Below are 57,261 nucleotides of genomic sequence, written 5' to 3'. Positions count from 1 at the left end.
AGAATTGATGGATAAAAATGATATCTGGATTTATGCCACTGATAAGGAATTGGACAAACTCCTCAATGAAGGGCTTCATTGGCACGAGCATATTACCGTGGATCAATTTCGCATTACACGACTTCAGCTGAAGTTTCTAAACCCACAAACACGTCAAAGAAAACTAAATAGGATGCATTTAGTGCATATGGACTAGCCCATGTTTTCCAATTTCGGTTTTTTGAAGTGATATGCAATTCCGAATAAAGAAACCAAGGCCGTAATCAAGAAAAAGGTAAAACTAATTCCTACCGAAGTATCTGCGTTCAATCCCAACCATTTAGCACCGTACAGGAAAGTAACTTCCCTACTTCCAATACCTCCAATGGTTAGTGGAACAACGGAAACAATGGAAGAAATCAGAAAAACGAAGAGATACTCAAATACGTTGGAAACTATGGCAAGCGATTTAAGAATGCACAGTACGCTGGTCAATTGGGCCGATTGCACTAAAGCAGAATATCCTACAGACTTCCAGAAAACAGGCAAAGAGAAAGTAAAGAGTTTTTTGCAAAACAACCAGAACACTGTAACGCTCAGTGGAATGGCAAGTATGATTAACCAAGTAAAATCTTCAAAAAAGGACTGGGTAGAGAGTAGAGCCAAAACACAGGCGTATATGAAAATCAATAACATACCACTTAATCTGTCCAAAACTAAAACCGAAACCACCTTTTTTGTGCCGGTCTTATATTGTTTTTGAATGACAAACCCTTTGTAAGCATCACCTCCTATACCACCGGGCAAAAATAAATTGTAGAACATGCCCAACAAGTATAGTTTTAAATTGCTTGTTTGGGATAGTTTGGCCCCAATTTCATGAAAATAAAGGTTCAGCCTAAGGGCTGAGAACATTTTAGAGATTACAAAAAAAAGAATAGCCCCAATTAAATAAATCGGATTGCTCTTTTTTAGGATTTGTAAGACATCCTTAATATCTATTTTGGTGAAGATAAAGTAGATCAAGGATACACTGATGACAATTTTCAGTGCAGTAATGAGCTTTTTACGCAGCTTTTCCGTCACCTATGGAGATTTTTTTAATGCGATAAGGTCTTTTCTGTTGCGATTCGTAATAAGTCCTGATCAATAATTCCATTACAATTCCAATAGTGAACAACTGAATACCCCCTAAAATGAACATCATTCCAAAAATGAGCAGTGGTCTGCTGCCAATATCCTGCCCAAAACCAAGTTTTACCACCAAAAGATATATATTGATTAAAATCCCAAGGATAATCAACAATACCCCAAAGATTCCAAAAAGGTGAATGGGTCGTTGAAAGTATTTTCTAATGAAGAGCAGCAACATCATATCTGCAACCACCTTGAAAACACGTTCCAGACCATATTTTGAAACACCAGCATGTCTTGCATGGTGCTTTACAGGTACTTGTTTTATTTGTGCACCTTCCAAATGAGCCAAAAGTGTAATGAAACGATGCATTTCGCCATAGAGGTTGAGCCCTTTGGCAATGTCCTTGGTAAATACCTTTAAGGCACAGCCATTGTCCTTGATATCCAATTTGGTAACGCGCCTAACCAAGAAATTGGCAATCTTGGAGGGTATCTTTTTCACAAGGGAATCTTTTCTCTTCTGCCGGATTCCAGTTACAACATCATAATCATCACTAATGGCATATTCCAGCATTTGGGGAATATCACAAGGGTCGTTCTGAAGGTCGCCATCCATGGTGATGATATACTCTCCTTCCGCATAGTCGATACCAGCGGCCAAAGCTAAACTTTGCCCATAGTTTTTCTTAAGTTCAATGAGATGGACCTTTTGATCATCCATGTCTTTTACCTTCTTGCGTGTCTTATCTGTGGAAAAATCGTCCACATAAACAATTTGGTAATTGTAGCCATCAAGGCTTTCATGAATTTTCTCGGTCAATAGAACCACATTGTCCTCTTCGTTGTACAAGGGTACCACTATAGAAAGGAGGGAATCGGTGACAGTGCTCATGTATTGGTATAAAATCGATGCAAATTTACCTCTTTTATTTAAAGTTATTGGGTAAAGTCATCCAATAGGATTTTGGCAGCATAAAAAGGGGAAATTTTATGTTCCTCTATGGACTTCAACATCTTTTCTTGAGCTTTTTTAAAGGACTCCTTTTGATGAAAATATTGCTTGATGTGCTCATCTACGGTCTGAAGGAACCAATTTTTGTTTTGTGTATTTCGGTTTTTGGAGAAATGACCATTTTTACGATTTTGGTCAATACAAGCAGATATCATGTCCCAAATTTCTGTAATCCCAGTATTTTCAGATGCAGAACATGACAAGACTTTCGGAACCCAACCGTTTTCTTTGGGAGGATACAAATGCAGTGCCCTTTTAAATTCAGCCACCGCTAATTTGGCCCGTTCCAAATTGCTGCCATCCGCTTTGTTGATGGCAATTCCATCTGCCATTTCCATGATGCCCCGTTTTATGCCTTGTAGTTCATCTCCGGCTCCGGATAGTTTCAGCAAAAGAAAAAAATCGACCAGGCTATGTACTGCGGTTTCACTTTGGCCAACCCCAACGGTTTCCACTAGAATCACGTCATAACCAGCAGCTTCACATAGAATTATGCTTTCGCGGGTTTTACGCGCCACTCCGCCCAAGGAAGAACCAGAAGGGGAGGGCCTAATAAATGCATTGGAATCTTTGGAAAGTGCTTGCATTCTGGTTTTATCTCCCAAAATGCTTCCTTGGCTAAGAGAACTTGTTGGGTCAACAGCCAATACAGCTACTTTTTTACCTTGATGCGTCAACATTTTTCCAAATACCTCTATAAACGAGCTTTTGCCTACACCAGGGACACCGGTAATACCCACCCGAATACTTTGATTGGGTTTGGAAAGGCATTTTTCAATTACTGTGTTGGCCTTTTCAAAATGGTCTGGGTTAGTGCTTTCCAAAAGGGTTATGGCCTGTGCCAAAAGAGCTTGGTCCCCATTAAAAATACCTTCTACCAAGGCTTCAGCGGAAACCTCTCGTTTACGAAGCTGTTTAATTTTGGAAACTGTACCGGATTTGGTCTTTGTTTTGCCCACCTAGAAAATTAAAATACATTTCAACACTAAGGTATAAAGTTTTCATGGGTTACCGTGCCAAACATGACCCTAGAAAGGCTGTTTTTATACTAGTTTATCAGGAAACAATTAAATTTAGGGTCATTTCACAAAAATTTAATAACAGTTATTAGAAGTATCCATCTACATATAGTAACTTCTCATAAATAAATAATTAAACAGTAACGGATGAAAACTATTTTTGAAAGTAAGGCTACCAACACTGGCGGTAGATCGGGACATGTAAAAAGTGAAGACGGAGTATTGGATTTGGCTATCAGTCAACCTACCTCCAAAGGGAAACCCGAAGCTAATTCGACCAATCCGGAAGAACTTTTTGCAGCTGCCTATTCCACTTGTTTTGCAGGTGCCATTGAATACGTGGCCAAGGAACATAAAGTAGAGGATTTGGGAGATTTCAGTGTTACAGCCGTTATATCGTTCAACACGGATGATGATGGGGCTTTTCTTGAAGCTACGTTGGATGCTTATCTCCCTACCGTTGATCAAGAAACCGGTGAAAATTTGATCAATGCGGCCCATGAGATTTGCCCCTACAGCAAGGCAACCCGTGATAATATTACGGTACATCTAAATCTTCTAATGGACGAATAGTAACTTTCATTTCATAAATCATACACGAAATCCCGTTGAGTCTTCAACGGGATTTTTTGTTAAAAACCTCAAAAAACTGACCTATTTTGCAACGAGGCGTTTTTTGCATCGTCTTTAGAAAGAACAATTGTAAGACCAAACACAAAACCGACCGTGTTTCAAATTGAACTGGTAGAAAAATGTAAGGCCAATGATCGGAAGGCCCAATTGCAGCTGTATCGTCAATACTGTGACGGTATGTATGGGGTGGCTATTCGATTTTTAAAAAACCCTGACGATGCAGAGGATGTATTGCAGGAATCCTTCATCAAGGCCTTTCAACGGATGCATCAGTTTAAAGGAGAGGTGACGTTTGGGGCATGGCTCAAAAGAATTGTGGTCAATGGAAGTATCGATTTTTTAAAATCGAAACATTCAAAAAATGTTGAGTTGGATGAAAGGCACTTGCATATAGCATCGGAAAATGATTGGACCATTGAAGATGGAGTTACTATTGAGCAGGTGAGGGAAGCTATTGAAGAATTGCCCGATAAATATCGATATGTTGTGCAGTTGTTTTTGGTAGAAGGGTATGATCATGATGAAATCTCCCAAATATTGGGAATCACAAATTCTGCATCAAGAACAAGGTTGCTACGAGGGAAGTCACATTTAAAGGAAACAATAAAAAATAGGGTTTATGGCACAGGATCTTAGAGAAATGTTTGCCAAGGAAAGAAAAGAACAAATGCATTCCATGGAAAAAGGCCATGAAGAGCGATTCGTGGCCAAATTGGAAGAAAAAATGCCTATGGTCGATTCAAAAACCAAGAGGACACCAGCGGTTTTTTTGCAAATAGCAGCTTCTGTGGTAGTGATTTTAGGTTTGGGCATTTATTTTTTTACCAGCGCGGGTAATGGAAAACCAAGCCCTGATACAGAAATTGTCAATACTGAAAATACTGATGTTAAAGAGCAAACCATTTCATTGGGAGATTTATCTCCAGATTTGAAAAAGATAGAGAACTATTACTTGACCAATATCAATTTGGAGCTTTCAGATTTGGAGTTTGATACCAACAACAAAGAAATTATTGACAATTATATGGAGCAGCTGGCAGAACTGGATAAGGAATACCGGCGTTTGAACAAAGAGTTGAACGATTTTGGCCCCAATGACCAGACCGTAAATGCCTTGATCAAAAACCTTCAGCTAAGGCTGCAGTTGTTGCAGAAGTTAAAATCGAAGTTAAATCAATTAAAATCATCAAAAAATGAACAGAAACCATCAAATATTGTTTAATGTCCTTTTGTTTTCGTTGACGGGCTTTCTCTGTCATGGACAAGAAAAAAGGACCTTTAAAGAGACCTTCAATGTTGGTGAAGATGCCGTGTTGAATATAGATACCAGTCATACCGATATTGAGTTTGAAACCTGGGACAAGAATCAGGTTGAAGTGGTTGCTACCATAGAATTGGAAGGTGCGACCGAAGAAGAGGCCAACACTTTTTTTGAAAAGGATATCATCAAAATTATTGGAAACAGTAAGGAAATAGAAGTTAGTACAGTTGGAAGCGGTTTTGGGGTACACGCTCCATTTGTGTACGACTTTAACGACTTCAATATTGTTATTCCAGATATTCCTGAGATGCCAGAAATACCTGAGTTACCCGAGATTATTGTGATTCCTGAACTTCCGCCAATGCCTCCTATTCCTTTTATTGAGTTCGATTATGATGCCTTTAAAGAAGATGGCGACAAGTACCTTAAAAAGTGGAAGAAGGAATTCAATCAAAATTTTGATGAAGAATATCAGAAAGAGCTGGAAGAATGGGGCGAGCAAATGAAAGCTATGGCCAATGAAAGGGAACATCAAAGAGAGGAGGCGCAAAAGATGCGGAAGGAACATGAAAAAATGCGGGAAGAGCATCAAAAGGTTAGAGAGGAAGCCCGTGCACAGCGTGAAGAGGTTAGGGTGCAAATGCGTGAAGAACAAAGAAAAATCAGGGAAGCCCGACATCAAATTAGGACACGTGTGCATTCTGATAATGACTTTAATTTTTATTTCTCCACTGACGGTGATGGCAAAAAATATGAGGTGAAGAAAACCATCAAGGTTAAAATGCCAAAGTCGGTCAAGTTGAAAATGAACGTTCGACATGGGGAGGTAAAACTGGCCGCCAATACAAAAAACATCAACGCAAGCTTGTCTTATGCAAGCTTGCTAGCTTCTACTATAGATGGCAACCGCACCAATATTAGGGCATCTTATTCCCCTGTGGTTGTGCAGCAATGGAACTATGGACAACTAAAAACAGATTACTCAGAAACTGTTGATCTAAAGAAAGTAAAGGATTTGAAGTTGAATTCGGTTTCTTCCAATGTAATTATAGGGGAGTTGACGGATAAGGCTTTTGTTACCAATAATCTTGGCACAATTGACATAGAATCCATAGCGGATGGCTTCCGCACCGTTAATATTACCGTTCAAAATGGGGAAGTAGATTGCAAATTGCCTGCTGTTCCTTTCACAATTCACGTAAATGAAACTTCCTCAGACTTCAAATATCCATCAAAATTGGCCATGGGTTCTTCCAGCAACCAGCTGAACACCAATGTTCATAAAGGGTATTATATCAGCAATAAAGATGACAAAACCATTACTATAGATTCTAGATACAGCGAAGTGGTGTTGAAAGAATAGTATTTTACATATTCACTTTGTCCCAAAACTGTTTTCTTCTCCAATATATATACTCTGTTCTGAGCACTAGCACAAGACTCAATTACTTTTTAATTTAATGTGCTTCATCCTTTAAATAGGATTCAAAGTTTTTCTTAAATCGATTTAGTCTAGGAATAGAAACATTTCTGATATAAGAATTGTTTGGGTTTCGTCTTTCGTAATCCTGATGATATTCCTCTGCTTTATAAAAGACCTTAAAGGGCTGTACTTCTGTTACAATAGGTCGACCATATATGTTTTGCGCTTCCAATTCGCCAATATAATCTTCAATGATTTTCTTTTGGGCTTCAGTTTTGTAAAAGGCGATGGACCTGTACTGTGCTCCTCTATCCGGTCCTTGGCGATTTAATGTGGTGGGGTCGTGAGAGCCAAAAAATACTTGGACCAACTGCGTAAAGGAAATTACTTTTGGATCATAGAATACTTCCACAGCTTCAGCATGGTGCGTACGGCCGTAAGAAACTTGTTCGTAAGTTGGATTCTTTTCCGTACCGCCTGAATATCCTGAATACACTTCTTTTACTCCTTTTACACTTTCAAAAATAGCTTCAACACACCAAAAGCACCCACTTGCAAAGTATGCTGTTTCATATTTTTGGAGCTCTGCTTCAGTAAATTTTGTCTTTTCCGATTTCTTCCCTTCGGTTTTCTGTGTAAGCTCTTGTTTAGATGAATTGCTTTTAGGTTGGCAGCTTGTGGATATCAAAGTCAGTATTACCAAAAACAAGGTTCTCATAATATTCATTTTTAAGCTTAGTAGGTATAAGATAAGAACAATTACACTTCACTTTGATAAATTCTTGTGAACAAAAGTAAAGGAGGGATTGATTTGTGCAAAAATGGCCTTTCCATAGATTAAAATCACATTTTGGCGACAAGATGCAAATTACCTCCTTTTTTCAAGTGATTGGGTACAGCTTGAAGATTTATGTATTGATATTACTGTCGTGATCGATGAAATGCATCCTGCATCGGTATGGTGTTTTTTAACCTAAAAACGTTCATCGAGGATAAAATGCACTTCACCCAAGAAAAGTTTTTACACCGAAAAAAAAGCCGGGTTAAACGACAGAAATCTCCCCTAGGGTGGGTACGAAGGTAAATTTACATCGTAATAAAAACCCAAATCATGAAAACAGTTTTAACCATCATCGCAATCATCTTCTTCGGAACAGTAGCTATGGCACAAGATACTAAAGAGGTAAAGGTTGAAACTATTACTGCTAGTGTTGAGTTGAATATTGAGATTCAAGAGCAGGTAGAAAATGGTAAGGAAGTTGCTAGACTTTACAAGTTCAAAAACTCTAGAGTAAAAAAGGCACTTTCTTTCAAGACAAAAAAGAACAGAGCTAAATTGGCTTAATCATGATCCTGGGAATTCTAATTCCACTGACCTTGTTTTTTAGTTTGGCATTTGCCATCTCTACAATAGCTTTTTCCTTGAGAAAAAGAAGGGACTTTTAATTAGCCCCTTATCTTAAATTTTATTTTTATGGTTTACCTTCTTCTACTCCTGGCTGTTTTATCTGGTAGTTTAATTTTTCTTTCTCTTGCTGTACGATTCGTTTTACGTCCCGTAAAAGTGCCTTTGCGTCGTAAATGACCCCATCTTTAATTGTGTAGGTTACTCCACCAACTCGAACAACTTCATTGTCCTCTGTCAATTTTATGGCTCCTGTACCATATAAAACTTTTAGGTTTTTCAATGGATTTTCTGAAACGATTACAAAGTCGGCTAGTTTACCCACAGCTACAGTGCCGATTTGGTCAGACATTCCTAAGGCTTCGGCGCCATTTAAGGTAGCGGAACGAATGATTTCCAACGGATGGAATCCAGCTTCACGCAGTAATTCCATTTCGCGGATATAGGCAAAACCGTAAAGCTGGTAAATAAATCCGGAATCCGAACCCGTGGTAACCCTTCCACCTCTGTTTTTGTATTCATTGATAAAGGTCATCCAGAGCCTATAGTTTTCACGCCAGGCCACTTCTTGTTCTGTTCCCCAATCATGCCAATACGATCCATGGGAAATTTTACTTGGGAAATAAAACGCCCAAAGAGAGGGTAGCGTGTAATCTTCATGCCATTCAGCTCTTCGCGCTCTATGCAAATCTCTACTGGCTTCATAAATATTCAATGTTGGATCTAAGGTAAAATCCAAACTTATCAATTCATCCATTACCTTGTTCCAATGTTCGGAATAAGGTTTCGCGGCTTGCTTCCACAGTTTCCCAGCCTCTTCAAAGCGATGTTGTTCATTTTGATAGTTGTAGTCCAAAGGGTAGTCCTGTACAGTTCTGTCCTCGAAAAGGGCTTCTGGAAGTCCATACCAATGTTCCATGCTGGTTAGTCCTGCTCTTGCCGAATGCAATACGTTCCAGCGGGCAACATCCATTTGGGCATGGTGGCATGCAGACCTAAGCCCCAATTTTTTGTTTTCATCCAGGGCTGCAGCCATAATTTCTGGTGGAGCACCAAAGAATTTGATGCCATCTGCACCTCCTTCGGCATTTGCCCGAACCCATTTTCTGGCTTGTTCTGGAGTTGTGATGGTATTTTTGCTTCCTTGTCCGAAGACCGTATGGGTATAAATTCTGGGAGCAATAATGCTATTGTTATCGCTTTTTGTCTTTAAATCGATGGACCAGTCCAATCCGCGACCACCTACTTCCCTTACAGTAGTCACTCCGTGGGCCATCCAAAGTTTAAATACATAGTCATAGTCGGCCCCCTGCGATTTTCCGCCAATATGCGTATGCATGTCCACAAAACCGGGCAATAGATACATACCAGAGCAATCCAATTCTTTACCACCTGGTTTTAGTTGAGGTCTTTTGGAGTCATCAATTTTCACACCTGGATATCCTACAACTTGGATGTCCACTATTTTATTATGTTCTACAACAATGTCTATTGGGCCTCTAGGCGGTGCGCCATTCCCATTGATCAGGGTCACTCCCCGGATAATAAGTTGAGGAAAAGGGCCTTCGCTCATTTGCTCTTGTCCATAAGTGCATAATACATGGAACAGTGTAAGAAAGGAAAGTAGTTTTTTCATCTGCTTGTTATTCTGGAATTTGAACTTTATCTCCTAAAAATAGGGCGTTTAAGAACAATCGGTTGGTACTGTACCATGATCCCCTGAAATTAGGATTGTCCGCAAAAAGTACTACGCGACCGACTCCTAGTTTACTCACAATGAGGGAGGCAGAGGGTTTTAGGTTCTCTTCCATGTTTTTCTGGGTGATAAAACCATCTATATGGGGGTTTTGTGAATATTTGGCAACAGTTGCATATTCATTTTTACTGGGAGTCAACCAAACGGAATTGTTTTTGTACACAGGAATGGAGATGTCATGATAACCGAAAGCAAGAGGGTGGGTAATATCCAAATCAACCTTAAAAATAGCACCGCCAACACTCTCTTTTCCTAAATTTTCACGTGCATCAACATAAGGTTTGCGTTCCACTACCTCTGAACTGTCTTTTTCACTTTCGGTGAGTTTTTCTTTGACCAGCTTTTTATCAATGGCCCATTCGGATGCATTTCCAATGGTAATTAAAGTATTGCCTTTTGCTACCCAGTTTTTGATTTTATCCAATTGTTTTTGTGAGAAATCGTAACTGCCCGATACCATGACCAGCGTATTGTATTTGTCTAGATTGGCCCATCCAAAATTTCTCATGGGTATTTTGGTAATTGGCATATGTACTCTGGTGTCCAATAGATGCCATACTTCCCCTGCTTCATAGGATCTAACCCCATCACCTATGATCATAGCCGCCTTTGGTTGGGTGATCGGGGAAATATATCGACTTCCCAAATCAATTCCTTGTAAACTATATCCTGAATTGACAGCATAAATGGATACCTGGTACTTGTTTTGAACCTCTTCCAGTAATTTAAATACAGCATTGGTATCTTTTTTCTGAAGACTTACAGGTACAACTAGGGCACCGTAATTGAATTTTTTATCACCAGAACCGGTCTTTATGGTGAATGGCTTAAAGGATGAAGAAATAACCAACCCTTTTGATTGCAAGTGGTTCAATGCAGCCACACCATTATAGTCATCGTAGTCAATGATGTAGGAATAGTTGGATTTTTGAACTTTGACAGGATTGACCAAACTTTCTAAAGAGGTCACTTTTTCGCCCAAATTCAATGAATTCACAGGGCGATATTTCATATTGTAGAAATTGGCCACTGACCAGGCTGAGGCATCATAATAGACACTGTCTCGATACTTATCGTAGGTCTCAAACATAGTTTGCACCATTCTATATTGGGGTTGGCGTGTGGGAACCACAAAATTGTTTCCTGATTTATAAACATCTATTTTATGAAGCAAAAGCTTGTCCACAAAGGCTTTTACTCTGTTAGGGTCGTACTGATCTCCAAAAGAATAGCCTTGGATACGACTTTTAGAAGCATTGGTAAGGGCACTTTTAAAGAAATCTTGCTGATACTTTCGCATCATCCCCTTATTTTCAACTGCAGCTTTTATAGTTGTAATACTTGATGTATACTGATTTCTAATGGTAAATGGAAAAGTGATTTCACCAAAAGCAGTAGTTTGTTTGTGTCCTCTGGAACTGGCTTGTTCAAACAAAATCCCAAGCCCACCTTGAAGATCAGGGTAGGAGGAACCGTAGCCTGGGTATGTGCCATCAAAAACCTCTTTAGTAAAGTAAAAAGAGCCAATACTGTCCAAAGCCTTTGCGAAATATTCTCCGAAAAGGTTATTCAAATCAATGTAATTTTCCTTGGGCATTATAGGATCCAAAGAACCATTGTCCTTCATAGGTTCAAAGAAATATGAGCTTTGAGTACCCATTTCATGGAAATCGGTCACCACATTGGGATACCATTCGTGGTACCAAGTTAATTTGCCTCTACTTTCTGGGTGTATGGCCAACAACCAATCTCTGTTTAAATCAAACCAATAATGGTTGGTTCTTCCTCTTGGCCAATATTCGTTATGTTCTGCATCCTGTGGGTCAGCTACCAGTGGATTGCCTTGGTACATATTGGCCCATTGGGTGTGCCTGTCCCTACCATCAGGATTTATGGTGGGGTCAACAAAAATGACTGAATTATTGAGGTAATTCAATATTTCAGGATTATTGGAAGCGGTTAAAGTATAAGCTGTTAACAATGCAGCCTCACCACCAGATGGCTCATTTCCATGAACATTGTACCCCAAGTTTATAAATATGGGCACTTCATCATAATTAGTTGGACTCTGTGCTGGATCCGTAAACTTAAGGTGCTGTTGCTTCAATTCATTCAAATTGGCTAAATTCCCTGGAGAAGAAATGGTAAGTATAACGAGTTTTCTTCCTTCATGGGTTTTGCCATATTCATAGATACTTGCTCGGTCAGAGACCTCAGCAAGTTTTGTCAAATACGAAACAATAAGGTCATGCCTTGTATGCCTTTCCCCAATACCATAACCCAGATATTGTTCTGGAGAAGGAATGTTGGGATTGAATGGGTGGAACTTTTTAAAGAAATAATCTTGAGCAGATAAGGATGTGCTAAGAAACAGCACTCCAAGGAGTAATTTTTTTAGCATTCGGTTCGAAGTTTGAGTTAATCTTCTAAAGATAGGAAAAGCTTTAAACGATTGTGTTGAAATCGTCCACTATTTCTTCAAATTCGATACGATAATATGTTCCTTTTTTGGAAAGATCCCGCGCTAGTGTTCCTTTAAGTTGGCGGGTAAGATTGTAAATAAGCTTTAAACCTAACGATTTTGCATTTTTTGGGTCAAAATTTTCAGAATAACCTATTCCGTTGTCACCTAAGTAGAGTTCGTAACGGTTATCAGACAGATTTTTAAGAGAGAGGGTAATTTTTCCCTTTTCATTTGTAATACCATATTTTAAAGCATTGGTAATGGTCTCATTGATAATTAGCCCTAAAGGAATTACCGTATCAATGCTTAGTTTGTGCTCCTCAATATTCAAATCTATCTGAACATTGTTGGTATTGCCTTTGACTGACCTAATTAGATACTCTATAAGTTCCTTCACATAAGGTTTAAGCTCAATTTTGGACAGATAATCGTCCCTTTTGTACAGCATTTCATGTACAATTGCCATAGAGACTACTCTATTTTGACTACTTTTTATGATACTGCTAATTTTTTCATCGGCAATGGTTCTGGATTGAAGGCTCAGTAAGCTAGATACCGTTTGCAAGTTGTTTTTTACCCTGTGGTGCACTTCTTTCAAAAGGGTTTCTTTTTCTTCAATACGTTCTTGAATTTCATTTCGGGACTTATACAGTCTTAAATGAGCCTGCAATAAATTCTTTCCAACCACGCCTCCCAAGAGATAAACTGCAAAAACGGTGCTTAAAAATGCAAACCAACTTCTTGAGGATTCAGGTACTGTATTTTCAGAAATTCTAAAATCGCCCAAATCATAAAGGAATAAGATTGTAATAATTGCAAGATTAAGTACTAGATAAATATTACCATATACCATAGTGGTCACGTAGCCCGTAAAAACAACTATTGCCAAGATGAAAATAAAGGGACTTTGTATACCGCCGCTATGAAGTGTTACCATAACTGCCCCTATCATGGATATTATAGACGTGAGATTATAGGTTAACTCTACATTTTTATGTTTTGTATATAAATAGGTGTTGATTATTGTAATTACTGCATAGCTATAGAAAGTATATGGAATTACACCTTTTATATCCAATAAAAAATGACAGATAAGACCAAACAATATGGCAAAAATGGAAGAGCTATAATTTACTTTGAGCACTAAATCTATTTTCTGTTGTAAACGATATTTGTCCTTAATAGGATTCTTCATATGCTGCGCAGAATGACTTGATTGCTACAAAAGGTTGAATTTAGGAGTAGCAATAGTAGCTTATTACGGGGTGTTGTGGCTGTAAATCTAAATATGTTTTTTGATATAATCAAAAAGCGACAGCTATTAATAACTGTCGCTCATGATTTTTGGTTTCATTCTGAATTAGTCTTCTACAAGTACCCATTCGCCCTTATCTATAAGAGGCTCAGCTTGTTTGTACTTGACAGTTTTACTTTCTCCAGACATTACATTTTTGATGGTAACTCGTTCATTTCTACCAATTTTCGGTTTTTCTCGCACAATGGTTTCGGTAATTGGTGGTCTACCGCCTTGAGTCTGTCCAGCAGCTCTGTTCTGAGCAGCCAATTCATCGCTATTTGGAATTTCTTCCTTGGTAGTTTTTAGATTCTCCTTAGGTCTGCGAACATTTCTAGCTTCCTGGATTTGATTGGTGTTCTGGGAAGGCAATTCTCCTTTGAACAGGAATGAAATAATTTCCTTGTTCACTTTATCGATCATTTCCTTGAAAAGTTCAAATGCTTCGAACTTATATATCAAAAGTGGATCTTTTTGTTCATGTACTGCCAATTGTACTGATTGCTTCAACTCATCCATTTTTCTTAGATGTGTTTTCCATGAATCATCAATAATGGCCAAGGATATGTTTTTTTCAAAATCCGTGATGAGTTGTTTTCCTTCAGAGTTATAGGCTGCTTCTAGATTTGTGACAACTTTTAAAGCTTTCATGCCATCTGTAAATGGCACTTCAATGCGCTCAAACTTGTTGGTTTGGTCCTCATATACCTTTTTGATGACTTGAAAGGCGACAGTGGCACTACGTTCCATTTTTTGCTGATAGAAATCGTAGGCGGCATTATAAATTGTATTGGCAATTTCCTGAAAACTCAATTTTTTGAAGTCCTCTTCACTCACAGGTGAGGTGATGGAAAAGTATTTGATAAGCTCGAACTCAAAGTTTTTGAAATCATCCGCCATTTTATTGGTCTCTGCGATAACCTCAGAGGTGTCGTAGACCATATTGGCAATATCAACCTTCAAACGTTCTCCTTGCAATGCGTGCTTTCTTCTTTTGTAGACCACTTCACGTTGCGCGTTCATTACATCATCATACTCCAACAATCGCTTACGGATACCAAAATTGTTCTCTTCCACTTTTTTCTGGGCACGTTCAATGGATTTGGTCATCATGGAATGTTGAATGACCTCACCTTCCTCCAAGCCCATACGATCCATCATTTTGGCTACACGATCTGATCCAAACAAACGCATAAGGTTGTCTTCCAGCGAGACATAGAATTGTGAGCTTCCTGGATCTCCTTGTCTCCCGGAACGACCTCTCAACTGTCTGTCCACACGTCTGGAATCATGTCTTTCTGTACCTACAATGGCAAGTCCTCCGGCGTTTTTGACGGTATCGGTCAATTTAATATCCGTACCACGACCTGCCATGTTGGTGGCTATGGTCACTACGCCCGCATCTCCTGCTTCAGCAACGATATCCGCCTCTTTTTTGTGCAGTTTTGCGTTCAGAACGTTGTGCGGAATTTTTCGAACGCTCAATAATTTGGAGAGCAATTCAGAAATTTCAACAGAAGTAGTACCGATTAGAACAGGTCTTCCCGCTTTAGAAAGTAGGGTGACCTCCTCGATAATGGCATTATATTTTTCTCGTTTGGTCTTGTAAATTAAATCATGTCTGTCGTCACGTGCAATTGGCCTGTTGGTAGGGATTTCCATTACATCCAACTTGTAGATTTCCCAGAATTCACCAGCTTCGGTCACCGCGGTACCTGTCATTCCCGCCAGCTTTTTATACATACGGAAATAATTCTGTAAGGTGATGGTGGCGAAAGTTTGGGTCATGGCCTCAATCTTCACATTTTCCTTCGCTTCAATGGCTTGGTGCAATCCATCGGAATAACGTCTGCCATCCATGATACGTCCCGTTTGCTCATCAACAATCATTACTTTGTTGTCCATCACCACATACTCCACATCTTTTTCAAAAAGGGTGTATGCTTTAAGCAATTGTGTCATGGTGTGGATACGTTCACTTTTCACGGCAAAGTCCTTGAAAAGCTCTTCTTTGAGCTCAGCTTCTTTTTCAATTTCCAGTTTTTGTTGCTCAATTTTGGCAATTTCACTGCCGATATCGGGCATTACGAAGAAATCTTTATCCTGATCACCAGAAATATAATCTACACCTTTGTCCGTTAGTTCTATTTGATTGTTTTTTTCATCAATCACGAACAGCAATTCGGCATCCACTTTGGGCATCTCGCGGTTGTTGTCCTGCATATAGAAATTTTCGGTCTTCTGAAGCAACTGCTTTACACCCTCTTCACTTAGGAATTTGATAAGAGCCTTATTCTTTGGTAATCCGCGGTGAACACGCAACAACAAGAATCCACCTTCTTTTGTGTCGCCATCTTTGATCAATTTTTTGGCTTCGGCCAGTACACCAGTCAAATATTGACGTTGTTTTTGAACGATATCACCTACTTTGGGCTTCAGTTCATTAAACTCATGTCGGTCACCTTCAGGTACGGGACCAGAGATAATCAATGGTGTACGTGCATCGTCAATCAATACGGAATCCACCTCATCTACAATCGCATAATGATGAGGTCGTTGTACTAAATCATTTGGGGTGTGGGCCATGTTATCCCTCAAATAATCAAACCCAAACTCATTGTTGGTGCCATAAGTGATATCAGCATTGTAAGCTGCCCTTCGACCATCAGAATTAGGACGGTGTTTGTCAATACAATCCACGGAGAGTCCATGGAATTCAAAAATTGGGGCCATCCAAGCACTATCCCTTTTGGCCAAATAATCATTTACAGTTACCAAATGAGCACCTTTTCCAGCGAGTGCATTCAAATAGAGTGGGAGTGTGGCTACCAAGGTTTTACCTTCCCCAGTTTGCATTTCCGCTATTTTTCCCTGATGTAAGGCAATACCACCAATTAACTGAACATCATAATGGATCATGTCCCAAGTGACCTGTTTACCTGCAGCATCCCAAGAATTTTTCCATACCGCATTCTCCCCTTCCAAAGTAACGTAGTCCATTGAACCTGAAAGAGCACGGTCAAACTCTGTGGCGCTAACGGTAATGGTTTCGTTGGAAGCAAAGCGTTGGGCAGTTTCTTTAATTACAGCAAATGCCTCTGGAAGAATAGTATTAAGTGTCTTTTCCGAAGTTTTATAGGCTTCTTCGTTGAGCTTGTCTATTTCCGTGTAGATTTCTTCATTGCGGTCTATGTCAGTGGAATTTAGGACTTCTTCTTGAAGAACCGCAATTTTTTCGTTCACCTCTTTGCAGTCTGATGCTATTTGGGATTTAAAGTCGACGGTCTTTTGGCGAAGCTCATCGTGGGTCAATCCTTTTAATTTTTGTTCAAAAGATTTTATCTCTTTTACTAAAGGTTGTAGTGCTTTAACGTCCTTCTCAGATTTATCTCCAACAAAAACCTTTAGTACGGAATTTAGTAAGCTCATGAATTATTTTTCTTTTGGATTGCAAAAGCTGTTCCATTGTTGAGAGTTATACGGAACCTCTTGCTAGGCTGTCAAAATTACATAAAAAAAAGCCTCAAATGAGACTTTTTTAACAGGGTTTGTTTAATCTTGGTCAATACTCATCCTCATTCCAGAGGTAGTCTTCTTCCGTGGGATAATCGGGCCAGATTTCCTCGATGGATTCATAAATTTCACCACCTTCCTCTTCCATGGATTGCAAGTTTTCAACAACTTCCAACGGCGCTCCGGTACGGATCGCATAATCTATCAGTTCGTCTTTGGTGGCTGGCCACGGTGCGTCACTTAAATATGAGGCTAGTTCTAATGTCCAGTACATAGTAACGGTTTGATTTTAAAATTTTTGCAAAAATAATTTTTAAACCCAATTCGCCAAGCAAAATCAACATTATTTAAAAATTATTTTGGTGTCGACAAGACTCTAACGCAAAAAAAACGATTTTATTAGTCCATTTTTTGCGGTACCCACTTGACTTCTTGGGCCTTCAAGTCCTTTGACAACTTTCGTGCCAAGACAAAAAGATAGTCTGAAAGGCGATTTATATAGGAAAGTAGCGTGTCAGGTACGGGTTCATTTTCGTGCAAGTAGGAGATCATTCGCTCTGCTCTACGGCAAATGGTCCTTGCAACATGACAGTATGACACGGTTGTGTGCCCTCCCGGAAGGATAAAATGTGTCATTTCTGGAAGCAATTCATTCATTGCATCGATTTCATTTTCCAAAACAGTGATGTCTTCCATACTTATTTTTGGAATTTTCAGTCGGTTTTCCTTTTTGGGTTCTGTGGCCAAAATTGCACCTACGGTAAAAAGTTTATCCTGAATTGTGGCTAGTATTTTTTTGTAGTGACCATTCATCTCCTGATCTCGAAGCAAACCTAAAAAAGAGTTCAATTCATCAATGGTGCCGTAGCTTTCTATTCTAACATGGTGTTTGGGTACTCTTGCGCCTGTAAAAAGTGAAGTTGTGCCTTTATCCCCGGTTTTGGTATAAATTTTCATTGTTCAGTTATCAATTGTCAATATGCAACTGCCAGTATACAATAAACAATCATCATTTATAAATTGCTCATTGCTCATTGCTCATTGCCTCTTCGTTTGCCCTCCATGAATTTTCTAGACCTTCTTCGTTTGGTCGCTCTTTTATTTCGAAATAAAATGACCAAATAAATTAGACCCAATACTGCAAGGACATACCAAATAGTGTAATCTGTTGTTGCGTTTTGCATAGTTAAAATTACTTTTTTAAATCCGAATGGTGAAATGCTGTTTGGCCTGTTCTTTACGTATGGACAGTACTCCAAGATGAAACATGTCTATACTCACGGTGACTTCTTCAAGAGCGATCAATTCTTTCCAAATCTCATGTTTTAAAGTATTTTCATGGACTTTACTGATAAAGATCAAACTGTCATTGTGAATTTTTCCTTTGGAAAGTAAAGTTATGAACTCTGCTTTATGAAGTGTTTCAAAATAGAGCACGTCAAAAGGAGAAGTATTCCAATCTAAACTAGGATTATATGCTTGAACAGATTGTTTTACTGTGGGATTTCCTTCAACCCAAGCATTTTTTGCATTGAAATAGCGGATTGATTTGAGCAATACATTAATGGATTTATTCTGATTGAGTTTCTTTTTGGAATACAGGCATTGCGTTACATAATTGAAAACAAAAGGAGAGTGTACTCCATGGGCATTGGTGGATTTCAGTAAAAATTTAAAATAGGATCTCATAAAAGCATCATCAACCTTCTAAAATGGAGGAGAGTTCAAACCAACGCTCCGTTTTTTCCTCAATTGTATCGGAAAGTTCTTGGAGTTCTCTGGACAATTGGTTGATTTCCTCACCGGATAAATCTGGATTGGTAAACTTGTTTTGCAATACTTCTTTTTGCTCTTCCAATTTTTGGATTTCCTTTTCCAGTTTTTGGTGTTCTCGTTGTTCTTGATAGGAGAGTTTACGAGAATTATCCTTTTCTTTCCAATTTGTTTTTTCAGATTTACTGGAAGAATTGCTTTTCACTTCTCTTTCCTCGGCAGTTTTGCTGCTTTCATAGGCCCTATGGTCAGAATAGTTGCCTGGAAAGTCTTCAATGACGCCGCTGCCTTTAAAAACAAAAAGGTGGTCCACAATTTTATCCATAAAATAGCGGTCGTGAGATACTACGATCAAACACCCTGGAAAATCCAATAAAAAGCTTTCCAATACATTAAGGGTAACAATGTCCAAGTCGTTGGTAGGCTCATCCAGGATTAAAAAATTAGGGTTTTGAATGAGTACGGTGCACAAATAGAGTCGTTTGCGTTCTCCCCCGCTCAGTTTTTCAACAAAATCATATTGTTTTTTACGGTCAAAAAGGAAACGTTCCAATAGCTGCTGGGCAGAGATTTGTTTTCCTTTTTTCAGAGGAATATAGTCGCCAAATTCCCTGATGACATCGATAACTTTTTGTCCTTCTTTTGGGGATATGCCTTTTTGAGTATAATACCCAAATTTAATGGTGTCGCCAACAACCACCTTTCCGCCATCTATACCTTCTTGTTGGGTGATGATATTCAAAAAAGTGGATTTCCCAGTTCCATTTTGTCCAATAATTCCAACCCTATCACCTTTGGTGAAGTTGTAATTAAACTTCTCTAAAATGATTCTTTCCCCATAGGATTTAGAGATATTGTGCAATTCCAAAATTTTGCTGCCCAGCCGCTCCATATTGAGTTCTAGCTGAACCTCATGTTCCTTTCTTCTTTGATGGGCTTTTCTTTTGATTTCATTGAAATCGTCAATTCTGGATTTGGATTTTGTGGTCCGTGCTTTCGGTTGTCTTCTGATCCAATCCAATTCTTTTTTGTAGAGCAATTTGGATTTGTGTTGTTCAACGGCTTCCCGTTCCATTCGGGCATCTTTTTCCCTTAGGTAGTAGGTGTAATTGCCCTTGTAACTATAAAGCTGATTGCTGTCCAATTCAATAATCTCATTGCACACCCTATCCAAAAAATACCGATCATGGGTGACCATAAAAAGGGTGATGTTTTCTTTGGTGAAATAGGCTTCCAGCCATTCGATCATTTCAAGGTCCAAATGGTTAGTGGGCTCATCCAAAATGAGCAAATCGGGTTTGTTGAGCAACGCATTTGCTAGGGCCAAACGCTTTTTTTGTCCGCCAGAAAGGGTTTTTACCTTGGCTGTTAGGTCGGTTAATTGTAGTTTGAAGAGAATCTGTTTGTATTGGGTTTCAAAATCCCAAGCATTATGTTGCTCCATAGCTTCAAATGCTTTTTGATACTGAACTGTATCTTCGGGATTGAGCATAGCTTTTTCATAAGTGGCGATCACCTTCAGAATTTCATTGTCTGTAGAAAGAATGGTTTCCTCAATGCTGAAATTAGGATTCAAGTCTGGTTCCTGCTCCAAAAAAGAGATTTTGGTTCCTTTTCTGAAAGCAACTTGTCCTGTTTCCGAATTGTCCTTTCCAGAAATAATGTTGAGGATGGAAGTTTTACCACTACCATTTTTGGCAATAAGCGCTATTTTTTGGTCCTTGTTGATTCCGAAGGAAATACCAGAAAATAGAACCAATTCCCCATAAGACTTCGATATGTTCTCTACCGTCAATAAGTTCATTGAAGCATTTTAATTCTGTTTGCTATGCTTTGCTCAGTTTTAAGAGGAAAACATAACGAATGGCAAGCGTCAAAAGTAAGGGAATCAAAACTGGGGAAAAAATTTGGACTTTAAGTATCCAAAGAATGACCAGGATTCCAATGAGTATCAAAAGTCCTATCAAATACTTGGTGAACCAATCAGGGAATTTATTTTGAAAAATCAAGATAAATGCAACGGCTAAATTAATAGGAAATGCCCATAGGATATTAAAATTATATGGGGTAGAGGTGTGGTCTGTGGCAACCCATAGTAGAAAAAGTATGGTGCCAGCCAATCCAGTTACTAAAAAAAGTGAAAAATCCAGCCATTTGCTCCGCGCCTTATGTTTGTAATCCAAATAGGTGACTATTGCGGTGAACACCAAAAGCATACTAAACCAGAAGAGTGGAGACATTGGGAAAAAACTGTTCTGGATATGTTCATCATAATCCAAAACAGCCCGTTCTCTTTTTAAGAGCGGCTTGCCATTAATGGTGGAGTTCCGTATTTGTTCCATTGCATAATAGGGCAAAAACATGTGTTCCTGAACGGTAGCTTTTCGGTCTACAACAGCACCAAAAGCCAAATCAATACCAAAAGCCGACCAAGAATTAATGTTTAAATTTTGCCGCACCAATTGTCGGAAAGTATATTGTTTATCTAAATGGTCTTCTTTAAAAACTATGGCATCACCATATAGATTTTTAAGGATATCACCTGTAATACTTGAACAATTATACCAGAGTGGGTCATAAAGATAATCTCGATTCTGAGGAAGGTAATTGTTTTCTAAAAAAGCCAAAAATTTATTTCTTTCCTCTAAAGTCAGATTCAAGATTTGCTCGCGTACCCATCTTTTCTCAAGTTCATATTCGTAAAGAAAGGTGTCAAAGCTTCTGCGTGATAAGGAGTAAATAAGTTTTCCTTTTACGAAGTTTAAATAAAAATTAGGCCGATTAAAATCGAATGTACCGTAGTTATAGACAACATCAATTCCTAAAACTGGGTCTTGAACCCTAATGGCACTATGTCCAAAGGCATAATATAATTCATCCCCAGCAGCACAGGTGAGCAGGCTAACTTGGGATTTATCACTCAATTGGGGAACTTGGGAAAATACCTTAAACCCAAGTAAAAGCAATACGGCAAAATTGAATATCCTAAGCCTCATCTGAAAATTTGTCAAACAAATATCAGAATAAAAATGGCACCTTTATCCATGAAATTTCAACACATTGTTTTTTGGCTTATTTTTACGAAAACCTAACCGTATGAAGCAATATATTCCGAACTTTTTAACACTCCTCAACGTTTTTAGCGGTTGCATTGCGGTGGTTTTTGCAGTCTTGAACCAATTGGAGCTGACCGCACTTTTTGTTTTCATCGGCATTTTCTTCGATTTTTTTGATGGTTTAGCTGCGCGATTACTGAAAGTACAAAGTGAAGTGGGGGTGCAGTTGGATTCTTTAGCCGATATGATCACCAGTGGTTTGGTGCCTGGGATTGTGATGTTTCAATTATTGAATATGTCCCAGACCGGTGGCTGGAATTTACCTTTTGGAATTGAAATTACAGATAATATGATATGGGGTGGAACTAAGTTTCATACAGTTTCATTCTTTGGATTTATCATAACGTTGGCTTCAGCATATAGGTTGGCTAAATTTAATGTAGATGAGAACCAAGTATCCTCATTTGTGGGGCTGCCCACTCCTGCAAATGCGTTATTGATTCTTTCATTACCCTTGATTTTATTGTACCACAACAATGAAGTACTCAATGGCATCATATTAAACCAATGGTTTTTGATGGGACTTACTATAGCTAGTGCTTATTTATTGAATGCTAAAATTGAACTCTTCGCATTAAAATTCAAGAATTGGGGTTTTAAGGAAAATGGCATACGGTATTTGTTTTTAATTGGAAGTTTGGTGCTCCTGCTTACCTTACAATTTTTGGCTATTCCGGTAATTATTGTTTTATACGTTTTATTGTCTCTGATCACAAAAAATACTAAGAGATGATTCCGAAATATAAAAAGTATAAATCAAAAATAAGTCTGGGATTGTTAGGATTTATCTCTCTTTTTTTTGGTGTTGGCCTATATTATATGACTATTGATTGGAATTCAATAGGAGCAATAATTCACTTGGTGACCTTTACTTTTGTATATTATTTGTTTTTTTCCATTTCCTATGAAATTAAAGGCGAATATTTGTTAATCAATTATGCCGCTTTTTATAAAAAGAAGATTGAAATTTCTTCCATTAACCAAATCAAGGAGACCCAAAGTCTTATAAGTGCTCCCGCTGCATCTTTAGATCGGATGGAAATTTTTTTTAATCGGTTTGATAGTGTGATTATTTCACCTAAAAACAAAAAAGAATTTATTGAACATATCAAATACGTGAACCCAGAAATTCAAATTAAACTGAAGAAAAGTACTTAAGAGACTTAAAAATCCAATTTCTTTTTTCGAAGCTCAAAATTCTGACCTAGGTAAACTTTTCTTACCATTTCGTCCACTGCTAGTTCTTCTGGAATTCCAGCTTTTAGAATACCACCTTCAAACATTAAGTAAGATCTCTCAGTAATTGCCAAGGTCTCTTGAACATTATGATCTGTGATTAGAATACCAATGTTCTTGTTCTTCAATTGTGCCACAATACGCTGAATATCCTCTACAGCAACGGGGTCAACTCCAGCAAAGGGTTCGTCCAATAAAATAAACTTGGGGTCTGTTGCCAAAGCTCTGGCTATTTCTGTACGCCTACGTTCGCCCCCTGAGAGCAAATCCCCACGGTTTTTTCGGATATGCCCTAAACCAAACTCATCAATCAAGGACTCCATTTTCATGTGTTGCTCCTTCTTGCTCAATTTGGTCAATTGAAGTACACTTAAGATATTATCTTCAATACTGAGCTTGCGAAAAACAGAAGCTTCTTGGGCCAGATAACCAATACCGTTTTGGGCTCTCTTGTACATGGGAAAATGAGTGATTTCCATGTCGTCCAAAAATATTTGACCGCCATTGGGCTTGATCAAACCTACAATCATATAAAAAGAAGTGGTCTTCCCGGCACCATTTGGACCTAAAAGGCCAACAATTTCCCCTTGGTTGACTTCTAGGGAAATACCTTTTACCACTTTCCGGCCTCTATAGGCCTTCATGATATTTTCTGCGCGTAGCTTCATAAGAATTCGCCAAAACTAAACATATTCTGTTTGCGAATCACGGTCTTTGGGATTTTTTTAAGCTTCGTTTTCTTCCAATGCCTCCCAATATTCATAGGCTTTTCGCAGATGTGGTACTACAATGGTGCCACCAACAAGCGTTGCAATGCCCAAGGTTTCCATGACCTCCTCTTTTGAAGCACCGGCTATTTTGGAATGTTCCAAGTGATATTTTACACAATCATCGCAACGCAGTACTGCAGATGCCACCAAACCCAACAATTCTTTGGTCTTCACATCCAATGCGCCTTCCATGTAGGCATTGGTGTCCAAGTTGAAGATACGTTTGATCAGTTTGTTGTTTTCTGCCAACAACTTTTCGTTCATTTTAGAACGATAAGCATTGAACTCTTCGACTTTATTAGGCATTTGCTTTCTCTTTTTTAGCTTCTCTTTTTACAACCAATTTAGAAATGTAGATACTGACCTGATACAAAATAAGAACAGGTATTGCAACAACGATTTGGCTTGTGACATCGGGGGGAGTGATAATGGCTGATAGAATCAGAACGATTACCAAGGCTATCTTTCTATATTTTCTTAATATTTCTGGGGTAACCAATCCTATTTTAGTCAAGAAATAAATGATTATTGGTAGTTCAAACAATACTCCACAAGCAAGAACAGACGCTCTTACGGTTGCTATAAAATTACTTAGGTCTATTTCACTTGTAACTTCTTTACTTATGGTATAGGTGCCCAGAAAATTGATGGATAGAGGGGCTACAACATAATACCCGAAAAGAACACCCAGGAAAAATAATGCAGAGGCTGTTAAAATGAATCCTCTGGAGTGTTTTCTTTCATTATCGTGCAATCCTGGACTTACAAACCTCCATAACTCCCATAAAATGTATGGAAAACCGATGATGATTCCAGCCCAAATAGAAGTCCAAATGTGGGCCGAAAATAGACCTGCCATGGTTCGATTTTGTATGGTAAAAGGGAATGAATCGGCACAAAATTCAGATGTAATATCAAAGAAAGTAGCAATATTACAGAAAAAACGATAGGTTGGGAAGTCCATTCTTTTTGGGCCGAAAATAACCGTGTCAAAAATAAAAGACTTCATTAGAAAAGCTCCACAGGCAATTATTAAGATAGCTACAACTGATCGAATCAAATGCCATCTCAATTCTTCCAAATGGTCCAAAAAGGACATTTCGTTGGGGTTCTTACTCTCGGTTTTTGCCATTATAGAATTCCTTCATTAATAAGGTTATGGATGTGGACCACCCCAACATACTGATCATTGTCAAAAGCCAAAAGTTGAGTGATTCCCTTTTCTTGGAGCAACTCCAAAGCCTTTACGGCAAGGGTTTCTATAGGTACTGATTTTGGATTTGATGTCATAATATCTTTGGCGGTTAATCCACTTATATTGTCATGGTTGCTGAGCATTCTACGAATATCACCATCAGTTACAACACCTACTACCTTATCATTTTCCAGTACCGCGGTAACACCAAGCATTTTTTTGGAAATCTCCACGATTACTTCCTTTACGCTAGAATTGATGTCGACCTCTGGTTTTTGATTGTTCACTACAATATCGGCTACTCGCAAGTACAGTTTTTTCCCTAAAGAACCTCCGGGGTGAAACTTGGCAAAATCAGAACTACTGAAGCCTCTCAATTCCAATAAACTAATAGCTAGGGCATCGCCCATTGCCATTTGGGCCGACGTGCTTGTGGTTGGCGCAAGGTTATTGGGACAGGCTTCTTTTTTTACATATGTATTCAAAACAAAATCTGCTTGTTTGGCTAAAATAGAATCCATATTACCGGTAATACCAATCAATTTATTTTTACCAATCTTTATTAAAGGAAGCAAAGCTTTTATTTCTGGAGTATTTCCGCTTTTGGAAAGACAGACCACTACATCGTCTTCTTGTATGGTGCCCAAATCACCATGGATTGCATCTGCAGCATGCATAAATGTGGCCGCTGTACCTGTTGAATTGAGAGTAGCTACAATTTTCGAAGCAACAATGGCGCTTTTCCCTACTCCAGAAACCACAACCCTACCCTTGGATTCTAAAATATATTGTACGGCAAGGGCAAATTGATCATCCAATTGATGGATTAAATCATGTATCGCCTTGCTCTCGGTTTCAAGGGTTCTTTTGGCTATGGATAGAATTGACTGAATGTCGCTCAAGGTAATTAACAAATTATGTAGATTGTATTCCTAAAGAATGTCTTATATTTAAGATTACAAAACTAATCAAACTATCTTTTACTAACCATTAACTAAAGATAGAATACTTCTAGTTTGAAATCGATACTCAAAATTGGAACTTCTACAACCTTAATTAAGGTTGAACTAAATTGAAAAATACGGAAATGGGTCTTACGAATACCGATTTGCACTCCTCACTTAAAAAACATTTTGGTTTTTCAAAATTTAAAGGATTACAGGAAAAGGTCATACAGAACATTCTTAGTAATAAAGATACTTTTGTAATAATGCCTACTGGTGGTGGAAAATCACTTTGTTATCAACTACCAGCTATCATGAAGGAAGGAACTGCCATTGTGGTTTCTCCACTGATTGCGTTAATGAAAAACCAAGTTGATGCCATTCGGGGCATATCTGAACAAAATGGAATAGCACATGTGCTCAACTCTTCATTGACTAAGACAGAAGTCAAGCAAGTTAAAGAAGATATGGTCAATGGCAATACCAAACTTTTATATGTGGCACCTGAAAGTTTGACCAAAGATGAAAACATTGAGTTCTTACGAAGTGTTCCACTTTCATTTGTTGCTGTGGATGAAGCCCATTGCATATCGGAGTGGGGGCATGATTTTAGACCCGAATATCGAAACCTTAAAGGAATTATAGCTCGTTTGGGTGATAATATTCCCATAATTGGCCTTACAGCTACTGCTACGGTAAAAGTTCAGGAAGATATTATAAAGAATTTGGGCATGACGGATGCGAAAGTTTTCAAAGCATCCTTTAACAGACCCAATTTGTTTTACGAGGTACGTCCAAAAACTCAAAATGTGGATGCGGATATTATTCGCTTCGTTAAGCAAAATCAAGGTAAATCTGGTATTATTTACTGTTTGAGCCGCAAGCGGGTGGAAGAATTGGCCCAGGTACTTCAAGTAAATGGTATAAGTGCAGTGCCTTATCATGCTGGTTTTGATGCCAAGACCCGATCCAAATATCAAGATATGTTCTTGATGGAAGATGTGGATGTTGTTGTGGCTACCATTGCCTTCGGGATGGGTATAGATAAACCCGATGTCCGTTTTGTCATCCATCATGATATTCCCAAGAGTATTGAAAGTTATTATCAGGAAACTGGTCGTGCAGGGCGTGATGGCGGGGAAGGGCATTGTTTGGCCTTTTATGCATACAAAGACGTGGAAAAATTGGAGAAATTTATGTCCGGAAAACCAGTGGCCGAACAAGAAATAGGAAATGCCCTCCTACAAGAGATAGTGGCCTATGCAGAAACTTCTATGTCCAGACGAAAGTTCATTCTCCACTATTTTGGAGAAGACTTTGATGCGGTCAATGGAGAGGGAGCCGATATGGATGATAATGCAAGGAATCCAAAGCCCAAAGAGGAAGCTAAAAATGAGGTGGTAAAATTGCTGACAGTAGTCCGGGATACCAAAGAAAAATTCAAAACCAAAGAGATTGTTAAAATTCTAGTGGGAAAGACCAATGCCATGATTACCTCTCATAAGACCGATGAAAAGGAATTCTTTGGAATTGGTTCCGAAAAGGACGAAGCATATTGGATGGCTTTGGTAAGGCAGGTCTTGGTGGCTGGATTATTGAAGAAAGAAATAGAACGGTATGGAATACTCAGCTTATTGGACGGGGGTAAGCAGTTTTTGGAAAAACCGGAATCATTTTTAATGACAAAGGACCATACTTATACTGAAGAAAATAACCAAGCTATAATTACTGCCGGTAAATCGGGTGGAGGAGCTGCAGATCAGAACTTATTGAAACTGCTAAAAGATCTTCGTAAAAAAGAAGCAACAAAAATAGGTGTTCCTCCTTTTGTTGTATTCCAAGATCCATCTTTAGAAGATATGTCCTTAAAGTATCCTATCACCATGGAAGAATTGGTCAATATCCAGGGAGTGGGTGAGGGAAAGGCTAAGAAATATGGTAAGCCTTTTGTGCAGTTCATTGCCAAGTATGTTGATGAAAATGATGTGATACGTCCAGATGACCTTGTCGTAAAAAGTACTGGGGCCAACTCTGGATTGAAGCTTTATGTGATTCAGAGTGTGGATAGAAAACTGCCTTTGGATGACATTGCCTCGGCAAAGGGATTGGAACTGCAAGATTTAATAAAGGAGATGGAGCAAATTGTTTTCAGTGGAACCAAACTCAATATTGGGTATTGGATTGATGAAATTCTAGATGAAGACCAACAAGAGGAAATCCATGATTATTTTCTGGAAGCCGACTCAGATTCCATTTCTGAGGCAGTAGAAGAGTTTGAAGGGGATTACGAAGACGAGGAACTTAGACTATACCGATTAAAATTCATCAGCGAGGTCGCTAATTAAGGTGACAAATAGATGAAAGGATAAATAGGAAGATTCCTTAAAACCATAAAGAGAATCACAATTCCCAAAAGAACTAGGGGAGCATACCTATAACTTATAAGGCTAGGACCTTTTATCCATTTTAATTTCACCAGAGCATGTTGAAGAAGGACAAGAGCTGCTGGTAAGAGCAATGCATTATGGCTAATGGCCTCTCCGATTCTTAGATGTAACAAATCGTGGATTGCCCTTTGGGTTCCGCAACCTGAACAATGGATGCCCATATATTTATGGACAGGGCATTTTGGAAACAAAAGGCCACTTTCTGGATTGAACAAAAAGTAAAGGAGTATTGCCAAAATTGACAACACTCCCAAACCTATAATGACATATAATTTCTTAATAACCATTGTTGGCCATTGCTCCTAAAAAGGCAAATCCGAATATAGCAATATAGATGATTATAAACACTGCAGATATTCCAATTCCGATAAAAGCCCACAATTTTGCATTTTTAGATGCTTTTTCTGCCATTTCATATTCTCCGCGAGCATAATGTTCATTCACTTTGGAGGCATAGATAATACTCGCAATTCCTGTTGCTATACAGCAGAATATGGTACTTAAAATTGCCACAACCATATAATTGTTTGGTTTAGGTGGCATGTTTTGGTTGTTTTCCATTGGTTAAATATAATATTTAAGATTATTGATTATTCCATTCCTCGATTGCTTCTCTTAACCTTTCTTCATCTTGCAAAGTTTCCAATCCGAAAGTACTTATTGCCCAAATCATAATCCCCCAAAAAATAACTGCAAGTATGATTCCTATTATTGATAAGATTACACCTATTTTAACGTTGCCATAATCTGAATATTCTTCAGGATTCTCTTTGTATTGTTTCTTGGCTTTGGATGAAAGAAACAAGGCTATAAGGCCAAATAATCCCCCGAATCCATAGCAGCAGCCCAAAACCGCTGATACGATACCAAAAACTAAGATTAATGTTGCATTTGGGAGTTTTTGTTGTTCCATGATTTAAGTATTAGTTAAAAAGATTATTCATTTTTAGAATGTAACTCACAATAATTGTAGCCGTAACCAATAATATCAGTGTTACTTTTATATAATGCGCATACTTGAACTTCACAAAAAGATTGGACACCAAAAAAAGCAATAGCATTAAAATTGGATAAATGGCGGGATACATTTTGAATGCAGCCATAAATTCTCCGTGAAGAAGCAAATGTATCGCTCTTTGCATACCACAACCAGGGCAATCCAGCCCAAACAATTTCTTGTTGAGGCATGGCAACATGTATCTATCTGCGTTTAGTAAATAAATGGTTGGCTGTAGTTGCATGGTCACTGTAACTGCGAAGAAAAATACTATTATTTTTGCGATTGATGCTAATTTTCATGATTTTTTTGAATAGGAAATGAACGGTCATAACCTTAAAATAGGAGATAGGGTAGAGGTTTTGGATGATACTATATCTGGCAGAGTTGAAACTATTGTGGGGGATAAGGTCACCCTTGTTACTGATGATGGTTTCCCCATAACATACTCTTTTGGTGAATTGGTGAAGGTGGAAAATGATATCAAAGTATCAAATTATGAGGTGGCACAAATAAAAGGAGAAAAACAAATCCCCAAGAAAAGGAGTAATCAAAAGGTTAAGCCAAAACAACGTAATGTGCCCAAAATGGAGGTGGATCTTCATATTCATCAATTGGTAAAATCCACCAGAGGTCTAAGCAATTTTGACATGCTCAACTTACAGTTGGATACAGCTAAAAGACAATTGGATTTTGCAATTTCAAAACGTATTCAAAAAGTGGTTTTCATCCATGGAGTGGGAGAAGGTATTCTCAAAGAGGAACTTCAATACTTGTTGAAGAAATATGACAATTTGAAATACTATGATGCCGATTATCAAAAATATGGTTTGGGGGCAACAGAGGTCTATATTTTTCAGAATTCCTAGTTGGAAATCACTGTAGTAACCTCACCAAACTCATTTATGGTCAAATTGGTAATGCGATCTCCAGATTCTGTAACAAAAGAAATGCCGCTCAAACTGATGGTGTGGACAAAATTGGTAGTATCAGCATCCATGGTAGTTTCAATAATTACTAGCCCGTCTTCAGCTTCAATTTCGTCAACGACCGTAGGGGTGACAGGTGGAATATCATCACAAAAATAATTGTCGCTCACATCTTCGGAAAAAATCCTGTAAGTGATTTGTGTTTGCCCTGGGACTGTACTTTCAGTGGTTACCGTTTCACCAATGGTGCCCTTATTTAATGTGCCACTTTGAAGATTCATGATCAAAGCCTCGTCCTCATTGATTTTGAAAAGTATATTGGCCGAATTGGCCACAGGGTCATCACAATACTCGATTGAAACACTGTCAAAATCTATGGTCTCTATTTGAAGGTCGCCATCACTGCACGAAGAAAGCATCAATGCCAATAGGCTTGGAAAGAAAAATTTTCTCATGCCTCAAATTTAAAGGAATTCCATTTTAATACCCCAACTCCATTCAATACTTTAAAAGAAATTAACTTTATTTGGCCTATTTTTACCCCGTTGAAATGATAGCTGAATCATGCAAAAAGTATATCTGGATAATGCGGCAACAACGCAGGTAAGGGATGAGGTGATTTCGAAAATGCAAGAGGCGTTGGTCGAATTTTACGGAAACCCCTCCTCAACGCACAGTTTTGGTAGATCGGCCAAAACAGCTGTCGAAAAAGCAAGAAAGACAATTGCCAAAACCTTGAATGCCCAACCTTCAGAAATTATTTTTACTTCTGGGGGGACCGAGGCAGACAATATGATTTTGCGTTGTGCTGTCCGTGACCTTGGAGTAAAGACCATCATAACCTCTAAAATTGAACACCATGCCGTGCTTCACACTGCTGAAGAGTTGGAAAAAGAGTATGGTATTTCACTTCAGTTTGTTGATTTGGATTCACATGGAAATCCGTTGTTGGAGCATTTGGAAACACTACTAAAGCAAGACGATTCCAAAAAATTGGTCAGTTTGATGCACGTCAATAACGAAATTGGAAATATTCTGGATATTGATGCTATTGGAAAGCTATGTGAGGAAAATGCTGCACTTTTTCATTCAGATACGGTACAGTCTGTTGGGCATTACCCTTGGGATGTTCAATCTGTATCTATTGATTTCATGACAGCTGCCGCCCATAAGTTTCACGGTCCTAAAGGGATTGGGTTTGCATTCATTAGAAAGAATTCTGGATTAAAACCCTTCATTTTTGGGGGTTCCCAAGAACGTGGTTTTAGAGCTGGCACCGAACCGTTCCATAATATTGTTGGTTTGGAAGAAGCTTTTGTTAAGGCTTATGAAAATTTAGAAGAGGAGACCGTGTTTGTTAAAGGCCTGAAGCAGTATTTTGTTGAGAGAATACAACAGGAAATACCCGATGTTGCGTTTAATGGTTTTTCTGGTGACCTTGAAAAAAGTACGTATACTTTGGCCAATGTCAGATTGCCTTTTGATAAACAGAAGGGGCTAATGTTGTTGTTTCATTTGGATATGAAGGGAATTGCCTGTTCCAAAGGAAGTGCATGCCAGTCTGGAAGTAATTTGGGTTCACATGTGCTAACAGAAATCCTGCCAACGGAAGAATTGGAAAAACCTTCATTGCGGTTTTCATTTTCTAAGTACAATAACAAAGAAGAGCTGGATTACACCATTCAGGTACTCAAGGAGTTTGCCGAAAGCTGATATCAACCTTTGTTTTTGCGTTTTTTCTCCTTGTCGTAGGGAAATTTACGGGAGGCAAGTCTCATCATTTTGTCAATAAGCTCTGTGGTATTCTTTCCGGTTTTCTTATCAATGGACTTTTCGTATTTCCAAAGAAGTTTACCGGTGTCACCATCACTGACTTTTATGCCTATTCTGCCGTAATTGGCATCTCTGAAGTAATCCAACAAACTAAAATTGGTGGGAACTCCTTTGGAAAGCAATATGTTAAGGCGTAGGTTGCCACTGATGATGCCATCAACCTTTAAGATTTTACACAGTTCTTGAGTGGTGTAGATATCAAGATTATTATAATCAATGTCATTTTGCGATAAAATAGCATTGGTGTTCTCAATATTCTGAAAATCTACATTGAACTTCTTTCTCTTTTTTCTTTTGGAGAAGTAGGTTTCCAAAGCATTTTGAACTGCATAACCCTCTCTTTCTGCTAATCTGGAAAGCTCTTGGGCATCAATGTTTTCCTTTAGTTCCAAATTTGCTATAAAAGGAATTATAGCCAAAATTTTATGGTCCTTTGAGAGTTCATCGAACCTTCTGTGCTCATAAATGTTTTTTTGGGCCACAGTTAGGCTTACGGTAAACAACATTATGAGAGTAAGGAGCTTTTTCATCAATCTATATTAAAAACGCATTCCAAATTTTAAGTTCAAAACACGACTTGTCAAAAAATTAGGCACAGCAAATTGTTGCTGTGTATCTACATCCCTTACCCAAGTATTGGTAATGGAATTCTGGTTGTTGAACATGTTGAAAATTTCAAAACCTATATTGAACTCCTTGAACTTGTGCAGCCAATGCCCTTTGGGATGCTGATTTTTTTCGTCTGCAAAAATATAGGAAATTCCAATATCTGCCCTTCTATAATCTCTTAATCTATTCTGAAAATCATAAGGATCCGCATTGTTGGGAGACCCACCTGGAACTCCAGTATTGTATACCATATTGAGATATAGTTTTAGATTGGGGATGGTTGGCACATAATCTTGAAAAAGTACGGCAAACTTTAACCGTTGGTCCGTAGGTCTTGAAATATAGCCACGGTCATTGGTGTTTTCTTTGGTTTGAAGATAGCCTACACTCACCCAAGACTGCGCTCCGGGAACAAAAGCCCCTGTTAATCTAAAATCAAATCCATAAGCAAATGCCTTTGCATTGTTGTCTGCGGCATAACGTATACGAACATCTTCAATGGTATATGGGTTTACGTTGGTAAGGCCCTTGTAATATGCTTCACTGACCAAAGTGAAGGGACGGTTCCATAAATCAAAGCTGTATTCACTCCCCAGAACATAATGAATCGACTTTTGTGCTTCAACATTTGGATTGATTGTCCCGTTTAGATTTCGCAATTCCCTATAGAAAGGTGGTTGTTGGTAACTGCCGATGGCCATACGGAACAGGATGTCCTTTTTCCAATCTGGTTTGACGCTGAATTGCCCACGGGGACTCAGCAAGGTTTGGGAATTAGTGTCAAAACCATTACCGCTAAGAATCCAATGTTGTGCCCGTAACCCTATATTGAAATAAACGTTGTGAGACCCCCATGTTGAGTTTTGAGTGTACTGCACATAACTGGATATCCTGTTGGTTTGCACAAAATTAGTGGCACGAACACTTTCAAAAGCTTCAATACCTCCAACAAACGGTTCTTCGGGCTGGTTGTTCACAAATTCCGGCTCCGAAGGGCGAATAAAAAAACCGGCCGAATCAATAAATTCAGATTCCTTGAGCTGGTCACGGATGTCTTCATGTGAATAGTTGAGACCCCATTCCAAGGATTTTTCTCCTTTTTGGTACTTCCCTTGGTGTGAAAAATTAAAAATAAGAGCATCCAATTGGTTTCTGGCTCTGTTAATTTGAGAGCCAACACCTCTTGAGGCTGTAACCTCCCCTAAAGTGTCACTTCCTAAATTAGTGTCTATTTCTCCAAGCTCATAGGAGGCAATAATATCTGAAAACTCTTCTTCCTGAGTGTGGTACAATGAAGTTGAAAAAGTCAACTTGGTATTCTCATTGGCAAAATAATCTCCCTTAAAGGCCCCCAAGGCACTTGTGTATTTGCTGTTTTCTTTTCCTTCATAGAAAATCAACAAAGCTCTAGGGTCATTTAAGGTTCCAAAATTGGTCTGGCGAGTGAGCGGTTCATTCTCATAGTCATTGATGGAATAGGTACCTAAAAAGTTGAGGTGAAATTTCTTTGAAAATCTATGGGTCAGGTAAGTTTGGACATCCAAAAATTTAGGATTGAAATTACTTTGGGTTTCTTGGCTATTTACCAACAAGCTATTATTTCTGTAGCGCACTCCAGTAATACTGGTAAATTTCTTGTTTTTTGAAATGGTCTCCAAAGTAGTACTGGCACCAAGAAGGCTTCCTTCTATCCGTAACCCAAAATCAACAGGTATTTTATAGGTAATATCCAACATGGAGGATAGTTTGTCACCATATTTAGCTTGAAAACCGCCTGGAGAAAACTTAAGATTCGTTATCATATGACTGTTTACAAAGCTTAAACCTTCTTGTTGTGCAGAACGTACTAGGAATGGCCTATACACCTGAATACCGTTGACATAAATCAAATTTTCATCAAAATTACCGCCTCTTACATTGTATTGTGTGCTCAATTCATTGTTGAAGGAAACCCCGGGAAGTAGTTTTAAGATATTTTCCACTCCAGCGTTTGCACCCGGAATTTTGCGGACGACCTCAGGGCTCACTGTAGTGATGCCATCAATATTTTTTCTTCCTGTGGCGGATACGTCAACTCCTGCCACTTGAATGATATTGGTTTTCATGACAGGATTGAATTCATAGGTTTCATTCGTGGTCAGCAACAAGTTTTCCAAAATCACATTTTCATGGCCTAAATGCGAAAACGTAACGGTACTCTTGGTGTCTGCAACCAATTCTAGAATATAGTAACCAAATTGATTGGAAGTGGTGCCTGTTTTTCCAGAAACAATGTTCACATCTGGAATAGGGGTGTTATTTTCATCCAAAACGGTTCCGACCAATGTGGCGGTTTGACCATTTAGGCTGATTGCCCAAAGTATTAGCAAAGGCAGTAGTATGGATTTTAGGCTTGTCAATACATCATTTTCTGAAGAAGGTACTGGTAAAAGTACTGGAATTGCCTACATTATCCGTAACGATAATTTTAAGGTCGCATTGCGTCTTATCTAGAACCTTGTCATCAAAATTATAGGTAATGGTCTTGGTTTTTGGCTCATATTCCATAAGAATCCATTCGCCGTTTATGGAACCTTCGTAAGTGTTTATACCACTCAAATCATCAGATATTTCAAGACTTAAATAGCTGTAATTGGTCAACCATTGACGTTCTTTGAAGTTTTTTGGTCTAATGGTGGGTGCAACACTGTCCTTGGACAATGTATATGTACCCAATACCCGTGTTCGTGTTGTGAAAGAACCATCTCTTTTATAGGTTTTGGAGTACCGAGGTTCATTTTTGTCATCAAGGCGAGCTATAAAAAGTTGTTTTTTCTCTTCAGAAGACAATTTTGTGGCATCAAAACTAATGGTGAAATTTCTATGGGCCGCTATGGTATTATTATGAATGTCCACAGTATCTTTTCCTTTTTTCAGGTCGATATAAAAACCCTCATAAAAGGTGTTGGCCGGGAAATAAACTTTGGCTGCACCTAAATCAAAATTATTGGGTTTGTCTGCTATGATGTAATCTGAGGTTGTTTTATCGTTCTTTTCAATTTTTACGGACTCTCTTTTTCCTTCTACGGGAATACGTACTTTGACTTCATTTCCTTCAATGTCAGCAATAATGAGTTCAACATTATAGGAAAGACCTTCTTTGATTTCGATTTTTCCATTGTTTTGAAGTGTTTTATAGATGCCGAGCCTATTGGATGGCTCTCTAAAACATTTTTGAATACGCTGTCTATACTTTCCAAAATGTGCATAATCAATTAAAGTGTTGATGTAACGGGTTTCTCCAAACGAAAATGTTTCAAAATCATATTCTGAGTAAACTCTTCCGTTTACAGTTTGTTTCACAGCATATACTCCATTTTTGTTTGCTGCCATGTCCTGCCTATCAAACCCATGAAAACCAAAACCGATGGTGCCGGTAGCGGTTACCTTATCTGCTAAGAAAGACCCATCTGATTGTTTGGTGAAATTCAACTGGATTTTTTTAGCACTTTGATTGATCACGGCATTTTCGCCCAAAGGATATCCATACAATCCCAATAAAGTTGGATTTGTGGCATCTCGCACCTCATAACCATAGAGTAGGGGGTTGGTAGGTTTTTCGGTAACGCTGCTCCGTATTTCAAAGTGTAAATGAGGACCGGATGAGCCACCTGTATTTCCAGAGTATGCAATGGTACTCCCTTTGGTAACCTTTAATTCTCCGTAATCTGGAAAAACCTCTACCTCGTAGGATTGTTTCTTATACTGTAACTTTTTGATGTATTCTTCAATCTCGGGACCAAATTTTTGCAAGTGGGCATATACAGAAGTATATCCGTTGGGGTGGGCGACATAAAGGGCCTTTCCATATCCCCAAAGGGATACTTTAATCCTTGTAACAGTTCCATCCGCTATTGCGTAGATGGGTAATCCTTGTCTCCTTTGCGTTTTTATATCAATTCCAGAATGGAAATGGTTGGAACGGAGTTCGCCAAAAGTTCCGGCAAGCACTAGGGGGATGTCCAATGGAGAGCGAAAAACGTTGTTGGGGTATTTTTCTTGTGCAGGGAGAAGTTGAATACTAAGAAAAAGGATTGCAAATGGGAACAGGCGCATACTGTGGTTTATAACTACATACGAATGTAACCAAAGTTTTGATTTGTAAAAAACCATGACTGCAACTTAAAGTACTACTTGAAGAATAATCCGAAAAGTATTGCGAGGTTAGTCAAGGTTGGTTAAATTTGTATGATACGCATTGATGTTTGCATATATGGGCGAACTTGTTGAGATTGTTGATTCTTTGGAAAACAAGGTGAGCAAATTGCTGCACAAATTGGAGTTGTTGCATCAAGCCAATGCCAAGTTGAAAGAAGAATTGAACCTTGCCAAAAAGGAAGGACAACTTAAGGAGAACGCCGTTATGGAATGGGAAGAAAAATACAATTCCCTAAAAATGGCAAATTCAATGCTGGGTAGTAATACTAGTAAAACAGAAGCTAAGCTTAAGATAAATACATTGATCCGCGAATTGGATGTTTGCATAGCCAAACTTGCAGATTAGTTTGTACCGTTTTAATATGGACGAGAAGCTCAAAATTAAGCTTTCCATTGCAGATAGGGTGTACCCTTTGACCATAGACCCTAAACAGGAGGAAGGATTACGGAAAGCAGCCAAAAACATTGAAAATTTGGCAAAGAAATTTGAGCAGAACTATGCTGTGAGGGACAAACAAGATGTTTTGGCAATGTGTGCCCTGCAGTTCGCATCAAAGATTGAGCAAAGTGGAATAGATCGTTCGGAAAACATCCAAACAGCATTGGAGCGCTTAAAAGCACTTGATGAGTTGGTACATTCCAAATTAGGCGAATAAGTTCTTTTAAATAAAATATAGTTACTGCCCACATTGGTAATAATTTTTTGACAAACTCAACACTACTATAATTAAAAAGGGTGAGTTTAGGTTGTAAAAGCAGGCCCTACCTGTATAGGGATCCTTGAGCAGCTTGTTAGCCCTAAACCTGTACTAAGGAGTTTGTACAAAACTTCGGCCGATGTGGGCTTTTTTTATAACCAAACACTATCTAAAATGGATAACACTATAATAATTGGTGTAGCGGCGGTTGTTGGCTTGGCTATTGGATTTGCAATAGCTAAAATGATGGAAAAAGGAAGAGCCGGGAAAACCATATCAAACGCAAAAAAAGAAGCGACAGATATCGTTAAGGAAGCGAAAAAGGAAGGGGAGAATATTAAAAAAGATAAAATATTTCAGGCCAAGGAAAAGTTCTTGGAATTAAAGGCAGAGCATGAGAAAGTAATTATTGGAAAAGATAAAAAAATTGCTGAAGCTGAAAAAAGAACCCGGGACAAAGAATCCCAAGTGAGCAGTGAGCTTTCCAAGAACAAAAAACTTAATGATCAGTTGCAACAACAGATCAAGGAGGTCAGCTACAAGAGTGAAATACTTGACAAGAAGCAGTCTGAAGTTGAAAAACTGCACAAAAGTCAAGTACAACAACTAGAAGTAATTTCTGGACTTTCTGCTGAGGATGCAAAGGCACAGTTGTTGGAATCCCTAAAAGAGACTGCAAAAACAGACGCTATGGCCTATTTGCAGAGCACTCTGGAAGAGGCTAAGCTTACTGCGCAACAAGAAGCACGTAAAATAGTCATCAATACCATCCAACGAATTGGAACAGAGGAAGCTGTGGAAAACTGTGTTTCTGTCTTCAATTTGGAATCTGATGATGTCAAAGGACGCATTATTGGTCGTGAAGGAAGGAATATTAGGGCTTTGGAAGCTGCAACTGGAGTTGAAATCATTGTGGATGATACCCCTGAAGCTATCATACTTTCGTGTTTTGACTCGGTAAGGCGAGAAGTAGCTAGACTTTCATTACATAGATTGGTTACTGATGGAAGGATTCACCCAGCCCGTATAGAAGAAGTGGTCAAAAAGACCCAAAAGCAAATCAACGAGGAAATTGCTGAAATTGGTAAACGTACTGTGATTGATTTGGGCATCCACGGATTACATCCAGAACTCATTAAAGCTGTAGGGCGTATGAAGTATCGTTCATCGTATGGCCAAAATTTATTGCAGCACTCTAGAGAGGTAGCTAAACTTTGCGGTGTAATGGCTGCTGAACTTGGACTTAATCCAAAATTGGCCAAAAGAGCGGGACTATTGCATGATATTGGTAAAGTTCCTGTTGCTGAAACTGAGGTGGAGACCCCACACGCTATTTTGGGGATGCAATGGGCGCAGAAACATGGTGAGAAGAAGGAGGTCTGCAATGCCATTGGTGCCCACCATGATGAAATTGAAATGACAACCCTTATATCACCTATTGTACAAGTGTGCGATGCCATTAGTGGTGCACGACCTGGTGCAAGAAGACAAGTGCTTGATTCTTACATACAACGCCTAAAAGATCTTGAGGATATTGCCTTTGGATTCAACGGAGTTCAAAAGGCCTATGCCATCCAAGCAGGAAGGGAGCTTCGGGTAATTGTGGAAAGTGAAAAAGTAAATGATGACAAAGCAGCGGAACTTTCCTTTGAAATTTCACAGAAAATCCAAACTGATATGACCTACCCAGGTCAGGTTAAAGTTACAGTCATACGGGAAACCCGTTCCGTTAACGTAGCGAAATAGAAGACTGACAATTATCATGCTTTTGCTGGCCGAAACAGGGTAATTTCATTACTATAAAATTGTATTAGTGATGAAAAGAAGAGCACCTGTTTCAGAAATCATGAGCAAAAATGTGATTACCATTACTACCAGTGATGATTTGGTCACTGCTGAAGAGCGTTTTAAAAAACATCATATTCGCCATATTCCCGTGGTAGAAAATAAAACAGTGGTTGGTATGCTGAGCTATACGGATTTGCTTAGAATCAGTTTTGCAGATGCCGTAGGGCCTGATGGTGAAACCATTGATAGTGTTGTTTACAACCTTTTTAACATTTCCCAGGTAATGGCAAGCGATGTGGTAAGTGTTACCTCAAACACACCCATAAAAGATGTTGCCCAATTTTTGGCAAAAAAAGAATTTCATGCCCTGCCAGTCGTAGACAATGGAAAATTGGTAGGTATAGTTACCACAACGGACTTGATAAACTATCTTTTGGATTTGTACTGAAAAAAAATTGAACAAGAGTCATAGGATATCTATTCTTCCTCAGAGGTATCCTCGACCTCTTTGTTCATGTTGTTTTCCATAATGTTCAACTTTTTCAGCTTTTCTTTCCAAGTTTCCAGTGATTCCTTGTGTTTGTTGATGTTGTTTACTACCTCTTTCACTAGTGGGCTATCTTCAGAAGCATTGGAGAAAAATTGAAGGTTGTTTTCCAACTGTCTTATCTCAGATTTACTTTCATCAATCTTTCGTCTAATAAAAACCCTTTCATTATTGATGGCTCTATTGTCATCGGTATTGGCCAATTGCTGTACTTTGTTTCCATATTTCAGCAATTCAGACTCCTGCCTGCTTACTCCCAGTTTTTTGAAAAGCGCATCCACTATCTTGTTGAACTTCCCGTTGATATGCCTTTTGTTATAGGGAATGCGGCCATATTTTTTCCACTCAGAAAGAAATTTTTTGAGTTGTTCCAAGTCTTTCTCCTTATCACCACTTAATTGAAAAGCCTTCAAGCGGTTTAAACAATCATTTTTCTTATCTAGATTGGCATATTCCTCTTTGTGGGCTTCATTTTTCTCAGAGTGCAAGCGGTCAAAGTAATGGTTGCAAGCGTTTTTGAACTCGTTCCAGATTTTGTCTGAGTATTTTCTGGGCACATGACCAATTTTCTTCCATTCACTTTGGATGCGTTTCATTTCAGGTGTAGTGGTATCCCAATCATCACTATCCTTCAATGATACGGCTAGTTCAAGCAGTGCCCTTTTCCTCTCTAAATTGGTATGCTGTTCTTTTTTCTGATTCTTGTAAAAAGTATTCTTATTCCTGTTGAATTTTCGGACCACGTCTTTGAAGGAAGCCCAAGTTTCCTCGTTTACCTTTTGAGGTACCTTTCCAGCTTTGAAAAAGGCATCGCGTAGCGCTTCCACTTCTTTGATTTGTTGCTGAAGTCCACGATGGTTGTTGGAAACATCGTCAGCTATGGCCAAAATGGAAGCAATAATTTCATGCTTCTTTTCAAGGTTCTTTTCATAGGACTTTTCCAGTTCTTGAAAATGTTCCTGTCTGCGTTGGTGCATGACTTTGGTGGCATTGCTGAATCGATCCCAAATCTCTTCCCTTTGTTCTTTTGCAACAGGACCAATGTCCTCTTTCCAGATTTTGTGGAGCGTTTGAAGCTCTCTAAAGGCTTTTCCTAAATCGGGTTCGTCAGCTAAGGCTTCAGCGCGTTCTACCAGTTTAACCTTCTCCTCTAAATTGTGTTTAAAGTCAAGGTCTCTCAACTCACGATTTAGATGTAGGAAATCGTAAAAAATTTCCAGATGGTGGTGATAGGTGCGCCAGACGTCGTTATAGTTGTTTCTGGGAACTGGCCCAGCATTTCGCCAACTTTCCTGTAGTTCTTTAAAATGTTTGTAGGTGGTGTTGATGTCTTCCTCCACATTGATGAGTCCTTTGAGCTCTTCAATGATTTCCAATCTTTTTTGGAGATTGCTTTTGAGGTTTTGCTCCAATTGTTTGTAGTAATGATCCCGTTTTTCGCGGTATTCAGCAAAAACCTCATTGAATTGTCTTTTGGCAACCGAGTTATATCTGAAGTCGATTTCATTGCCTCCATTGGCAATAAATTCTTCTTTTTTATGCTCCAAAAATTCTTGAAACTTTTGGTCGAATTCATACTTAATGGAACCAACATGTTTGCTGATTGCCTGTATTTTTTCATTTTTTATCAGTCGCTGCAATTCTCCTACCAGATTTTCCATGGACATGGAATGATAGTCCAACACAGGGATGAAATGACGTTTTTCATTGTCTTTGTCCTCTGCGTCTTCAGCGTTGGATTCTTCTATTTCCTGAATGGCCTCATCAGCGACGGCATTTTCTTTCTCTGCCGCTACTGGGGCTGTTTCTTCGCTATTTGTTTCAGTCGTTTCCTCAGATGTATTTGGTTCAGAAATGGGGCTTTCTTCCACCGGTGTTTTTAAATCTTCAGTATTACGATCAGTACCACCTTCAGTTTCCTGAAGTTTTCGTTCATTTTCCTGCATGAGTAGTGTTTTTCTTTCCTTTGGATTGATGATAACATAGCCAAGTTAACAACTAAATTATCTAATAACAAAAGTATTGCCTCTTCTTTTTATAGAAGTTGTGCTATGTATGGATTGATGGAAACTGTTTGTTTTCAGTATTTTTTATGGTGTATTCCAAATTTCCCATGCCTTTTCAGCTTGTCCTTGCAACATTTTAAGTCCGTTGCAAATAGATGCTCCTTTTTCTTCGCCAAGGGTTAAAAAAACTGTTTTTTCTGGATTATAGATAAGGTCATATAGAAAGTGTTTGGCGCCTACATGTTCATATGGTAAATGTGGTTTTTCTTCAATATTTGGATAAGTTCCCAGTGGAGTACAGTTGATGATCAATTTATGACTTTCAATCAGATTTTTATCCAAATCCTCATAAGTGAATTGACCTTCTTTTTTTGTTCTGGAAACATAAGAATTGGCTATTCCCAATTCATCCAAAACAAAACGAATTGCTTTTGATGCCCCCCCTGTGCCCAAAATCAGTGCTTTGTCATGATACGGTTCTAAGAGGGGTTCCAAGGAGTTTTTGAAGCCGAATGCATCGGTATTGTATCCTTTTAAACCTTTTTCAGTGAATTTTATAGTATTCACAGCTCCAATTTTGGCAGCGGTGGCATCTAATTCATCCAAATAGGGAATAACCTGTTGTTTATAGGGAATTGTTACGTTGAGCCCTTTTAGGTTGTTTTCTGATATGACTTTTTCAAAATGCGCGATTTCAGGGATATCAAAATTTTCATAGCTATGGTCTAATAACTCAAGCTCTTCAAATTTTTTGGCAAAGTAACCTTCTGAGAAGGAGTACGAAATGTTTCTACCTAAGAGCCCGTACCTGTTTCCTTTCTTTTCTATTTTTTCCATACCAATCCAAAATCAATAATATCATAATTCCCAAAACGATGAAAAGTAGGGCCCACCAAGTTTCAGGATGTGACAAATTAGGGAGATAGCGCTTGTAGTTGAGCACTATTTTGTCACCATTAGAATCCAACAAAGCATTGCCAAGACCATCCATTTTATATATGGTCCGTTTCCAGGGCCATAAAACACCCAAGGAACCTGTGATAAAGCCCAATATTACTGCTGTAGTAATGGCTTTATAATGTTTAAGTACATAGCTTAGTAAGTGAGAGAAAGTGACCAGACCTGCTGCTGAACCTAAAGTGAAAACTCCTAATATTTTTAGGGTATTCATACGCTTGGGGTTGTTCAAAAAATCAAAATTCCCAGCAAAAACATCTGAAAATGTATCGTACAGCGCATTGACGGAATCTACTAGTAGCAAAACGTAATTTCCCAATAAAATCAAGATAAAGGAGCCAGAAAGGCCGGGAAGTGTCATTCCTGATACGCTAATTATGCCGCAAAAGAAAATGAAGAAAAGATTGTCGTTCTCTTTGGCGGGATTTAAAAAACTTATGGAAATTCCAACAATCAAACCTATAATTCCGGCAATCACTGTTTTTTGGTTCCAAGATTCAAAATACTTGCCTATGTAATATATGGAACCCACTATCATTCCAAAAAATGTGGCCCAGACAAAAAGCTCATTTTGCGCTAAAAAATAGTCCAGAATCCTGGATACGCTGAAGTAGCTTACCAACATGCCAAAAAGGAGCAGTGCCAAAAATTGGGCATTGGTGTATTGGAAGAAACTTTTGAACCTTCCATTAAAGAATAATTTGAGCGCTTTGGTATTCAGTTTTTGAAGGGAATAGATAAATTCTTCATAAAAACCGGCCACAAAAGCTACAATACCGCCTGATACTCCTGGCACTTTATTGGCAGCACCCATGCAAAGGCCTTTTATGACCAAAAAAAAGTTATCCAGAAATGTTCTAGGCTGATGCATGCGGTAAATAGGTTGATTTTACTTCTTGGAAGCTAATCTTTCCAGGATAAAAATAAGCGAAAAACCTATTATAGCTAGGATTAAGGCAAGTATTAACTGATTGTCTCCTTGAAATGCAGACGGCCAGACATTTACGTCGTCCACAACAATGGTCTTATCTCCAAAGGTTTTGGTTGCCAAAACTTTTTTCCAAGGCCAAATTTTGTTCAATGAGCCTAAAATAAAACCGGTGAGCAGGGCCAATGTCATATTTTTATAATGGCTGAACATCCATTTGAGCAGTCTGGCAAAACTCAACAGTCCAAAAACAGCTCCTAAAGCTACGGTAATTACAATTTTGATATCGCGTTCATGAACTGCATCCAAAATGGTTTTGTATGACCCGAGCAATACCAAAATAAAGGCGCCCGAGATTCCCGGAAGAATCATGGCACAAACTGCCAAAGCTCCTGAAAGGAATAGGTAAGGCAGGCTATCTAAATTTTCGTTAGGAGGGAGTTCGGTGATAAAATAGGCCAGAGCAGCTCCAGCTATGAGAACTACCACGGTTCCCAAGTTCCATTTAGTGATTTCCTTTCCCACTAAAAAGATGCTTGCCAAGACCAATCCAAAGAAAAATGACCATAATAAAATGGGCTGGTTTTCCAAAAGCCAACTTAGGAATTTGGCCAATGAGAGCACGCTAATGAAGATTCCTAAGAAAAGCGCCAATAAAAAATTCCCATTTAGCTTGTTCCAAAAGGCTTTGATCCCTTCTTTTCTCAGTATGGTAAAAAGAGAGAAGTTGATATTGTTGATGGAGGTAATGAGTTCCTCGTATATGCCCGATATAAAGGCTATAGTGCCTCCAGACACACCTGGCACCACATCTGCGGCACCCATGGCCATTCCTTTTAGGGTAATGATAAAATAATCTAGTAATTGACGTGCTTTCATGCTTTGGTTTGGACGAAAAGCTAAATTAAGGAGAAGTTTTCTTTATTTCAGAAACTAAATCCTGAAACCATCCTGCCTTGATAAATTCAGGGAATTCTTCTTCAAAAATTTGCAGTTTGTCAATATCCAATTGCATGGCTTGGGACAATTTTTCCTTAGCACTGGATGGTTCATTGTTTTCAAGATAGACCCCGGCAATTTTATATAGTAATTCTGGGCTTTCTGGATAGAATTCAAGTCCTTGCACCAATACTTGGATGGAAGAATTCAAATCACCTATTTTTTTGAGCACGTTGGCCCAACCAATCCATGTGTCCAATTCATAATTGCCCAAATCCACAGTTTGTTGATATGCAAAATCGGCTTCGTCCAAATTTTTAAGCGCAGCATATATTTTTGCAGCTTTCTTCCAGTACAAAGGATTTTCACCATCTATATTGATGGCTTTGTTGACATAGTACAATGCTTTTTGAAAATCGCCGAGATTGTAATGGAAATCGGTAATGGCCAACCAACCTTTATCCAATAAGGGATCCTCATGAACAGTGTTGTAATAATAATATTTGGCCAAATCGGTATTGCCCAATTTTTCGTGACATTTTCCTATGCGCAAGTATGCATGCGAAGTGGGATCCTCTATGGAAATAGTAGTTTCATAATTTTCCACGGCCTCATTGTAACGACCCAACTTTTCCAAAACCTTTCCTTTTTCAAAATAGGCCCCAATGAAAGAATCATCAGATATAATGGCAAAATCAAATGCTGTTAAGGCTTCAGGATACATTTCCATGGAGTAGTACATTTTGCCCAGTTGATGCCAAGCAACTTCACAATAAGGATTTCTCTCTAAATAGTTGTTCAAATAAACAACAGCTCCATCAAAGTCTTGCAAAAACTCAAAGCAATACACCACGTTGTACAACGATGAATAGTCCCTATCGTCAAAATCCACGCATCTCATGAAACTACGTTTGGCTTTTTCATAATCATCCATGAAGAGGTATTCCATTCCCAAAAGGGAGTGGATGTCAAAAGTATCGTCTGTAAGTTGCAATGCTTCCAACAACAGATTTACTGCTTCTTGGTGATTATCTTGTTTGGACTGAATATTGGCCCTTTGGATATAGATTTCCTCATTGTAGGCATCGATATTCTGAATTTCATCCAGTAACTTTTCGGCAGCATCATATTTATCCTCAAAGGTCAATACTTCAACCTGAAGCAGCTTCAATTCCAGCGAATTTGGATGCTGTTCCAAACTAATTTGAATGGCCTTTTTTCCCAAAGAAATTTTGCCGTTGTTAAGGTAGTAGTGGATGATTTCCTCAAAGTCCTCAGCATCAAAAAAATAGACATCATCTGTCTTGAGCATGGACTCAAATTTGTCAATCGATTTGTTGGGATATTCGTTAGAATCTAACGCCATAGGAACTTTTTTGGATTTACTATGGACTTAAAATTAGCTTTTTGAAAGTCTGTTTAAGCCCCAGATTTGGGTATGTTATCAACAAATTAGTTAACAGCTTTAAGCTGATATTCATTTAAAATGTCCAGAATTTTGTTGCATCCTTCCCTAATTTCTTTCATTGAAATTGTCAATGGAGGTGATATCCTAACAGCCTTTGGCTCAAATAATAACCAGAAGAGAATCAACCCTTTTTTGGCTGCTGTGAGCACCACATGATTTGCAATTTCTTCATTCTTCATGATAAGGGCGAGCATTAATCCCTTTCCTCTTATTTCTTTAATCAATGGATGTGCCAAAAGTTCCCGAAACAACTTTTCCTTTATTAATGTCTCTTGGATAAGCCCAGATTCAGTGATTTCCTTTAAAGTTGCCATACTGGCAGCGGCAATGACAGGATTTCCGCCAAAAGTGGTAATATGTCCCAATTTGGGATTGTCTTGTAACGTGGCCATCATTTCCTTTGAAGCCACAAACGCTCCTACCGGTAGTCCTGAAGCCATTCCTTTACCGATCACTAAAATATCAGGGGTGCACTTGTAATGTTCAAAAGCAAAAAGTTTGCCCGTTCGCCCAAATCCTGGTTGAATTTCATCCAGTATTAAAAGTGCTCCTACATCTTTACATCTTTTTTTAACCTTTTCCAGATATCCATTTTCAGGTACAATAAAGCCAGCTCCTCCTTGAATGGTTTCCAGAACTACTGCTGCGGTTTTTGAAGTTATTTTTGTAAGATTTTCTTCTTTATTGAATTCAATGAACCTAACGTCTGGAACTAAAGGTCTAAATGCACTTTTTCGTTCCTCAAACCCCATTAGGCTGAGACTTCCCATGGTATTGCCGTGATAAGCCTTATCTGCGGCAATAATTTCAGAACGACCGGTAAATCTTCTGGCCAATTTTAGGGCACCTTCCATGGCTTCTGTTCCTGAATTGACCAAATACGTGGTTTCTAGTTCTTTGGGAAGATAAGAGGCCAATAGTTTGGTGAATTCCACCGCAGGTTTTTGTACATATTCCCCATACACCATCACATGCATGTATTTTTCGGTCTGCTCTTTTATGGCCTCAACCACTTTTGGATGGCAGTGTCCCAAACTGCATGCAGAGACTCCAGCAACAAAATCCAAATGGGCATTTCCGTCTGTATCAAAAATATAAGTGCCCTTGGCATGGGATATTTCCAGACCTAAGGGATGTGCAGTGGTTTGGGCCTGATATGTAAAAAAATCGTTTTTAAGCATTAAGGGACCTGTACTTTTTTTACTTCGGTCTTTTTGGGTTTAATGGCCTTTGTGTTGGGATTGTTCCCTATATCACTTTGGTTCTTTTGGCGCTCACTTTCCTCAGCATCAATATCTATGGGATTGTCTATACCTCTAATTTGTACAAGTTCAATGTTGTTGTCGTCCTCGTCAAAGATGGCATCTTTGGAAAGAATACGCTCATCACCCCGCCATATAAATCCTTTCAATTTCCTACTTTCAACAGGCAAATCCGTCTCGGGAAAAATATCACCATCCGGATTTACAAAGAATGTAATGTCTTCAATATCGCTATTGGCCATAAGGAGCCTAATTTTACTGCAAATGGTCTTATCAATTCCGACGAGTTCCTGATCATCATTATAGACATAGTAAATGACCTCGGTATTTTTGACCAGATCAATTATTTTGAGCTCATTTTCGATGAACTTACCGAAAAGGTCTTTTCCCTTTGCCTGATTATAACCTTCCATGCTAATTGTATCCAATGAAATGATAAAGGCATTTTCCAGTACTTTAAGGGAGTCTAATTTTTCGGTTTCCAAATCAGAAATCAAATGGATACTGTCACCCGTAATCTGATTATCAACATTCCAAAGAATTGGGTCGGTGATAAGTTGGGTAATACCTGTTTTTTGTTCAGAATGGATGGAGTCGCATTTTCCACTTAAGTCGGTTTTGTAAAATTTAGCATTTCTGAAAGCCCGTAGTATTCTGGCTTCAGGAGCGCCAGTGACCATCAGGGTGTCTCCATGAATGTATAGGGAATCTTGCTGTACCAAGTTTACCGCAACAGCCCTTTTTGTGGCAAAAACAGAATCTTTTTCTTTGAACACTTCAGCATAGTGAGCTCTAATAACCCCTTTGTTGATGGTATCAGTAACTTGAATGTTATTGGTGGCGGAGGCAAATGAAGATGCTTTGTCAAAATAAACACTATCCCCTTCAATGATTCGATTGTTATAGTCTATTCTGGTGTTTTTTACGCCATAGCCCTGCTCAATTTTGGTGTCATAAAAACCGCGCTCGCAATAAATTTTATATTCCTCGCCTGTAATGGTCGAGGGACCGTACATGTAGGCGTTTTTAGATACTCGATAATAGTCTAATTGTTCAGAATCAATGATGTATTCGGGATTGTCTATATGGACATTTTTACGAAACTGTACTTTTTTCAGTTCCATAAAATAGTTTCCAATTTTACTGGTCAACACATTAACCGAATCCACTACTTTACCTCCGGACCTGTAGTAAGAAAGTTGATTTTCACGGTCAAAATAAAGTGTGTCCGTGGTCAAGGTCATTTTACCATCTGAAAGGTCAACTTTTTCCCAGGCTTTTGCCAATTTGGTATTGCCATCATAATCCATTTTTCCACTGTTCATTTCAATGGAATCTCCTTGTTGCATGCGAATATTGCCAATGGCTTTGAGTCTGTTCTCTTGGGTATAGAAAATGGCAATGTCACACCATAAATCTGCCCCTTGGTGTTCAAATTGGACCTGGCGCTCATCATCTTTGCTGAAAATGGAGGCTCCTGGAAATTGGGCCTCATCCTTGGTGAAATTAGCGCCGTAGACAATATTGATTTGTCTTCCTTGAGCCTGGGGAGTATTATCTTGTCCTGAAACTTTAAGGACAAACACTATCAGAATGAAAAAAATAATCTTTTTCAATACCGCGAATTTTGTCCAAAAGTAGGCTTTTTAGAAAAAGTATGTATAAGGATTTAGAAAGCTTTGGCTTTTGGATTGAATGAGTATGCAATGCTTGGTGCAATTTCAGCGAATTAATTGCTTTATAAAATCTTGACAGGCAAATATAAATTGTAAGAGGTGGGCTAAACCATTTTTCTTAATAGTACAATTTGACCTAGGTGATAATAGCTATGCTCGATAATACCTTCCAGATTTCGCTGATATGACCCATACTTTTCATCCACGAAGTATTCGCCCAATAAAGAATCCTCCATTGTTGCAACATGAGAAATGAATTTTTTGGAGTTCGATAAGAAATCGGTAATCAATTTATCCCAATCACCTTTGGAGGTTATGGGTGGCATATCAAAGCTGTACTTATCCTTTATTTCCAGATTGCCTCCCAAAAACACATTCAAAATTCCGCCCAAATAATAGTTCACATGGTAGGTGAGTACTGCAATTGTGTTAAGGGAGCCTATTTTTTGAATGGCCTGTTCCCATGAAACTTGTTCAATTTGTTCCTTGAAATTGGTATTGGCCACCCATTTACCATTGAGCAAGACTTCTTCCAGTCTTTGTGCAATCAATTCACTTTGTGTCATTTTCGTTGGAAATTTTATGATTTCGGAAATTGCCTCCAAATGGTGGTCATCGTGTTCGGCTACAAATAGGAACAGGTCCATGGTACGCATGGGTTGTTCCAATCTCGGATGCAATGCAGTTTTGTATACTTCGGTTTCATTTAAGTTTGATAATTTATCCAAAGTCAATTCTCTAAGGTTGTGGAATTGTGATAGTAAATCAACGATGTTGGTTTTATTGTGCTGCGCTAAATCGGTTTTTGTGTTTCCCAGATCGGTTACCCTTAGATACTTTTCATCATTTAAGATATCATCAAGACGTCCTTGCCATAAAGGTTCTAAATCACTTAGATGCCCAATGTGTTCTTTTATGGACCATTTGTTATCCGGTTTGGTTTCCAAGATATCCGAAGGTATTTCTTCAATTATTGCGCTTAATCTGGCATAAGTTCCTTGGAGTCTTTCCAAGATTGAAGGAAAAATGTTCTCTTGAAACGAAAAATCAAATTTTCGGTCGAACCATTTTTTTTGTTTCATGATCAATACATTTCTTTATGATTAATGAATTCCAGAATCGTTGAATTGCCACAATACATTTACCAGTTGCCATTTTCCATTCAGTTTTACAATGTGCATATAATCGATCCAGTCATCGGCAATGAGTTTCACCGAAGCGGTTTTATCATAAATATCCAGGATGATAACTTCTTTTTTAGGATTCTCCGGGAATTTATCACCTTCTTGGTTGTAGGTTTCGGCCAGAAGTATCATGGCATCTGTAAAGGTCTCTCTTAAATATTCTTTTCCGGTTTTTTTGTCTGTCCAAAAGGTCCTCTTGACCATTCGGGGATGAGCGGCACGTTCAAATTGTTCAGGATTTGCATTGTGTTGGGACTCTATATAGTCCAGTGCTACTTGTTTAATTTCTAGAGAATCTTTTTGTGTCTGTGCTTGAACAGAAAAAGTAAGTAGTGAAAAAAAAGCTAGTGTAAGAACAAAAAAAGGTTTCATTATTGATTTATTTTTGATTGAAGTTGGTGGGTAAAGATTGGAATTAAATTCAAATTTCACTTCTTATAAGCTTCACTTTAGCAAATATTTAATTGTACGCTTGTACCTATCAAATCTGTGGCACTTATGCTTTCAATGATTTTCGAAGAACAATTTGATGTTTGAGTACCATTCCATTTTCAATGATTTTATCGTCATAATTATCCGTAAAGAAGTTTTCTCGGACAAAATCTTTTACAAAACCATTTTTTTGATAAAAATTTAAAGCGCTCAATGACCCATCTCCGGTTCCGACCAAAATGTCCTTTCCATGAAACGTTTCTTTTATTTTTTGGAGACACCAACTACCAATTCCTTGATTTCTATATGTTTCAAGAATAGCAATGTTCTTAATTTCTATGGTACTGTTATCTATTTCATGAACAGCACAAACGCCAATGGAGGTATTGGAGGTTTCCATAAGGAAGATTCGGCACTTCCCAATATATACATTGATGGCCTTTACAGATTCATCAGCAAGCAAAAGTAGATTCACTGGAAGTGGTTCATCTTGGGCAATTTCTCGAAAGGTCAATGTTTTGGGAGAATCATCAGAATTCTTCAATTTCATAAAGCTCATTCATTTGTTTGTTCATCACTTTTTCAGGAGTGATTTTCATAATTCCTTTGAGCAGGGACTGACCTATGCTGCTATGTGCCATTTTTCCAAAGTTCCATGAATTGTTCACTACATAATCAACTTTCTTTCTTCTTTTCTTTTCAAACACTTTAAAAGTATCTGAAATGGATGCCGGACTATTTTTGATCAATTGGCTTATATAATAAGCATCTTCTATTCCTTGGCAAGCACCTTGGCCCATATTTGGGGTTGTTGCATGAGCGGCATCACCTAGAAGGCAAGTGTTGGAATTGGACCATTTGGGCAATCTTTTTAGATCGGTAAGCTCTGCAGTATGCAAATTTTCCGTGGCATTGATTATTTGGGACACAATGGGGTTAAAATCTTTGAATTGTGATGAAAGCGTTTCGATATTCAATTCTTTTGGGCATATTTCCCTGTTCAAAACCGTAAAGAAATAGACCGTATTTTCCGATATTTCTGAAAATCCAAAACGACGTTTACGCCCCCAGACTTCTTTACCTTCTTTTTTTAAAGGGTCTGGTAGTTGAATTCTTGCGATGCCCCTACAACAAATTTGGTTGGTCCTTCTAAATATGGATGGCAATCCCATTGAGGTACGTACTTTGGATTTTATCCCATCAGCTCCTAAAATTATGTCGGCGGAGATGGTTTTGCTTTCAAATTCAATGGAAATATGATCATCAGTTGTTGTGTGGGTTTGATAGTTCATTCCCAATGCAACATTACCGACTTTTGAAAAAGCATCATAAAGTATACGTTGCAATTTTCCTCTGTGTATCGCTATGGTTTGATTACCATATTTGTCTGAAACTATTGTGTTTTTTATTTCTCGGACAGGGTTAAGGTCAGCATGGGCAATCTCCATTTTGTTAAGAATACATCCCTCTTTTTTAATGTCATCTTCCAACCCCAACCCTTGCAAAATATGCATTGCATTGGGTTGAAGCCACACCCCGGTACCGATTTCGTTTAAGGTTTCGGAACGTTCGTAAACCGTGGATGGAATACCAACTTTATGCAAGGTCAAAGCAGTTGTCAACCCTGTAATTCCACCTCCAATGATTGCTATTTCCATAGAAACTGTAAATTTAGGTCAAATCTACTAAATTAGGTCAAGTGTACTAATGGGATGAACACAAAAAATAAGATTTTAACCAAGGCGTTGGAATTGTTTAATGCAAAAGGAGTGAAAGAGGTTACACTTAGACAGATTGCATTGGCATTGGGAATAAGTCAAGGTAACCTAAACTACCATTTTAAAGCAAAAAAGGATATTGTTTCAACACTGTATTTTCAACTTGTGAAAGAAATGGATGTAGAAATGCAAAAGGTGATTCAAGAACAACCCATGTTGTCATTCCTACGTGAAAGTACATTGGTTTCCATGCACATATTGCACAAGTACAGATTTTTATTGAAGGATTTGTACAGTGTTCTACAATCTGATAATGAACTGAAAGCACATTACCTAGAGTTACAAAAAATGCGAAAAGAACAATATTTAGTATTGTTTCAAAATATGAGCGCCCAAGGTCTTATTCGCAGTGAGGAGTTAAAAGGGGAGTATGATCGACTTTATGAACGTATGAATATTTTAGGGGATAATTGGTTGAATGCAGCTGGTTTGTTCCAGTCAGGAAATAAATCAGTGGTTACCTATTATCATGCATTACTTTTTGAAGTGATTTATCCATATTTGACCCCAAAAGGGAAGGATGAATATAAAGCACTCATTATCAGTTATTTTTAGTCAATAATTTCCAACTGTGATTATCTTTTACTAAAACTGGGGTTCCTACCCCGTTCCCAGAAACAGAATTTCCATGTACAATTCCTTTCCAATGGAAATCGAATAAATAAACAGTGAATTTTTCTTCTTTACCAATCCATCTTACATTATCAATTAAATATTCTTCATTCTTAATTTTTTCGAAATTATTTTCAAATGCAGATTGTACTTCACTTTCCCCCAGATAGACGCCGGACTTGCAACAAAAAGTCGAACAAGCTTTTGCCATTGCAAAATCAGGGTTGCCCTATGATGAAAATTATGTATCAAAATTGAGCTAAAAAAGCTTGTTTTTTAACTCAGTTCTTTGTTGGCGGTAGTTGTTTATTAATCCAATATCGTCCCTTGTTTGACTTTTATTACAATTGATTGATTGATATCTTTTATATTATCTAAAGGGTTATTGTTCAAGACTAAAAAACTTGCTTCAAATCCTTCTTTTAAAAGTCCAATCTTTCTATTTGGAAATGTAGTCATTGCAGAATTTTCGCACCACATTTTCAACAATTCAAGTTTGCTGAAAATATGCAAGCTATTTAATAATTGAAATTCTTCAACTGAATTGTCATTGTACATATCTGAACCAATTGCAAGTGTTACGCCATTTTCCTTTAGCAACTTAAGGTTGGTGCTCATGTTCGAGAACAAATCTTTGTAATTAGGTTTATCCTTTCTTTTGGTGATTAAAGATGCGGTTGGAACAACAACTACACCTTTTTTCTTGGCTAAAACAGCATCTTCGACTTTAATTAGTTGCTCATCATCAAATCCAGGAAGGTGGGCAATCTCATCAACTCCTGCTTTGATTGCAATATGAAAATCATAGGAAGTTTCAATATGTGCGCTTACACGCAAATTGTGTTCATGGGCCTTTTTGACAATATTTGGTATCAATTCAGGGTTTAGACCCTTATTGCCAAAATAAGTTGTGTCGTTTTTGCGCTTTTCATATTCTTCAGAGTACAGCAAATTGATTTTGATAAAATCTGGCTTGAACGATACTATTTCTTCCCACTTGTTTTCTAAATCCATGTCATTGTCAATGATAAAGTAGCCATGTGATTCGATTTCTTCGAGAGTATTAAAAAGTCCTTCAAATCTACCATATTCAAGAAACCTCTTGCGCAAAGCGACAGGATGTCCACCTGTTGCGGTCAGAGGTGCATGTGCAAGGCTTACGTCAATTCCATCGGGTTTGTTGTAATGGTGTATAAGTGGGTCTATTCTTATTTTTATGGACGATAAATGCTTTACATAGAACACGCCATTGTTCAAATAAGCGTTGATTCGTTCGTTCAATTTATAATCGCTTTCCAAGTTATGGTTATGAGCTTCGCCGAATGGTGGAATTACGTACTTGCCCTTGAGGTCTATAATGGTATCATTTTCGGTGTTCTCGTTTGTGAAGTTTAATATGCCATTTTTAACCCAAACTGTTTTGCTTTCAAAAGTACTTCCGTTGAACCATTTGCCATTTACTAATTTGATTGATAGGCTGTTTGGATTCTCAATCGCTTTTTTTTGGATATACGATTTGTTCGGTTTGCATGAAACCGAAATTAAAACTCCAACTAAAAATATATAACTTATAATCTTCATAATCCTTTATTCGTTTAAAGAAAGACGCTTTTTTTAATTGAATGTTGCGAGGTTCTAATTACCGCCAACGGTTTGGCTAAAAAGCGTTGCCATCCCGCAGGGTGGCTATGATTTTTTAGCCATTGTTGCCAGTACGTGCTTTTTATTTTATTAAATCATTCAAAATTTCTTTGCTTGCTTTGTCCCATTCCTTCCAAATCGGGTCATCTCTTAATGCATCCATCATTTTATCATCATCAAAGGAGTTCATTCGTTTTTGGTGTCCTTCTAAGGTTTTAAGAATTTCATTTGGTTCATCGATTATCTTTCCTTCCTGTTCTTTTGATTTATCTTTTAACGTTCTACAAATATTTAATCTGTTTTCAGTCAATGATAGTTCATAATTCGGACCACCCCAGATTTCGTCAGAATGCGGGTCATCCTGCCCGTCATGTTGCCAATTACAAACACTACAAATGTCATGGAACCAGTCTTCCGAAAATGTAGGGAATCCGCATCCAGGACAAACGGTCAGTTTCAAATTGTTTTCATCTATGAAATTTTGGATAAACAATCTTCTTTTTTTGAATGACTCAAGAAGGGATTTGTCTTCCTCTGTTAACTTGGTAGTATCGAATAAATTTTTCTTCGTCATTCTTTTTACATTACTGGCAACGGCAACCTGTATATGGCGATCGAGGCACAGCCTCGAGAGGTCGCCATTACTGTGCCTCGTTGGTTATATACGGAGTTATGGTGAGTTGCTTCCACTGCTCACGCACTTATATGGCAAATAATAACGTTCCATTGGCAACGAGGTACGTATCAGGTTGCCGTTAGGGTGGATTAGCACTTGTGGGTATTTCGCGATAGCGAAATGCAAGTGCGTGACGCAGTCAATTCACCCTAACGGTTTGGGTATGGTGCGTGTCCCGCAGGGCATGCACTATACCCGTTGTTGTGCCTAGTGATTTATTTTTATTTCAGTTCTTTTTTTCATAAAAAGTGCGGCCCATTTTTCAATAATTTCATGATGATTACCCCATGAGTTCCATGAGTCTTCTGCCCATTTTCTACACAATTCAAAATGTTCGTTAGGGTTTTCATTGTCCCAAATTTCAAAAACAGTAAGTCCCTTAAATTCTTCTGGTCGCTCAATTGGCTGAATTACGTTATTTTCTTTATTGAATTGTGCGAATTCCATTTTAACCTGAGCTGACTTTGTAATGTCATATTCCTTCTCAAAAAGAAAATAAAGGCTTACTAAATGAATACCTACTGAGTTTACAGCCTTTTTATTAGAAACCTTTCCCGGATGTTGAACTGCATAAGAATCAACAGTGTAATGATGTGCCTTGGAATATCTAAAGTCAGAGTATTCTCTATCTAGCACTTCAGTAAACATTTCATAACATCCTGCTGAAGAAAGCATGTATTCATGACATTCACCTTCAAGGTTGAGCGATCTAGCTCCGCATGAGAAACATTCTATGTATTCTTCGTCCATTTAATAGTTCTTTTTTCATTAGGCACAACGGTTTTGTGTATGGCTTCGTTGCGGGAAATCAGCTATGATTTTCCGCCGTAACCGAAATATAGCAAATTGCAATGAATTCCGATTAGGAATTCAGCAGCAATGGGCTATACACGTTGTTGTACACAGTTATTTTTCTTTTTCCAATTTTTCAAAGATTTCCAATAAAGCCTCTTTTCCTCCGTTAAGTTTTTTTAATGCTTGAAGAAATTCGTTTTGAAGCCGTTCGTTCATTTCTTTTCGTCCAGCTTTTTCTCCTAGAGCGTACATATGGTTTCCGTAAACATCAAATAAAAATTCAGCTATTTTATCTACTAATAGGTAAAATAAAAGACGATATATTTTTTCACGATTCCGTTCAGGAATATCAGAATCTCCATTTTCGTCAAAAAACCATCGTTTGAAATCAGATTTTACCTGTTTTCCAACTTTGGTTTTGGAAAAAAAATCGTCAAATGTTTTAATGTGAGAAACGTGAGCAAACTTATTTCGGATGTGCATTAAGGTCATAAGTCTTTTAAGATTTTCCTTATCTACACCTTTAATGTCAAGTATTATCTGGACTTTTTGATTGAAGCTTAAGGATGAAGAGCCAAATCCGAATGATTTTGATTCTTTCCATTCGATATTTAAAATCCTACCAATTACTTCAGAAATGAGTTCCTCAATAAAAATGGAATTTTCAATGATACATAGTCTCAAATTCTTGTCATTAGAAACTACTTTAAGTTTATTTTCCATTTCTTTTCATAATTGTGTACAACGGTCTCGGCTATGATTTCGTTGTGGAATTTCACGCAGTGAACATTCCGCCCGAAATCTAACCTTAACTTAAAAGTAAGGATTTCCGTTTAGGAAATCCGCCACAATGAATTATAGCCATCTTAAGTTTGATTCTGATTAGATTGTATTTATAAACCAGAAAGAACAAAAGAGAGGAAAAAGGTTAC

Annotated in this window: 58 protein-coding genes and 1 other RNA gene (1 of these 59 only partly in view); 17 read left to right on the top strand and 42 right to left on the bottom strand. The window is 38.2% G+C overall.

The genetic code is table 11. The features are described 5' to 3' along the window. Window positions 1–196, top strand: partial view of an ArnT family glycosyltransferase gene (locus tag HJC33_RS02905; RefSeq protein WP_171657294.1) — the 3' portion only. 1,463 nt of this gene lie to the left of the window's left edge; 196 of the gene's 1,659 nt are visible here — the last part of the coding sequence; the start codon falls outside the window, past its left edge; the stop codon is at window positions 194–196. Here the strand turns inward: HJC33_RS02905 and HJC33_RS02900 are convergent. From HJC33_RS02900 to meaB, 3 genes are read right to left on the bottom strand one after another with little or no spacing between them, the layout of a single operon-like run. Continuing rightward, window positions 193–1,065, bottom strand: a complete 873-nt coding sequence (locus tag HJC33_RS02900; protein ID WP_171657293.1) for a lysylphosphatidylglycerol synthase transmembrane domain-containing protein — start codon at window positions 1,063–1,065, stop codon at window positions 193–195. The genes HJC33_RS02905 and HJC33_RS02900 overlap by 4 nt on opposite strands. Next, on the bottom strand, window positions 1,046–2,008 hold the full coding sequence (locus HJC33_RS02895; protein WP_171657292.1) for a glycosyltransferase family 2 protein: 963 nt from the start codon (window positions 2,006–2,008) through the stop codon (window positions 1,046–1,048). Before HJC33_RS02895 ends, HJC33_RS02900 begins: the two co-directional genes overlap by 20 nt. A gap of 44 nt (window positions 2,009–2,052) precedes the next feature. Then, window positions 2,053–3,087, bottom strand: coding sequence for a methylmalonyl Co-A mutase-associated GTPase MeaB (gene meaB, locus HJC33_RS02890; protein WP_171657291.1), 1,035 nt, complete (start codon window positions 3,085–3,087; stop codon window positions 2,053–2,055). A 207-nt stretch (window positions 3,088–3,294) separates the two neighbouring features. Between meaB and HJC33_RS02885 the strand changes: the two genes are divergently transcribed. The 4 genes from HJC33_RS02885 (at window position 3,295) to HJC33_RS02870 (ending at window position 6,404) form a co-directional block, all read left to right on the top strand. Next, window positions 3,295–3,720 carry an organic hydroperoxide resistance protein gene (locus tag HJC33_RS02885; RefSeq protein ID WP_171657290.1) on the top strand — a complete coding sequence of 142 codons (426 nt, stop codon included), beginning with the start codon at window positions 3,295–3,297 and terminating at the stop codon, window positions 3,718–3,720. Window positions 3,721–3,873: 153 nt separating this feature from the next. Next, window positions 3,874–4,416, top strand: a complete 543-nt coding sequence (locus tag HJC33_RS02880; protein ID WP_171657289.1) for an RNA polymerase sigma factor — start codon at window positions 3,874–3,876, stop codon at window positions 4,414–4,416. After that, window positions 4,400–5,002, top strand: coding sequence for a hypothetical protein (locus HJC33_RS02875; protein ID WP_171657288.1), 603 nt, complete (start codon window positions 4,400–4,402; stop codon window positions 5,000–5,002). Before HJC33_RS02880 ends, HJC33_RS02875 begins: the two co-directional genes overlap by 17 nt. Further along, the gene (locus tag HJC33_RS02870; protein WP_171657287.1) at window positions 4,974–6,404 is read left to right on the top strand and encodes a hypothetical protein; all 1,431 of its coding nucleotides are present in this window, start codon (window positions 4,974–4,976) and stop codon (window positions 6,402–6,404) included. The genes HJC33_RS02875 and HJC33_RS02870 overlap by 29 nt, the downstream gene beginning before the upstream one ends. Before the next feature lie 94 nt (window positions 6,405–6,498). Here HJC33_RS02870 and msrA read toward each other — a convergent pair whose 3' ends face one another. Next, a complete protein-coding gene (gene msrA, locus HJC33_RS02865; protein WP_171657286.1) occupies window positions 6,499–7,191 on the bottom strand; it encodes a peptide-methionine (S)-S-oxide reductase MsrA in 693 nt (230 codons plus the stop codon). Window positions 7,192–7,575: 384 nt separating this feature from the next. Between msrA and HJC33_RS02860 the strand changes: the two genes are divergently transcribed. Further along, the gene (locus HJC33_RS02860) at window positions 7,576–7,809 is read left to right on the top strand and encodes a hypothetical protein (RefSeq protein WP_171657285.1); all 234 of its coding nucleotides are present in this window, start codon (window positions 7,576–7,578) and stop codon (window positions 7,807–7,809) included. 127 nt (window positions 7,810–7,936) lie between these two features. Here HJC33_RS02860 and HJC33_RS02855 read toward each other — a convergent pair whose 3' ends face one another. The 10 genes from HJC33_RS02855 to HJC33_RS02810 all read right to left on the bottom strand — a co-directional run bounded on the left by HJC33_RS02855 (window position 7,937) and on the right by HJC33_RS02810 (window position 21,665). After that, window positions 7,937–9,505, bottom strand: coding sequence for an amidohydrolase family protein (locus HJC33_RS02855; protein WP_171657284.1), 1,569 nt, complete (start codon window positions 9,503–9,505; stop codon window positions 7,937–7,939). A gap of 7 nt (window positions 9,506–9,512) precedes the next feature. Then, on the bottom strand, window positions 9,513–12,026 hold the full coding sequence (locus tag HJC33_RS02850; RefSeq protein ID WP_171657283.1) for a M14 family zinc carboxypeptidase: 2,514 nt from the start codon (window positions 12,024–12,026) through the stop codon (window positions 9,513–9,515). A 43-nt stretch (window positions 12,027–12,069) separates the two neighbouring features. Further along, entirely contained in the window at window positions 12,070–13,284 is a 1,215-nt protein-coding gene (locus HJC33_RS02845; protein WP_171657282.1) for a sensor histidine kinase, read from the bottom strand. A 165-nt stretch (window positions 13,285–13,449) separates the two neighbouring features. Then, window positions 13,450–16,812, bottom strand: coding sequence for a preprotein translocase subunit SecA (secA, locus tag HJC33_RS02840; protein ID WP_171657281.1), 3,363 nt, complete (start codon window positions 16,810–16,812; stop codon window positions 13,450–13,452). A gap of 133 nt (window positions 16,813–16,945) precedes the next feature. Then, complete coding sequence (locus HJC33_RS02835) at window positions 16,946–17,170, bottom strand: DUF2795 domain-containing protein (RefSeq protein ID WP_013551418.1); 225 nt, start codon at window positions 17,168–17,170, stop codon at window positions 16,946–16,948. A 125-nt stretch (window positions 17,171–17,295) separates the two neighbouring features. Then, window positions 17,296–17,853 carry a cob(I)yrinic acid a,c-diamide adenosyltransferase gene (locus HJC33_RS02830; protein WP_171657280.1) on the bottom strand — a complete coding sequence of 186 codons (558 nt, stop codon included), beginning with the start codon at window positions 17,851–17,853 and terminating at the stop codon, window positions 17,296–17,298. 74 nt (window positions 17,854–17,927) lie between these two features. Next, window positions 17,928–18,080, bottom strand: coding sequence for a hypothetical protein (locus tag HJC33_RS02825; protein WP_171657279.1), 153 nt, complete (start codon window positions 18,078–18,080; stop codon window positions 17,928–17,930). A 16-nt stretch (window positions 18,081–18,096) separates the two neighbouring features. After that, complete coding sequence (locus HJC33_RS02820) at window positions 18,097–18,585, bottom strand: hypothetical protein (protein ID WP_171657278.1); 489 nt, start codon at window positions 18,583–18,585, stop codon at window positions 18,097–18,099. A gap of 10 nt (window positions 18,586–18,595) precedes the next feature. Then, window positions 18,596–20,473 (bottom strand): ABC-F family ATP-binding cassette domain-containing protein, encoded by a 1,878-nt coding sequence (locus HJC33_RS02815; protein WP_171657277.1) that lies wholly within the window; start codon window positions 20,471–20,473, stop codon window positions 18,596–18,598. A gap of 22 nt (window positions 20,474–20,495) precedes the next feature. After that, the gene (locus tag HJC33_RS02810; protein ID WP_171657276.1) at window positions 20,496–21,665 is read right to left on the bottom strand and encodes a lipoprotein N-acyltransferase Lnb domain-containing protein; all 1,170 of its coding nucleotides are present in this window, start codon (window positions 21,663–21,665) and stop codon (window positions 20,496–20,498) included. A 100-nt stretch (window positions 21,666–21,765) separates the two neighbouring features. Between HJC33_RS02810 and HJC33_RS02805 the strand changes: the two genes are divergently transcribed. Both HJC33_RS02805 and HJC33_RS02800 read left to right on the top strand, forming a co-directional pair. Beyond that, window positions 21,766–22,518: a CDP-alcohol phosphatidyltransferase family protein gene (locus HJC33_RS02805; protein WP_171657275.1), complete on the top strand. Its 753-nt coding sequence runs from the start codon at window positions 21,766–21,768 to the stop codon at window positions 22,516–22,518. Further along, entirely contained in the window at window positions 22,515–22,943 is a 429-nt protein-coding gene (locus HJC33_RS02800) for a PH domain-containing protein (RefSeq protein ID WP_171657274.1), read from the top strand. Before HJC33_RS02805 ends, HJC33_RS02800 begins: the two co-directional genes overlap by 4 nt. Before the next feature lie 5 nt (window positions 22,944–22,948). Here HJC33_RS02800 and lptB read toward each other — a convergent pair whose 3' ends face one another. From lptB to HJC33_RS02780, 4 genes are read right to left on the bottom strand one after another with little or no spacing between them, the layout of a single operon-like run. Next, window positions 22,949–23,689: an LPS export ABC transporter ATP-binding protein gene (lptB, locus tag HJC33_RS02795; protein WP_171657273.1), complete on the bottom strand. Its 741-nt coding sequence runs from the start codon at window positions 23,687–23,689 to the stop codon at window positions 22,949–22,951. A gap of 57 nt (window positions 23,690–23,746) precedes the next feature. Further along, window positions 23,747–24,097 (bottom strand): carboxymuconolactone decarboxylase family protein, encoded by a 351-nt coding sequence (locus tag HJC33_RS02790; RefSeq protein WP_171657272.1) that lies wholly within the window; start codon window positions 24,095–24,097, stop codon window positions 23,747–23,749. Next, window positions 24,090–24,923 (bottom strand): twin-arginine translocase subunit TatC, encoded by an 834-nt coding sequence (gene tatC / locus HJC33_RS02785; RefSeq protein ID WP_171657271.1) that lies wholly within the window; start codon window positions 24,921–24,923, stop codon window positions 24,090–24,092. Before tatC ends, HJC33_RS02790 begins: the two co-directional genes overlap by 8 nt. Beyond that, on the bottom strand, window positions 24,923–25,888 hold the full coding sequence (locus HJC33_RS02780; RefSeq protein WP_171657270.1) for a KpsF/GutQ family sugar-phosphate isomerase: 966 nt from the start codon (window positions 25,886–25,888) through the stop codon (window positions 24,923–24,925). Before HJC33_RS02780 ends, tatC begins: the two co-directional genes overlap by 1 nt. Before the next feature lie 185 nt (window positions 25,889–26,073). Here HJC33_RS02780 and HJC33_RS02775 point away from each other — a divergent pair, with 185 nt between their 5' ends. Continuing rightward, entirely contained in the window at window positions 26,074–28,275 is a 2,202-nt protein-coding gene (locus tag HJC33_RS02775) for a RecQ family ATP-dependent DNA helicase (RefSeq protein ID WP_171657269.1), read from the top strand. Here HJC33_RS02775 and HJC33_RS02770 read toward each other — a convergent pair. Genes HJC33_RS02770 through HJC33_RS02755 form a run of 4 tightly spaced genes read right to left on the bottom strand, consistent with a single transcriptional unit; the run spans window position 28,272 to window position 29,519 of the window. Beyond that, on the bottom strand, window positions 28,272–28,664 hold the full coding sequence (locus tag HJC33_RS02770; RefSeq protein WP_171657268.1) for a DUF2752 domain-containing protein: 393 nt from the start codon (window positions 28,662–28,664) through the stop codon (window positions 28,272–28,274). The two genes, HJC33_RS02775 and HJC33_RS02770, sit on opposite strands and share 4 nt — an antisense overlap. Further along, window positions 28,654–28,920, bottom strand: coding sequence for a CD225/dispanin family protein (locus HJC33_RS02765; RefSeq protein ID WP_246245469.1), 267 nt, complete (start codon window positions 28,918–28,920; stop codon window positions 28,654–28,656). The genes HJC33_RS02770 and HJC33_RS02765 overlap by 11 nt, the downstream gene beginning before the upstream one ends. Before the next feature lie 40 nt (window positions 28,921–28,960). Beyond that, the gene (locus tag HJC33_RS02760; RefSeq protein ID WP_171657266.1) at window positions 28,961–29,290 is read right to left on the bottom strand and encodes a CCC motif membrane protein; all 330 of its coding nucleotides are present in this window, start codon (window positions 29,288–29,290) and stop codon (window positions 28,961–28,963) included. A gap of 10 nt (window positions 29,291–29,300) precedes the next feature. Further along, window positions 29,301–29,519 carry a DUF2752 domain-containing protein gene (locus HJC33_RS02755; RefSeq protein ID WP_313777726.1) on the bottom strand — a complete coding sequence of 73 codons (219 nt, stop codon included), beginning with the start codon at window positions 29,517–29,519 and terminating at the stop codon, window positions 29,301–29,303. Between the two features lie 175 nt (window positions 29,520–29,694). Between HJC33_RS02755 and HJC33_RS02750 the strand changes: the two genes are divergently transcribed. Further along, window positions 29,695–30,243: a Smr/MutS family protein gene (locus tag HJC33_RS02750; RefSeq protein ID WP_171657265.1), complete on the top strand. Its 549-nt coding sequence runs from the start codon at window positions 29,695–29,697 to the stop codon at window positions 30,241–30,243. Here HJC33_RS02750 and HJC33_RS02745 read toward each other — a convergent pair. After that, window positions 30,240–30,758, bottom strand: a complete 519-nt coding sequence (locus HJC33_RS02745) for a hypothetical protein (RefSeq protein WP_171657264.1) — start codon at window positions 30,756–30,758, stop codon at window positions 30,240–30,242. The genes HJC33_RS02750 and HJC33_RS02745 overlap by 4 nt on opposite strands. Window positions 30,759–30,867: 109 nt before the next feature. Between HJC33_RS02745 and HJC33_RS02740 the strand changes: the two genes are divergently transcribed. Then, the gene (locus tag HJC33_RS02740) at window positions 30,868–32,016 is read left to right on the top strand and encodes a cysteine desulfurase family protein (RefSeq protein ID WP_171657263.1); all 1,149 of its coding nucleotides are present in this window, start codon (window positions 30,868–30,870) and stop codon (window positions 32,014–32,016) included. Between the two features lie 2 nt (window positions 32,017–32,018). Here the strand turns inward: HJC33_RS02740 and HJC33_RS02735 are convergent, their stop codons facing one another. The 3 genes from HJC33_RS02735 to HJC33_RS02725 are packed head-to-tail and all read right to left on the bottom strand — an operon-like array spanning window position 32,019 to window position 36,840. After that, window positions 32,019–32,666: a hypothetical protein gene (locus HJC33_RS02735; RefSeq protein WP_171657262.1), complete on the bottom strand. Its 648-nt coding sequence runs from the start codon at window positions 32,664–32,666 to the stop codon at window positions 32,019–32,021. 9 nt (window positions 32,667–32,675) lie between these two features. Next, the gene (locus HJC33_RS02730) at window positions 32,676–35,114 is read right to left on the bottom strand and encodes a TonB-dependent receptor (protein ID WP_246245467.1); all 2,439 of its coding nucleotides are present in this window, start codon (window positions 35,112–35,114) and stop codon (window positions 32,676–32,678) included. Window positions 35,115–35,148: 34 nt separating this feature from the next. After that, complete coding sequence (locus HJC33_RS02725) at window positions 35,149–36,840, bottom strand: M23 family metallopeptidase (protein WP_171657260.1); 1,692 nt, start codon at window positions 36,838–36,840, stop codon at window positions 35,149–35,151. A 157-nt stretch (window positions 36,841–36,997) separates the two neighbouring features. Between HJC33_RS02725 and HJC33_RS02720 the strand changes: the two genes are divergently transcribed. The 5 genes from HJC33_RS02720 to HJC33_RS02700 all read left to right on the top strand — a co-directional run bounded on the left by HJC33_RS02720 (window position 36,998) and on the right by HJC33_RS02700 (window position 39,876). Further along, complete coding sequence (locus HJC33_RS02720) at window positions 36,998–37,288, top strand: hypothetical protein (protein WP_171657259.1); 291 nt, start codon at window positions 36,998–37,000, stop codon at window positions 37,286–37,288. Between the two features lie 16 nt (window positions 37,289–37,304). Further along, a complete protein-coding gene (locus HJC33_RS02715) occupies window positions 37,305–37,598 on the top strand; it encodes a cell division protein ZapA (RefSeq protein WP_171657258.1) in 294 nt (97 codons plus the stop codon). A 54-nt stretch (window positions 37,599–37,652) separates the two neighbouring features. Then, a non-coding RNA gene (ssrS, locus tag HJC33_RS02710) (6S RNA) lies at window positions 37,653–37,762 on the top strand. A gap of 52 nt (window positions 37,763–37,814) precedes the next feature. Further along, window positions 37,815–39,386 carry a ribonuclease Y gene (gene rny / locus HJC33_RS02705; RefSeq protein WP_171657257.1) on the top strand — a complete coding sequence of 524 codons (1,572 nt, stop codon included), beginning with the start codon at window positions 37,815–37,817 and terminating at the stop codon, window positions 39,384–39,386. 70 nt (window positions 39,387–39,456) lie between these two features. Then, entirely contained in the window at window positions 39,457–39,876 is a 420-nt protein-coding gene (locus HJC33_RS02700; protein ID WP_171657256.1) for a CBS domain-containing protein, read from the top strand. A gap of 29 nt (window positions 39,877–39,905) precedes the next feature. Here HJC33_RS02700 and HJC33_RS02695 read toward each other — a convergent pair whose 3' ends face one another. The 11 genes from HJC33_RS02695 to HJC33_RS02640 form a co-directional block, all read right to left on the bottom strand. After that, a complete protein-coding gene (locus HJC33_RS02695; protein ID WP_171657255.1) occupies window positions 39,906–41,921 on the bottom strand; it encodes a DUF349 domain-containing protein in 2,016 nt (671 codons plus the stop codon). 144 nt (window positions 41,922–42,065) lie between these two features. Further along, window positions 42,066–42,818 (bottom strand): shikimate dehydrogenase family protein, encoded by a 753-nt coding sequence (locus HJC33_RS02690; protein WP_171657254.1) that lies wholly within the window; start codon window positions 42,816–42,818, stop codon window positions 42,066–42,068. After that, on the bottom strand, window positions 42,772–43,809 hold the full coding sequence (locus HJC33_RS02685; RefSeq protein WP_171657253.1) for a DUF368 domain-containing protein: 1,038 nt from the start codon (window positions 43,807–43,809) through the stop codon (window positions 42,772–42,774). Before HJC33_RS02685 ends, HJC33_RS02690 begins: the two co-directional genes overlap by 47 nt. A gap of 18 nt (window positions 43,810–43,827) precedes the next feature. Next, complete coding sequence (locus tag HJC33_RS02680) at window positions 43,828–44,745, bottom strand: polyprenyl-phosphate transporter (RefSeq protein ID WP_171657252.1); 918 nt, start codon at window positions 44,743–44,745, stop codon at window positions 43,828–43,830. 25 nt (window positions 44,746–44,770) lie between these two features. Next, a complete protein-coding gene (locus HJC33_RS02675; RefSeq protein ID WP_171657251.1) occupies window positions 44,771–46,171 on the bottom strand; it encodes a tetratricopeptide repeat protein in 1,401 nt (466 codons plus the stop codon). Window positions 46,172–46,257: 86 nt separating this feature from the next. Then, complete coding sequence (locus HJC33_RS02670) at window positions 46,258–47,454, bottom strand: aspartate aminotransferase family protein (protein ID WP_171657250.1); 1,197 nt, start codon at window positions 47,452–47,454, stop codon at window positions 46,258–46,260. Continuing rightward, window positions 47,454–49,121, bottom strand: coding sequence for an OstA-like protein (locus HJC33_RS02665; RefSeq protein WP_272621410.1), 1,668 nt, complete (start codon window positions 49,119–49,121; stop codon window positions 47,454–47,456). Before HJC33_RS02665 ends, HJC33_RS02670 begins: the two co-directional genes overlap by 1 nt. A 194-nt stretch (window positions 49,122–49,315) precedes the next feature. Next, window positions 49,316–50,293 (bottom strand): DinB family protein, encoded by a 978-nt coding sequence (locus HJC33_RS17470; RefSeq protein WP_216366641.1) that lies wholly within the window; start codon window positions 50,291–50,293, stop codon window positions 49,316–49,318. A gap of 21 nt (window positions 50,294–50,314) precedes the next feature. Then, on the bottom strand, window positions 50,315–50,767 hold the full coding sequence (locus tag HJC33_RS02650) for a nuclear transport factor 2 family protein (RefSeq protein ID WP_171657248.1): 453 nt from the start codon (window positions 50,765–50,767) through the stop codon (window positions 50,315–50,317). A 124-nt stretch (window positions 50,768–50,891) separates the two neighbouring features. Next, on the bottom strand, window positions 50,892–51,377 hold the full coding sequence (locus HJC33_RS02645; RefSeq protein WP_171657247.1) for a GNAT family N-acetyltransferase: 486 nt from the start codon (window positions 51,375–51,377) through the stop codon (window positions 50,892–50,894). Beyond that, entirely contained in the window at window positions 51,358–52,485 is a 1,128-nt protein-coding gene (locus HJC33_RS02640) for an FAD-dependent monooxygenase (RefSeq protein WP_171657246.1), read from the bottom strand. Before HJC33_RS02640 ends, HJC33_RS02645 begins: the two co-directional genes overlap by 20 nt. 54 nt (window positions 52,486–52,539) lie before the next feature. On the opposite strand from HJC33_RS02640, the gene HJC33_RS02635 reads away from it, so the two are divergent. Further along, on the top strand, window positions 52,540–53,160 hold the full coding sequence (locus HJC33_RS02635; protein ID WP_171657245.1) for a TetR/AcrR family transcriptional regulator: 621 nt from the start codon (window positions 52,540–52,542) through the stop codon (window positions 53,158–53,160). On the opposite strand, the gene HJC33_RS02630 is transcribed toward HJC33_RS02635, so the two are convergent. The 5 genes from HJC33_RS02630 to HJC33_RS02610 form a co-directional block, all read right to left on the bottom strand. Continuing rightward, a complete protein-coding gene (locus HJC33_RS02630; protein ID WP_171657244.1) occupies window positions 53,147–53,428 on the bottom strand; it encodes a nuclear transport factor 2 family protein in 282 nt (93 codons plus the stop codon). The two genes, HJC33_RS02635 and HJC33_RS02630, sit on opposite strands and share 14 nt — an antisense overlap. Before the next feature lie 98 nt (window positions 53,429–53,526). Beyond that, window positions 53,527–54,798, bottom strand: a complete 1,272-nt coding sequence (locus HJC33_RS02625; protein ID WP_171657243.1) for an amidohydrolase family protein — start codon at window positions 54,796–54,798, stop codon at window positions 53,527–53,529. Between the two features lie 142 nt (window positions 54,799–54,940). Continuing rightward, entirely contained in the window at window positions 54,941–55,432 is a 492-nt protein-coding gene (locus HJC33_RS02620) for a CPCC family cysteine-rich protein (protein WP_171657242.1), read from the bottom strand. A gap of 309 nt (window positions 55,433–55,741) precedes the next feature. After that, a complete protein-coding gene (locus HJC33_RS02615) occupies window positions 55,742–56,284 on the bottom strand; it encodes a DUF5946 family protein (protein ID WP_171657241.1) in 543 nt (180 codons plus the stop codon). Window positions 56,285–56,440: 156 nt separating this feature from the next. After that, window positions 56,441–57,052 (bottom strand): hypothetical protein, encoded by a 612-nt coding sequence (locus HJC33_RS02610; RefSeq protein WP_171657240.1) that lies wholly within the window; start codon window positions 57,050–57,052, stop codon window positions 56,441–56,443. Window positions 57,053–57,261: the final 209 nt, after the last annotated feature.

Source organism: Flagellimonas amphidinii, from assembly GCF_013090115.1.
GTDB lineage: Bacteria > Bacteroidota > Bacteroidia > Flavobacteriales > Flavobacteriaceae > Flagellimonas > Flagellimonas amphidinii.
This window is presented reverse-complemented; position numbering and strand designations above follow the sequence as displayed.

Excerpts from the sequence above, each read along its gene's own strand:
- HJC33_RS02895 (WP_171657292.1), bottom strand. The coding sequence starts at position 2,008 with ATGAGCACTGTCACCGATTCCCTCCTTTCTATAGTGGTACCCTTGTAC.
- HJC33_RS02885 (WP_171657290.1), top strand. The coding sequence starts at position 3,295 with ATGAAAACTATTTTTGAAAGTAAGGCTACCAACACTGGCGGTAGATCG.
- HJC33_RS02875 (WP_171657288.1), top strand. The coding sequence starts at position 4,400 with ATGGCACAGGATCTTAGAGAAATGTTTGCCAAGGAAAGAAAAGAACAA.
- HJC33_RS02870 (WP_171657287.1), top strand. The coding sequence starts at position 4,974 with ATGAACAGAAACCATCAAATATTGTTTAATGTCCTTTTGTTTTCGTTG.
- msrA (WP_171657286.1), bottom strand. The coding sequence starts at position 7,191 with ATGAATATTATGAGAACCTTGTTTTTGGTAATACTGACTTTGATATCC.
- HJC33_RS02860 (WP_171657285.1), top strand. The coding sequence starts at position 7,576 with ATGAAAACAGTTTTAACCATCATCGCAATCATCTTCTTCGGAACAGTA.
- HJC33_RS02855 (WP_171657284.1), bottom strand. The coding sequence starts at position 9,505 with ATGAAAAAACTACTTTCCTTTCTTACACTGTTCCATGTATTATGCACT.
- HJC33_RS02850 (WP_171657283.1), bottom strand. The coding sequence starts at position 12,026 with ATGCTAAAAAAATTACTCCTTGGAGTGCTGTTTCTTAGCACATCCTTA.
- HJC33_RS02845 (WP_171657282.1), bottom strand. The coding sequence starts at position 13,284 with ATGAAGAATCCTATTAAGGACAAATATCGTTTACAACAGAAAATAGAT.
- secA (WP_171657281.1), bottom strand. The coding sequence starts at position 16,812 with ATGAGCTTACTAAATTCCGTACTAAAGGTTTTTGTTGGAGATAAATCT.
- HJC33_RS02835 (WP_013551418.1), bottom strand. The coding sequence starts at position 17,170 with ATGTACTGGACATTAGAACTAGCCTCATATTTAAGTGACGCACCGTGG.
- HJC33_RS02830 (WP_171657280.1), bottom strand. The coding sequence starts at position 17,853 with ATGAAAATTTATACCAAAACCGGGGATAAAGGCACAACTTCACTTTTT.
- HJC33_RS02825 (WP_171657279.1), bottom strand. The coding sequence starts at position 18,080 with ATGCAAAACGCAACAACAGATTACACTATTTGGTATGTCCTTGCAGTA.
- HJC33_RS02820 (WP_171657278.1), bottom strand. The coding sequence starts at position 18,585 with ATGAGATCCTATTTTAAATTTTTACTGAAATCCACCAATGCCCATGGA.
- HJC33_RS02815 (WP_171657277.1), bottom strand. The coding sequence starts at position 20,473 with ATGAACTTATTGACGGTAGAGAACATATCGAAGTCTTATGGGGAATTG.
- HJC33_RS02810 (WP_171657276.1), bottom strand. The coding sequence starts at position 21,665 with ATGAGGCTTAGGATATTCAATTTTGCCGTATTGCTTTTACTTGGGTTT.
- HJC33_RS02805 (WP_171657275.1), top strand. The coding sequence starts at position 21,766 with ATGAAGCAATATATTCCGAACTTTTTAACACTCCTCAACGTTTTTAGC.
- HJC33_RS02800 (WP_171657274.1), top strand. The coding sequence starts at position 22,515 with ATGATTCCGAAATATAAAAAGTATAAATCAAAAATAAGTCTGGGATTG.
- lptB (WP_171657273.1), bottom strand. The coding sequence starts at position 23,689 with ATGAAGCTACGCGCAGAAAATATCATGAAGGCCTATAGAGGCCGGAAA.
- HJC33_RS02790 (WP_171657272.1), bottom strand. The coding sequence starts at position 24,097 with ATGCCTAATAAAGTCGAAGAGTTCAATGCTTATCGTTCTAAAATGAAC.
- tatC (WP_171657271.1), bottom strand. The coding sequence starts at position 24,923 with ATGGCAAAAACCGAGAGTAAGAACCCCAACGAAATGTCCTTTTTGGAC.
- HJC33_RS02775 (WP_171657269.1), top strand. The coding sequence starts at position 26,074 with ATGGGTCTTACGAATACCGATTTGCACTCCTCACTTAAAAAACATTTT.
- HJC33_RS02770 (WP_171657268.1), bottom strand. The coding sequence starts at position 28,664 with ATGGTTATTAAGAAATTATATGTCATTATAGGTTTGGGAGTGTTGTCA.
- HJC33_RS02765 (WP_246245469.1), bottom strand. The coding sequence starts at position 28,920 with ATGCCACCTAAACCAAACAATTATATGGTTGTGGCAATTTTAAGTACC.
- HJC33_RS02760 (WP_171657266.1), bottom strand. The coding sequence starts at position 29,290 with ATGGAACAACAAAAACTCCCAAATGCAACATTAATCTTAGTTTTTGGT.
- HJC33_RS02755 (WP_313777726.1), bottom strand. The coding sequence starts at position 29,519 with ATGCAAAGAGCGATACATTTGCTTCTTCACGGAGAATTTATGGCTGCA.
- HJC33_RS02750 (WP_171657265.1), top strand. The coding sequence starts at position 29,695 with ATGAACGGTCATAACCTTAAAATAGGAGATAGGGTAGAGGTTTTGGAT.
- HJC33_RS02745 (WP_171657264.1), bottom strand. The coding sequence starts at position 30,758 with ATGAGAAAATTTTTCTTTCCAAGCCTATTGGCATTGATGCTTTCTTCG.
- HJC33_RS02740 (WP_171657263.1), top strand. The coding sequence starts at position 30,868 with ATGCAAAAAGTATATCTGGATAATGCGGCAACAACGCAGGTAAGGGAT.
- HJC33_RS02735 (WP_171657262.1), bottom strand. The coding sequence starts at position 32,666 with ATGAAAAAGCTCCTTACTCTCATAATGTTGTTTACCGTAAGCCTAACT.
- HJC33_RS02725 (WP_171657260.1), bottom strand. The coding sequence starts at position 36,840 with ATGCGCCTGTTCCCATTTGCAATCCTTTTTCTTAGTATTCAACTTCTC.
- HJC33_RS02720 (WP_171657259.1), top strand. The coding sequence starts at position 36,998 with ATGGGCGAACTTGTTGAGATTGTTGATTCTTTGGAAAACAAGGTGAGC.
- HJC33_RS02715 (WP_171657258.1), top strand. The coding sequence starts at position 37,305 with ATGGACGAGAAGCTCAAAATTAAGCTTTCCATTGCAGATAGGGTGTAC.
- rny (WP_171657257.1), top strand. The coding sequence starts at position 37,815 with ATGGATAACACTATAATAATTGGTGTAGCGGCGGTTGTTGGCTTGGCT.
- HJC33_RS02700 (WP_171657256.1), top strand. The coding sequence starts at position 39,457 with ATGAAAAGAAGAGCACCTGTTTCAGAAATCATGAGCAAAAATGTGATT.
- HJC33_RS02695 (WP_171657255.1), bottom strand. The coding sequence starts at position 41,921 with ATGCAGGAAAATGAACGAAAACTTCAGGAAACTGAAGGTGGTACTGAT.
- HJC33_RS02690 (WP_171657254.1), bottom strand. The coding sequence starts at position 42,818 with ATGGAAAAAATAGAAAAGAAAGGAAACAGGTACGGGCTCTTAGGTAGA.
- HJC33_RS02685 (WP_171657253.1), bottom strand. The coding sequence starts at position 43,809 with ATGCATCAGCCTAGAACATTTCTGGATAACTTTTTTTTGGTCATAAAA.
- HJC33_RS02680 (WP_171657252.1), bottom strand. The coding sequence starts at position 44,745 with ATGAAAGCACGTCAATTACTAGATTATTTTATCATTACCCTAAAAGGA.
- HJC33_RS02675 (WP_171657251.1), bottom strand. The coding sequence starts at position 46,171 with ATGGCGTTAGATTCTAACGAATATCCCAACAAATCGATTGACAAATTT.
- HJC33_RS02670 (WP_171657250.1), bottom strand. The coding sequence starts at position 47,454 with ATGCTTAAAAACGATTTTTTTACATATCAGGCCCAAACCACTGCACAT.
- HJC33_RS17470 (WP_216366641.1), bottom strand. The coding sequence starts at position 50,293 with ATGAAACAAAAAAAATGGTTCGACCGAAAATTTGATTTTTCGTTTCAA.
- HJC33_RS02650 (WP_171657248.1), bottom strand. The coding sequence starts at position 50,767 with ATGAAACCTTTTTTTGTTCTTACACTAGCTTTTTTTTCACTACTTACT.
- HJC33_RS02645 (WP_171657247.1), bottom strand. The coding sequence starts at position 51,377 with ATGAAATTGAAGAATTCTGATGATTCTCCCAAAACATTGACCTTTCGA.
- HJC33_RS02640 (WP_171657246.1), bottom strand. The coding sequence starts at position 52,485 with ATGGAAATAGCAATCATTGGAGGTGGAATTACAGGGTTGACAACTGCT.
- HJC33_RS02635 (WP_171657245.1), top strand. The coding sequence starts at position 52,540 with ATGAACACAAAAAATAAGATTTTAACCAAGGCGTTGGAATTGTTTAAT.
- HJC33_RS02630 (WP_171657244.1), bottom strand. The coding sequence starts at position 53,428 with ATGGCAAAAGCTTGTTCGACTTTTTGTTGCAAGTCCGGCGTCTATCTG.
- HJC33_RS02625 (WP_171657243.1), bottom strand. The coding sequence starts at position 54,798 with ATGAAGATTATAAGTTATATATTTTTAGTTGGAGTTTTAATTTCGGTT.
- HJC33_RS02620 (WP_171657242.1), bottom strand. The coding sequence starts at position 55,432 with ATGACGAAGAAAAATTTATTCGATACTACCAAGTTAACAGAGGAAGAC.
- HJC33_RS02615 (WP_171657241.1), bottom strand. The coding sequence starts at position 56,284 with ATGGACGAAGAATACATAGAATGTTTCTCATGCGGAGCTAGATCGCTC.
- HJC33_RS02610 (WP_171657240.1), bottom strand. The coding sequence starts at position 57,052 with ATGGAAAATAAACTTAAAGTAGTTTCTAATGACAAGAATTTGAGACTA.